The following is a 42,035-nucleotide window of genomic DNA, read 5'->3' as shown; positions in this document are numbered from 1 at the left end:
CACGGCCAGTTCAACATCGCACCGCCGAACAGCGCGGCCCTGAAGGCGGGTATCTCCTCGGTCTCGCAGCGGGACGGTCACCTGGACGTCTTCTGGGTCGGTCCCGATGGGACGGTCCGGTCTCACTGGTGGGACAGCGGTGCGAAGGGTGCCTGGTCGACTCACGGCCAGTTCAACATCGCACCGCCGAACAGCGCGGCCCTGAAGGCGGGTATCTCCTCGGTCTCGCAGCGGGACGGTCACCTGGACGTCTTCTGGACGGGCCCCGACGGGACGGTCCGGTCCCACTGGTGGGACAGCGGTGCCAACGGTGCCTGGTCGACTCACGGCCAGTTCAACATCGCACCGCCGAACAGTGCCGCCGTGCCCGGCGGAAGCACCCCGCCCCAGCCGAACCCACCGAATCCGCCGAACCCGCCGAACCCGCCGGCACCTTCGGAGGAGCAGCGGTTCCTCGACCTGATCAACCGTGAGCGTCAGAAGTTCGGGTGCGCCCCGCTGAAGGCCGACCCGAAGCTCACGGAGACCGCGCGCGCCCACAGCAGGGACCTGGCCGGCCACCCGAACCTCACGGCCGCGGGCACCGAGAACCGCGGCCACGTGGGCAGCGACGGCTCGCTGGCCTGGGACACGAACGGCGGCGCGACCACCGGGCGCATCCACAGGGACCTGGGCGCAGCGGCTGCCCGGGCCCAGGGGGAGAACGTCCACTGGGGCAAGGGAGACACCTTCGACAAGGCGATGGACGACTGGATGAACCACGACGAGGCGTCCAAGTGGGGCCACAAGTACAACATCATGGGCTGCGACCCGGATGACCCGAAGAACCCGTACTCCAACGGCGACATCGCGCGCTTCGACCCCCCGCCCACCGTCCACTACAAGCTGGTGGGAGTCGGCATAGCCCAAGCCGCTGACGGCACCGTCTACATCACGCAGGACTTCGCGGGCTGACTCGCCCACTCGGGCATGTCCCCCTGGTCCCGGCGTCGAGAAGGGCGTCGGGACCGGTGGCCGCCCGGGCGCGGGCCGGATCCTAGGCGGTGACCCCGCCGAGGAACGCGGTCCAGCTGGCGGGGCTGACCGCCAGCTCCGGGCTCGCGGCGAGCTTCGAATCCCGGACGTGGACGGTGTCGGCGCAAGCGGCGACCTCGACACAGCTGTCGCCCTGGCTGCCGCTGTGGGTCGACTTGTGCCAGGAGAGGGCGACCTCGACGCAGTTGTCCCCCTGGCTGCTGCTGTAGCTGCTCTTGAACCACTGGAGCTGGGAGCTGTTCACAGGGATCCTCGCAATCGCATCAACAGGCCCGCGCTGTCGGCAGGATTGAGGGCCTGGATGCGAAGCTTCGCATACTGCTGGTGGAAGTCGCTTACGGCTTTCGGGTCGGAGATGACCTGCCCCGCCTTCTGGCCCTCGCTATAGCCCCACCACTGGTGCTCCTCGGATTCGAGGAGGCAGAAGGGGCCGTCGGTACCCGCGTGCTCCGGGCTGACCGTCGGCATGAGCTGGATGTCCACGTTGGGCAGCTGCGCGCAGTACAGAAGATGGTCGATCAGCTCGCGTGTCACCTCCGAGCCGCCCGTCTGCCGCTCGACGACCGTCTGCTCGATGATGAAGCTGAAGGTGGTGTACGGGGTCCGCGTCAGCACCTTCTGCCGGTCCAGGCGCAGAGTGATCCGGTCTTCCGCCTCCTGCGCCGTGGGCCTGGGCGGGACGTTCTCGATCTGTGCCCGCGCGTAGGCCTCGGTTTGCAACAGGCCCGGTATCGACCTGCACTCGTACGTATTGAGCGCGACCGCCGTCTCCTCCAGTTCGGCCCAGCGCCTGAACCACGAGGCCAGCCCACGCCTCCGTGCCAGTTGCTTTGCCGCGATCTGGATGACCCCGAAGGCGTCCAGCACCTCATCCGCCTTGTTCACGAATTTCGCGGACGGGTGTCGGCGACCCTGGTCCACGGACGCCACGTACTGCACCGAATAGCCGACCAGCGGCGCGAACTGCTCCTGGGTCAGGTCGGCCCGCTTGCGGAACGCTTTGAGCATCTCGCCGAAGTTCCGTAGATCGGCATCCGGTTCCACCTGGTTGTCACCGTCGCCGCCCTCGCCAGCTGTCATCACGGTCACCTCCCGACTCATCATGCTCACGGTCGGTGACTGCCCCTGTCCAGAGCGTGGACTGCTACAGCTGAAGAGTAGTAGTGACCGTGCTGGGAACTCCCCCGCTCACACGGGACGTTCCTCCCCATGACCGCACCCTCCGGCCACCCCCGGGCCGTCGTACGCATGTTCACTCAGCGTTTCAGCTGCACCCCCCGGGGCGCCCGCCTCGCACGGCAGCTCGCCCTCGTCTCGCTGCACGACTGGGGGGTCCCCGAGGGCACGGCGCTCTCCGCCGACGCCGGGCTGCTCGTCGCGGAGCTCGCCTCCAACGCCGTCACCCACGGCCGCGTCATCGGGCGGGACTTCGAGCTGCGCATGACCCTCCTGGAGGGCGTCCTGCGCCTGGAGGTGTCCGACCCCCGGCGGGAGCGGCGTCCCGCCGTGCGGCCGCAGGCGGGTCAGGCGGAGTCGGGGTACGGGCTGCGCATCGTGGACGCCCTCGCGAGCGACTGGGGGGTGACGGACCGGATCATCGGCAAGACCGTCTGGGCGGAGCTGGCCCGCCGCCCGGCCCCGTAGGGCCCGTTGTCACCGGCGGCGGCTACTTTGCGGCTCGGCAGTGAGCCGAGGTGCACGGACGAGGAGCGGCGATGGTGGTAGAGGTGGCATACGCGCGGGCGTGGGACCGGGAGGCCCGCGCGCCCTGGTGGCCGGTGTCCGCCGGGGAGGCCCGGGAGCGGGATGCCGCCGGGCTCCCGTACGTGGTGGTGTACCGGGAGCCGGGCCGGGCGGCTCCGCTGGAGGTCCGGCTCGTCTCCTGGCGGGACCACTACGTCGGGCTGTGGGTGTACGACGCCCAGGGCCGCCGCACCCACGACCTGGACCTGCGGCTGCTGGACGACCCGGCGCGGCTGCTGCGCCGGTACTCCGTCGCCTGGGAGTACACCGGGCCGGAGATGGCCGAGTTCGACCGGGAGTGCCCGCGCGTCACCGTGGACCTCCTCCCCGACGGGCGGGGGCGGCGGACCGTGGAGTCGCGGGGCGATGCCGGGGGGTCGTACTGCACCTCGCCGGGGCTCCGGGAGGACGAGCGCTGGATGGACCGGCCCGCCTTCGGGGAGTGGCCGCTGCTCTCGGCCGGGGCCCACGGGATCACGGAGCCGCCGGTGTTCGAGGTGGTCGAGCCGACGGGCGAGGGCGGCCACGGTGACGTGCCCGCCACCTGCTGGCGGCCGCCGCGGCCGGCACTGCCGGGGCCGATCGGTGAGCTGTTCCGGCCCGGGGTGCGGGTGACCGACGGATACCACCCCGAGCAGACCGTGGTGGAGCCGCGCCGCGTCGGCACCCTGCGCGTACCCAGCGGGCTGCTGGCCGTGTCCGGCCCGGACGTCCGCGACGAGGGTCCCGCGATCACCGTCCCCGTGCCGCCCGGGGAGTACGTACTCGAGGAGGCGCGGGTCCGCTACGCCTACCACTGCGAGTGGCGGAACCAGGAGGTGACGACCACGGACCCCACGGCCGTGCGGGTGCGCGTCGGCGAGAGCCCCGCCGCGTCCTGGGAGATGGCCCTCGGGGCGGACGACGACCTCCGGCTCTTCATCGAGGGGCAGATAGCCGGCTTCGACACCGACGGCGCCACGGGGTGCTTCGCCGACGCCGGTGCCTTCGGGGCGCTCGTCGCGCTGTACGAGCGGGGGCTGATCAAGGGGGAGCCGGACGTCGACGGGTACGAGGACCTCGACGACGGCTCCATGTTCATGCAGCGCACGTGGGACACGGCCACCGGCGGCGAGCTCATGGCCTTCGCGACGTGCGGGGACGGTTCCTACCCGGTCTGGGTGGGCCGCTGCGCGGACGGCCGGGTGGTCGCGGTCGTGGTGCTGGTGGAGGGGATGCCGGAGCTGCTCCCGTAGCCGTAGCCGTAGCCGTAGCCGCGGGTGCCGACGCGTGACCGGTCCGCCTCCCGGTGGGGGAGGCGGACCGGCCCGTGCGTACCGCGGGCTACGACTTCGGCAGGGCGGGGAGGGAGGGGAGCTTGCCCGGCTCGCTCTTCTGGAAGGTGTCCTGGCCCGCGCCTTCCCAGGTGACCTTCAGAGTGGTGGCGTCGACCGAGTCGACCTTGCCCTTCGAGCGGGTCGCGCCGGCCGGGCACTTCAGGTCCAGGGTGGCGCCGTTGGTGGTGCCCTCGCAGGTCAGGCCGGTGGCGGCCTCGACCACGAACGCCTTCTGGCCCTTGACGGTGAGCACCACGCCCTTGCCCGGGGTCGCCATGGCGATCCAGCCGCCGTCCAGGGTGCCCGCGCCCGCGGCCGAGCCGCCGCCCGCCGAGGGCGTGGCCGCCGGGGCGGCCGGGGTCGGGGCGGAGGCGGCGGAGCCCGGCTTCTTGTCGTCGGCGGGCTTGCTGTCGCTGCCGCAGGCGGTCAGGGTGAGCAGGGCCGCGACTCCGGCTGCGGCGGCGACGGAGATACGCAGGTTGCTGTGCACGGGTGGTCCCCCAGGGGCGAGTCGAACGAAAAGACGGGCCAAGTTACCAGCCGTCCGGGCAGGCGGCGGTACCTACGGACACGCCGGGGCGGGGTGGTCCGGTTCCGCGCGGCTCCGGTCAGAGGTACTGGGCGAACCCGTCCAGGGCGCGCAGGACTTCCGCCTCCCGTGCCGAGGGGAGCTGGAGGACGACCTCCTCGACGCCCAGGTCGGCGTAGTGCCCGAGCTTGCCCGGCGTCGGCCGGACGGCGTACGGGACCACCTGGAGGGTCTTGGGGTCGCGCCCGGCGTCCTCCCAGGCCCGTCGTAGCGCCGGCAGTGACTCGGTCAGCCCGCGTCCGCCGATGGGGAGCCAGCCGTCGGCGTGGCCGGCGATCGCGGCGAAGAGCTTCGGGCCGGCCGCTCCGCCGATCAGGGTGCGCGGTCCGTACAGCGGTTGTCCGGGTGCGAGTTCGCGCGGCGCCTGGACCGGTTTGGGGTACGCGGAGCTGGCGCGGACGGAGGCGTACGGGCCCTCGTACGCGGTCGGCTCCGGCGACCACAGGGCGCGCATCAGCGCCATGTGGTCCCGGACGCGTTCGCGCCGGGTGCGCCAGTCGACGCCGTGGTCGGCGGCCTCCTCGACGTTCCAGCCGTATCCGATGCCGAGGGTGAGCCGGCCGCCGCTGAGGTGGTCCACGGTCGCGACCTGCTTGGCGAGGCCGATGGGGTCGTGCTGGGCGACGAGGGTGATGCCGGTGCCGAGGTGGAGGCGTTCGGTGACGGCGGCGGCCTGGCCGAGGGCGACGAAGGGGTCGAGGGTGCGGCCGTAGTGGTCGGGGAGTTCACCGCCCATCGGGGCGTCGGTGTCCCGGCTGACGGGGATGTGGGTGTGCTCGGGGAGGTAGAGGCCGGAGAAGCCGCGCTGCTCCAGGGCGCGGGCGAGGCGGGTGGGGGAGACGGTGCGGTCGGTGAGGAAGATGGTCGTGGCGATCCGCATGGGTGTGGGCACCTCCGAGACGTCGGGTGGCCACGTTACGGGCTTCCCCGCGCGGAGGGCAGGGCGCGGGGCGGGCCCGCGCGCCGCGTGTGATGAGGTGGGCGCCATGGACTCGATGGAGACGATCACGGTTCCGGAGGCGTTGCACGGCTACCCCGGGGTGGCCTTCGGCGGGTACGTGGCCGGGCTGCTGGCGGAGCGCGTCGCCGGGCGGCCGGCGGCGGTACGGGTGGACTTCCGGCGGCCCGTGCCGACCGGGACGGCGGTCCGGCTGGACCCGCACGCCGAGGACGGCGGGGCCGCCCTGTTCGACGCGGGCGGGGTGCTGCTCGCGGCGGCGTCGGCGGCGGCCGCGCCGGACGGGGAGGTGCCCGAGCCGCCGTCCTGGGCGGAGGCCTCGAAGGCCGCGGACGCCTACCGGGCGGATCCGCCGGACGGGCAGGTCGACTGCTTCGGCTGCGGGCTGGACCGGACCCCGGCGACGGGACTGCGGCTGCACTGCGGGCGGGTGCCGGGTCGGGACCTCGTGGCCACGGCCTGGACACCGGACGCCGGACTCCTCGACGACGACGGGCTGTTGCCGCCCGAGCTGGCCCGGGCCGCGCTGGACTGCCCCGGCAACGCGGCGGGCCGGCTGCTGGGCGCGGGCGGGGGCCCGGCCGGGGCGGTGACGGCGTCCCTGACCGGGCGGCTGCTGCGCCCGGTGCCGGCGGCCGGGGGGCTGGTCTCGTACGCGTGGCTGCTGGGCGGGGAGGGCCGCAAGTACACGGTGGGCACGGCGCTGGCCACCGCCGGGGGCGAACTGTGCGCCGTGGGGCGGGCGCTGTGGGTGCACCCGAGGCGGCCGCACGCCTGACCGGCGGCCGCCCCGGGGAGCCGGCCCGGGCGCCGGGGCCCGGGAGTCAGCCGCGGGGGTAGCGGGCCAGCCAGCCCGGGGAGGAGCCCGCGGGGCCGTGCAGGGCGGCGCCCTGGGTCATCTCCAGGGCGAAGTCGTCGGCCAGCTCCAGGAGCGTCGCCCGGCCCTCCAGTTCGGCCAGCCAGGCCGCCGGGAGGGCCGTCTCGCCGTGCAGGGCGCCGAGCAGGGCCCCGCACAGGGCGCCGGCGGCGGCGGAGTCCCCGCCGTGGTTGACGGCCAGGCGCAGGCCGTGCGGGACGTCCTCGGCGACCAGGGCGCAGTAGACGGCGGCGGCGAGGGCGTCCTCGGCGGCGCGGCCGTCGCCGCCGGCCGGGAACAGGGACTCGACGGAGTCGGGGCCGGGCGCGCCCCGGGTGACGGCGGCGAGGGCGCGCAGGAGGGCTTCGGTGACGGGTTCGTGGCCGGGGCGGGCGGCGAGCAGGCCGAGGGCGCGCCGGACGGCGGCGTCCAGGGGCTCGCCCCGGGTGAGGCCGTGGACGGTCACGGCGAAGGCTCCCGCCGACAGGTACGCGGCGGGGTGGCCGTGGCTCTGGACGGCGCACTCGACGGTGAGCTGGAGCACGAGGGCGGGCTCCCAGCCGACCAGCAGCCCGAAGGGGGCCGAGCGGACGGCGGCGGCGGCGTCCCGGGCGTCCGGGTTCTTCGGCTGGTCCAGGGTGGCGAGGGTGTCGTCGGCGAAGCCGGTCAGGCAGGCGCGCCCGGGGGCGCGCCGGGCGTAGAGCCACTCCTCGTTGGCGAGCCAGCCGTTGTCCTCGCGCCGCTCGTCGGGGCCCCAGTCGTGCTGGGTCGCGGCCCAGCGGCGGTAGGCGCGGTGGACGTCGGTCGGCGGGTGCCAGCCGCCGGAGTCGCGGCGCACGTGGGCCCGTATCAGGCCGTCGACGGTGAACATGGCCAGCTGCGTGGCGGCGGTGACGGCGCCGCGGCGGCCCGGGGCCGGTGCGGCCGGTGCGGACAGTCCGGCCGGGCCGTGGGCCCGGCGGATGGCGTCGAGGGTGAGGCCGGCGACGGGTGCGCCGAGGGCGTCCGCGACGGCGGAGCCGAGGAGGGTCCCGCGCACCCGGCTGCGGAAGTCCTGCTGTTCGGCGCGGCCCCACAGGGCGGTGGCGGCGGCCCCGGCGGGGGCCGTCCCCGGCAGGGCCGTGCCCGTGGTCGTGCCCGTCGTGTTCCCCGCCGGGTCCGCCGCCGTGCCGTTCACCGCGTCGTCGACCGTGCTCATCGTCGTGTCCATGCCGTCCCCCCAGGCTCAGGACGCGCACTGTAGTGGACAGCTTCGGTCACGTTCGGAAGCACTCGGTCGCGTCGCCCGTAACTGACCGGAGAACGGCCGGAACGCGAACGGATCCGGCCACGCGACTGCCCGGCCGCACCCCCCGCCGTCCGTCCCGCCGTCCGTCCCGCCACCCCGGCCCCGCCGTCCGCTCAGTCCAGCACCGGCAGCAGCTCCGGCAGGTGGCCGTCCGAGGCGCGGGCCGCGTCCTGGCGCTCCGCCGGGACCTCCCCGTACAGGGTCGTACGGGCCTTCGCGGGGCGGCCCGCCGCCTCCGCGACCGCGACCAGGTCCCGTACCGACTTGTACGACCCGTAGCTGGATCCCGCCATCCGGGAGATGGTCTCCTCCATCAGGGTCCCCCCCAGGTCGTTGGCGCCGGAGCGGAGCATCTCGGCCGCGCCCTCCGTGCCCAGCTTCACCCAGCTCGTCTGGATGTTGGGGATGTGCGGGTGCAGCAGCAGCCGCGCCATCGCCGTGACCGCCCGGTTGTCGCGGACCGTCGGCCCCGGCCGGGCGATGCCCGCCAGGTAGACGGGGGCGTTGGTGTGGATGAAGGGGAGCGTCACGAACTCGGTGAACCCGCCGGTCCGCTGCTGGATGCGGGACAGGGTGCGGAAGTGGCCGAGCCAGTGCCGGGGCTGGTCCACGTGTCCGTACATCATGGTGGAGGAGGAGCGGATGCCCAGCTCGTGCGCGGTCGTGACGACGTCGATCCAGTCCGCCGTCGGCAGCTTGCCCTTGGTGAGCACCCAGCGGACCTCGTCGTCCAGGATCTCCGCCGCCGTGCCCGGGATGGAGTCCAGTCCGGCCTCCTTGGCGGCCGTCAGCCAGTCCCGGACGGACATCCCCGTGCGGGTGGCGCCGTTGACGACCTCCATCGGGGAGAAGGCGTGCACGTGCATCCCCGGGACCCGCTGCTTCACGGCCCGCGCGATGTCGAAGTACGCCGTCCCCGGCAGGTCCGGGTGGATCCCGCCCTGCATGCACACCTCGACCGCGCCGACGTCCCAGGCCTGGGCCGCCCGGTCGGCGACCTGCTCCAGGGACAGGGTGTAGGCGTCGGCGTCCGTACGCCGCTGCGCGAAGGCGCAGAAGCGGCAGCCGGTGTAGCAGACGTTGGTGAAGTTGATGTTCCGCGTGACGACGTACGTGACGTCCTCGCCCACCACCGACCGGCGCAGGTCGTCCGCGATCCGGCACAGCGCGTCCAGCGCCGGGCCGTCCGCGTGCAGCAGGGCCAGGGCCTGGTCGTCGGTGAGCCGCTCCGGGTCGTCGGCGGCGCGCGCGAGGGCGGCCCGTACGTCGGTGTCGATGCGCTCGGGCACCATGCCGGGCGCGGCGGCCTCGCGCAGGGCCTCCCAGTCGCCGTAGACCTCGTCGAAGTCCGCGCGGCGGTCGCCGGTGCGGCCCTCGGTGTCGACGGCGGTGTGCAGGTCGGTGCGCCCGTAGGCGGTGAAGGAGTCGTCGGGCTCCTGCCACGGGCGCCCCTCGACGACCGCGTCGGGATCGGCGAGCCCGGTCTCCGGGTCCGCGAGGGCCCGTACGTGCGGCAGCAGGCGGGGGTCCAGCCAGGGCTCGCCGCGGCGCACGAACTCGGGGTAGGCGCAGAGCCGTTCGCGGAGCTCGAAGCCGGCCTCCGCCGACCGCCGGGCCAGCAGGTCGATCTGGGGCCACGGCCGCTCGGGGTTGACGTGGTCCGGGGTGAGCGGGGAGACCCCGCCCCAGTCGTCGATGCCGGCCCCGATCAGCCGCGCGTACTCCCCGTCGACCAGGTTGGGCGGGGCCTGGAGGCAGGCCGAGGGGCCCATGATGTGCCGGGCGACGGCGATCGTGGCGACGAGGTCGTCCAGTTCGGCGTCCGGCATGCCGCGCATGGCCGTGTCCGGCTTGGCGCGGAAGTTCTGGATGATCAGCTCCTGGATGCCGTGGTAGGCCCGGGAGATCCGGCGCAGCGCGAAGAGCGAGTCGGCGCGCTCCTCGTACGTCTCCCCGATGCCGATCAGCAGCCCGGAGGTGAAGGGGACCGAGGAACGTCCGGCGTCCTCCAGGACCCGCAGCCGGACCGCCGGCTCCTTGTCGGGGGAACCGTGGTGCGGGCCGCCGGGCTCGGACCACAGCCGGGTGGCGGTGGTCTCCAGCATCATCCCCATGGAGGGGGCGACGGGCTTGAGGCGCTGGAAGTCCGACCACGACATCACGCCGGGGTTGAGGTGGGGCAGCAGCCCGGTCTCCTCCAGGACGCGGATGGAGACGGCCCGCACGTAGGAGATCGTGTCGTCGTAGCCGTGGGCCTCCAGCCACTCGCGCGCCTCGGGCCAGCGGTCCTCGGGCTTGTCGCCGAGGGTGATGAGCGCTTCCTTGCAGCCGAGCGCGGCGCCGCGGCGGGCGATGTCGAGGACCTCGTCCGGGGACATGAACATCCCGTGGCCCGCGCGGCGCAGCTTGCCGGGGACGGTGGCGAAGGTGCAGTAGTGGCACTTGTCGCGGCACAGGCGGGTGAGGGGGATGAACACGCTCTTCGAGTACGTGATCACGCCCGGCCGGCCGGCGGCCGCCAGGCCCGCGTCGCGGACCCGGGCGGCGGAGGCCGCCAGGTCCTCCAGGGCCGGGCCGCGCGCCTGGAGGAGCACGGCCGCCTCGGTCGCGTCGAGCGCGACGCCGTCGCGGGCCCGCCGCAGCGCACGGCGCATCGCGTTGTCGGTCGGGGCGTCACTCGGAGTGGTCATGGGCCGAGCATACGATCCGCCCGGACACCGGTGGAGGGCGTCATCGCATCAGCTCACCGGCGTTGACCAGCAGGGACTGGCCGGTTATCGCCCGCGCCCGGTCGGAGGCGAGGAAGACGGCGGCGTCGGCGACGTCGCCGTCGGTGGCGAGGTCGGGCAGGGCCGTCCGGCCGGTCAGGCGCCGGTGCACCTCGGCCTCGGGGACGCCCTCGGCGCGGGCGGTGAAGGTGACGAAGGCCTGGACGGGCGGACCCCACATCCAGCCGGGCAGGACGGTGTTGACGCGGATCCGGTGCGGGCCGAGCTCCCGTGCCAGTGAGTACATGGCGGAGGTCAGCGCGCCCTTCGAGGCGGCGTAGGCGGCCTGGCGGACCTCGGTGGGCGCGGCGACGGCGGACTGGGTGCCGATCAGGACCACGGAGCCGCCGCCCGCCTTGAGGGCGGGCAGGCAGGCCCGGGTCATGCGCAGGGTGCCCAGCAGGTTCACGTCGATGACCTGCTGCCAGGTCCCGAAGTCGGCGTCCTCCAGGCCGCCGAAGTACGAGTCCCAGGCCGCGACGTGCACGACGGCGTCGATCCCGCCGAAGCGTTCGAGGGCGAGCGCGGCGAGGGCCTCGCACCGCCGCTCGTCGCGGATGTCGGTGGACAGGTGGGCGGTGCGGGCGCCGCCGGGGTCGATCTCGGCGGCGGACTTGGCCAGATGGGCCTCGGTGCGCGCCCCGAGGACGGCGTTGCCGCCGTCGCGGACCACGGCGGCGGCCACCTGGTGGCCGAGCCCGGCCCCCACCCCGGAGACGACGACGGTCTTCCCTCGCAGCAGCATCACGCGCTCCCCGGCGGTCGCACCCATGGATCTGACGGACCGTCAGAGTAGGGGTGCGGGCTCCCGGTGTGAAGGGGCGCGGGGCCGGGGCGCCCGGCGGGGCTCAGCGGCGGCCCGTGACGTCCAGGAAGATGTTCACGGCGACCCAGGTGGCCCAGAGCAGCGGGATGACCGCCACGTAGGCGAGCGGCCGCGCGTGCACCGGCGGACCCTCCTCCAGCGGCTGCCGGCCCGGCGCGGGGGTCGGCTGCGGGAGCTTGGCGTACTTCATCGAGGCGAACAGGTTCCACAGCAGGGTGAAGGGCGTGAAGATCACCAGTGAGAAGGGGCTCCACCAGCCCTGGCACAGGGTCTTGGTGGTCATGGTCCGGATCAGCGAGCGGGCGCACCGGCGGCAGAAGGGCCCGTTGAGGGTGTGGAAGCGCATCAGGATCAGCACGCCGACGTGGGCGCGCACCGCGAAGTTCGCCGTCTCCGGAGCCCCGCAGTTGCGGCAGCCGGGCGCCTGGGCGTGCGGGTGGGGGGCCGCGTACTGCGGGTGGCCGGGGGCGGGGTGGCCCTGACCGGGGGCGGGGTGGGCCCCCGCGCCGGGCTGGCCGTAAGGGTTCTGCCCGTACGGGTTCGCGCCCGCCGGCGGCTGCCCGTACGGGTCCGGGGCCGCCGGCGGCTGCCCGTACGGGTTCGCGCCCGTCGGCGGCCGGCCGTACGGGTTCTGCCCGGCCGGGGCGCCGGGGTGCGGCTGCGGCGGAACGGGGGCGCCGGAGTAGGGGTTCGGCGGCGGAGTGCTCATGGAAGGGCCTTCGGTATCGGCGACGGCGGGGAGCGGCGACGGGCGGGACCCCCGGGCGGCCCCGGACCCGGTGTCGGTTCCGGGGCCGATTCCGTTTCCGCTTCCGGGTGTTCTCACGGAAGGGCGCGCGGAAGAGGGGTGCCGAACACCAGTGCGCTCGATCGGCCCCGAACGTATCAGGCCCCGGCGACAACCCCCGTTCCGCTCGCGGCGCGGGCGCGCCTCCGGCCGGCCGGAGGCCCCCGGGGACGGCTGGCCGCCCCCTGCCGCGTGCCCTCACATCCGGGACAAAGGGCGGGGATCCGTAACGGCACGGGCCTTCGGGGTGTTACGGACAAGGGCACCGGCCCCGTCCGGGCCGGGCCGGAGGGCCGCCGGAGCGGGGCTGGACGTCCTGGGCCACAGGCGGGTGAAGTCGAGACGAATGGTGCGTCATATCTCCGGGGGCGCTGGTGAGTCGTATCGGAATACCTGATAGACAGAAGAATCGCGGCCCGACCGGCCGCCCGCCTTTGACGGCCGCCTTGGGGGGATCGCCGCACCGTGAAGCCGCTTCACCGCCATGTAGTCAACACCTCGCGCAAGGTCTTGTGCACCGCCGCGCTCGCGGCCAGCCTGACGACCGCCGCCGTCGTGACCAACACCCCGGTCGCCGGCGCCGGAGAGGCCGAGCCCACGCCCGACAGCCCGCAGGCCGCCGACCGCGGTGACGCCCGCCTCGACCTGCCCGGGCAGCTCGCGGACCCGGTGGTGCCGCCCGCCGCCGGCACGGGCGGCACCACCGCCGAGGGCGCCTCCGGCATACCCGCGACCGCCCTCGACGCCTACAAGCGCGCCGAGGTGGCCGTGGCCGCCGCCCTCCCCACGTGCAAACTCTCCTGGGCGCTGGTCGCCGGCATAGGCCGGGTCGAGTCGGTGCACGCGTCCGGCTACGGCCTCAAGACCGACGGCACCACCGAGAAGCCGATCCGCGGCCCGCGCCTGGACGGCAACGGCTACGCGAGGATCCTGGACACCGACAAGGGCGAGTTCGACGCCGACACCGAGTTCGACCGCGCCTTCGGCCCGCTCCAGTTCATCCCCTCCACCTGGGCCACCTGGAAGGCCGACGGCAACGGCGACGGCAAGCGCGACGCGAACAACATCTACGACGCGGCGCTCGGCGCGGGGCTCTACCTCTGCTCCGGCGGCAAGGACCTCTCGCTCCCGGCCGACCTCGACAAGGCCGTCCTCAGCTACAACCAGTCGCGCGAGTACGTGAACTCCGTGCTCGGCTACATGCGCCAGTACCAGCAGGACGGCACCGCCGGCATCCCGAACCCGCCCGTCGGCAACTACCCGGCGCCGCCCACGCCGAGCATCCCCACCCCGCACGTCCCCGCGCCGCGGCCGCCCGCCACGAAGCCGGCCGACCCGGGCCACCAGACCCCGAAGCCGAAGCCCACCCCGACGCCGGAGCCGGCGAAGCCGACGCCCACGCCGACGCCGGAGCCGTCCAAGCCGACCCCGGCGCCCACCCTGGCCAAGCTGGAGCGGGTCGGCGACGCGAAGCTGGAGGCCGAGGCCGGCAGCGTCTTCGCGGACGGCGCCCGCTTCAGGGCGGTGCTCAGCGACGGCAAGCCCGCCGTCGGCCAGGCCGTCGTCGTCGCCGTCGAGCAGGACACCACCGGCGGCACCGGCTTCGTCTTCGGCGACGAGGCGAGCGTGGTCGTGCGTACGGACGCCGAGGGCGTCGCCGCCGCCCCGCGGCTCAAGGCCGGCCCGAAGGCGGGCACCTTCACCCTGCGGGCCACCGCCTACGACGCCAAGAGCCAGTTCACCGTGGCCCTGGAGGGCAGGACCACCGCCAAGCCGGCCGAGGAGCCCGTCGGGCTCACCCGCACCGACGCCGCCACCCCGGTGCGCGTCCAGGCGGGCACCGCGGTCAAGGGCCTGGAGTTCCGGGCCGCCCGCGGCGAGAAGCCGGTGGCCGGCGCGCGGATCACCGCCGCGCTCGTCGACAAGGCCGGCGGCGTCTGGGCCCCCGTGGACCCGCAGACCGCCAAGGGCCCCTACTTCAAGGGCGCCGCGGCCGGGGAGAAGCTGTTCACGGCGGCGCTGCCCGCGACCGGGACCGACGGCACGGCCGTCCTGCCCGACCTGCTCACCCAGGGCGTTCCCGCGGGCACCTACCACCTGCGGCTGCTCACGGCCGACAAGGCCGAGCTGATCGTCACCATCGAGATCACCGCCGCCCCCGCGGCCTGACCCGGCTCCGCGCACGACACGGCCGGCCGCCTCGAGGCGGCCGGCCGTGTCGTGTCCTGCGGCGCGTCGGGAGGGCGCGCTACACCGGCGTGGCCTGGAGGGGCTGGAAGCCGACCCCGCAGGTGCCCGCCAGGTTCGTCGGGCTGAAGGGGGTCGAGCTGGTGGTGCAGCGGGCCTCGTAGATCACGCCGGTCCTGCTGAGCAGGCTGAGGGTGAGCCGGCCGTTGCTGGCCTCCTCGACGGAGACGGCGACGTCGACGACGCACTTCGGCGCGTGCGGGACGGCCCTCAGGTCGATCCACACGCCCTGGTTGCGGCTGTCGTTGAGGAAGGCGTGCCCGTCCCGGTCGGTCGCCAGGCGGAACACCGTTCCCTGGGCGAAGGCGAAGTCCGGGGCGGCGGAGGCGACGTGGCGCGCCACCGGACCGCACTTCTTCTTGGCGTGGGGGTCCGGCTCCGGCGCGGGACCGCCGGCGGCAGCCGCGGAGGGGGCCATCAGGGCCCCGAGGAGCAGTGCTCCCGTAGCGGCGGAGATGCCTCGTGCGGCCCAAGCGTTCTTCCTCATGTGCTGTGCGTCCTTTCCGTGGCGGCTGGGTACCAGGGCCCAGCCTCCCCGGCGCCGGAATGACGAACACATGAAGTGACGGATGCTCACCCTGCGGAACCAGCGACGCCCCCCGAACGGCGTCGGGCCGCCGGCGCCCGTCCGCCCGCCGCGCACGGAAAAAGGCAGGAGCCCTGCCTCCTCCGCTCGCACGGAGGAGGCAGGGCTCCTTGGGTACTGCTACTTCGACCGCGATCCGGTCGGCCTGGCGACTAGGCCGGGGTGACGTTCTCCGCCTGCGGACCCTTCGGGCCCTGCGTGACGTCGAAGTTGACCTGCTGGTTCTCCTCGAGGGAGCGGAAGCCAGAGGCGTTGATCGCGGAGTAGTGGACGAAGACATCCGGGCCGCCGCCGTCCTGGGCGATGAAGCCGAAGCCCTTTTCAGCGTTGAACCACTTCACGGTTCCGGTAGCCATGAGCCCTCCTATGGGCCAAAGGGTCGCCCTGCTCCAGAACCTGCTAAGAAGTCTGAAAACTACAAAAGCCTGCGGGTTACATGCTCCGCAGGCCTCGTACTGCAAGGGAAACCAAACTGCAACTTGCGTCGAGCCTAGCACGCACCCTCGGGCCGAGACCAGAGGGAAAGATCACGTCACCCGGACGTTTGAGACCCGCCCGATCGCTGACGGAGAACCGCCGCTAGTCTCGCGATGTGGACGTCTATCGCAGCCGGCCCCGCGTCGGCCACATCCAGTTCCTGAACTGCCTGCCCCTCTACTGGGGGCTGGCCCGCACCGGCACGCTGCTGGACCTGGAGCTGACCAAGGACACCCCGGAGAAGCTGAGCGAGCGGCTCGTCCAGGGCGACCTGGACATCGCCCCCATCACGCTGGTCGAGTTCCTCCGCAACGCCGACCGGCTCGTCGCCTTCCCCGACCTGGCGGTCGGCTGCGACGGCCCGGTCATGTCCTGCGTGATCGTCTCGCAGGTCCCGCTGGAGCAGCTGGACGGCGCCCGGGTCGCCCTCGGCTCGACCTCCCGCACGTCCGTGCGCCTGGCCCAGCTGCTGCTCGCCGAGCAGTACGGAGTCCGGCCCGACTACTACACCTGCCCCCCTGACCTGGGGGTGATGATGCAGGAGGCCGACGCGGCGGTGCTGATCGGCGACGCCGCGCTGCGCGCCTCGCTGCACGACGCGCCCCGGCTCGGGCTGACCGTGCACGACCTGGGTCACATGTGGAAGGAGTGGACGGGGCTGCCCTTCGTCTTCGCCGTCTGGGCCGCCCGGAAGGACTACCTGGAGCGCGAGCCCGCCGTCGTGCGGGAGGTCCACCAGGCGTTCCTCGCCTCCCGGGACGTGTCCCTGGAGGAGGTCGTCAAGGTCGCCGAGCAGGCCGCCCGCTGGGAGGCCTTCGACGCCGAGCTGCTCCAGCGCTACTTCACCACCCTCGACTTCCGCTTCGGCCCCGACCAGCTGGCCGGCGTGCGCGAATTCGCCCGCCGGACCGGAGGCGACACCGGGTACGACGAGGACGTCGCCGTGGAGCTGCTGAAGGCCGCCGCTCCCGATCACTGATCGCGATATCGCCGCAGGCCTTCCGCTTCTCCCAGGGGAACGTTCCGTTTGCCGGGAATTCGTTCCCCTTTCGTATTCACGTCGCTCGAAGGCGAATGCGAACGGGAGCGGGGAAGCGGCAGGTATTCGGCGGGAACGCGCCCCCGCCACCCCCTAAGGTTCTGTCTGTTCGCACCACACGGATCTCGGGGGACGGGGGACGCGATGCAACCGCTGGAAGCCGGCGAGCCGCGCACCATCGGCGCTTACCGGCTGCTCGGCCGGCTCGGCGCGGGCGGCATGGGGCGGGTCTACCTGGGGCGCAGCGCCGGCGGCCGGACCGTCGCCGTCAAGATCGTGCACCCGCACTTCGCCTCCGACCGGGAGTTCCGCGCCCGTTTCCGCCGCGAGGTGGAGGCGGCGCGGCGGGTGGGGCGGGGAGTGGACCGCGCCCGTGCTGGACGCCGACCCGGAGGCGGCCGTGCCGTGGGTCGCGACCGGGTACGTGGCGGGGCCCTCCCTCGACCGCGCCGTCGCCGGGCACGGGCCGCTGCCCGAGGCCTCGGTGCGCGCGGTCGGCGCGGGGCTGGCCCGCGCGCTGGTGGCGGTGCACGGACTGGGCCTGGTCCACCGCGACGTGAAGCCCTCCAACGTGATGCTGACCCTCGACGGGCCGCGGCTGATCGACTTCGGCATCGCCCGGGCCACGGACGGGACCGCCTCGCTGACCTCCACGGGGGTCTCCGTCGGCTCGCCCGGCTACATGTCCCCGGAACAGATCCTCGGCAAGGACGTCACCGGCGCGTCGGACGTGTTCTCCCTCGGAGCGGTCCTGGCCTTCGCGGTGACGGGCCGGCCGCCCTTCAGCGGGGACAACTCCGCGACCCTCCTCTACAAGGTGGTCCACGAGGAGCCGGAGCTCGACGGGATCCCCGCCGGCCGGCTGCGCGAGCTGATCGGCGCGTGCCTGGCCAAGACGGCCTCCGAACGGCCGGCGCCCGCCGCCCTCGCGGGCGCCCTGGGCGGGGCGCTGGGCGCGCCGGGGTGGCTTCCGGCGCCGCTGGTGGAGGAGGCGAGCCGGGCGGCGGTGGCCCTGCTGGACCTGGACGCAGACACCTCCGGTTCCGCCACCCCGGCGGGGGCCGGGTACGCGGCCCCGCCGGCCACCGAGACCGGCTCCGGTGCCGGATCCGGGTGCGCCGGCGGCTCCGGGTCCGGGCCGGTGCCGTTCACGGGCGGGTCCTCCGGCGGGCCCGCCGGAGTCGGATTCGGGACGCCCGGCCCGTCGTACGGGACCCCGGGCGGGTACGCCGGCGGCGGGGTGTACGGCGCCCCGACCGAGACGGCCGGCGGCGGAGTGCCGCAGCAGCGCGGCGCGGCCGGCGCCGGCGGCCGCGGGGTCACCCTCAGCGCGGCCGGCCGCCGCTTCAGCTGCACCCTGGTGCTCGGCGCGGCCGTCGTGCTCGCGGCCGTGTCCGGCGGGCTGTACGGGCTGGGCCTGCTGCCCGGGGGCCGGGAGGAAGGCCGGGACGCGGCCCACGGCGATCCCCCCGGGACGCCGACCCCGAACCCGGCGGGCTCCGCACCGGGCTCCGCCCAGCCGTCGGGGTCCGCTTCGGCGGCCCCGCCCAAGGGGACCCGCAACGACGTCCCCAAGGAGCTCGTCGGCACCTGGAAGGGCACGGTCGTCACCTCCCGCATGGGCGTCCCCAGCGCGTTCGAGATCACCATCAGGGCCGGGAAGGTCGGCGAGGTCGTCGCCCGGGACAAGTCGGTCATCGACCTGCTCGGCACCGACTGCAGCGGAGACTGGAAGCTCGCCTCCGCCACCGACCGCTCCCTCGTCCTCGACACCGCCGGCGGCCCCAACCCGGCTCCGGGCATCTGCTCCAACGGCTCCTCCGACGAGCGCTTCACCCTCAACGCGAACGGAACCCTGCACTACAAGTCGGGGGACGTGCCCGCCGGGAACCCCGAGGGAGACCTCACCCGCAGCCCGTGACCCCCGCCCTGGAAGCGGCGCACGGGCCCTGGCGTAGGCTGGATCGGTCCGGACCCTGACACACCGCCGAAAGGTGATCCACCGGTGACCGACCCGGCCGCACTCCAGTCCGTCCTCGACCGCGCCGCCGCAGGGGGCCGGATCACCAAGGAAGAGGCCCTCGACCTCTACCGGCACGCCCCGCTGCACGCGCTCGGCCAGGCCGCCGACGCGGTGCGCCGCCGCCGCTACGCCGGTACGGAGCACATCGCGACGTACATCATCGAGCGCAACATCAACTACACGAACGTGTGCGTCACGGCGTGCAAGTTCTGCGCCTTCTACGCGGCCCCCAAGGACGCGAAGAAGGGCTGGTCCCGCGACCTCGACGACATCCTGCGCCGCTGCGCGGAGACCGTGGAGCTGGGCGGCACCCAGATCATGTTCCAGGGCGGGCACCACCCGGACTACGGCGTCGAGTACTACGAGCACCACTTCTCGGCGATCAAGAAGGACTTCCCGCAGCTGGTCATCCACTCCCTCGGCGCGTCCGAGGTCGAGCACATGGCCCGCATCTCGGGCGTCTCCGCCGAGGAGGCCATCAAGCGCATCCACGCCGCCGGTCTCGACTCCTTCGCCGGCGCCGGCGCCGAACTCCTTCCCGAGCGCCCGCGCAAGGCGATCGCCCCGCTGAAGGAGTCCGGCGAGCGCTGGCTGGAGATCATGGAGATCGCCCACCGGCTGGGCGTGGAGTCCACCTCCACCATGCTGATGGGCACCGGCGAGACCAACGCCGAGCGCATCGAGCACATCGCGATGATCCGGGACACCCAGGACCGCACCGGCGGCTTCCGCGCCTTCATCCCGTACACGTACCAGCCCGAGAACAACCACCTCAAGGGCCGGACCCAGGCGACCGTCTTCGAGTACCTGCGCATGATCGCCATCGCGCGGCTCTTCCTCGACAACATCGCCCACATCCAGGGTTCCTGGCTCACGGTCGGCAAGGAGGCGGGCCAGCTCGCCCTGCACTACGGCGCCGACGACCTCGGCTCGATCATGCTGGAGGAGAACGTGGTCTCCTCGGCCGGTGCCAGGCACCGCTCCAACCGCCAGGAGATCATCGACCTGATCCGCAAGGCGGGCCGCGTCCCCGCGCAGCGCGCCACCACCTACGAGCACATCGTGGTCCACGACGACCCGGCGGACGACCCCGTCGACGACCGCGTGGTCTCGCACATCTCCTCGACCGCCATCGAGGGCGGCACCGCGCACCCCGAGCTGAAGCTCATCTCCACGAACTGACGCCTGATGCTGACGCTGCACACCGCCGGCCTCCTCGTCACCGGACCGGGCGCCGTCCCGCTGGAGGCCGGCGCGGTCCTGGTCGAGGGGGACCGGATCGTCCGGGTGGGCCCGTACGGGGAACTCGGCGCGGCGGCGCCGCACGCCCGGGTCCGCCGCTGGCCCGGCGTGCTGACCCCGGGGCTGCTCGCACGCGGCGCCGACGAGCTGCTGGAGCGCACGTACTACCCGGACGACCCGTACGAGGTCACCGAGCTCGGCGCCGGCCCGATCACCGGGGCCGCGGCCCTCGACGCGCTGAAGATCACCGAGTCCCGCTGGGGCAACAGCGCCCGCCGGGGCACGCAGAAGCTGCTCGCACGCGGGGTGGTGGCGGTGGCGGGGCGTTTCACGCACGCCTCCGTCCGCACGGCGGTGACCCGCTCGGGCCTGACCGTGGTGCCGCCCGCCCCGTACGAGGGCACGCCCGCGCTGGACCCGCTCGCCGGACGGGAGTCGGCCGGGGAGGCCTTCCACGGGGTGCTGGAGGCGGGCGCCGCGGCCCGGTTCGCGGTCTTCGCCGTCGCGGACGAGGCCGAGCTGCTGGAGCGCGGCGCGACCACGTGCGTGGCCACGGTCATCTCCGGCCGGCTGCTGCACCGGCGGCGCTGAGCCCCGTACGGCCCGGGCGAGCCCTCCTGCCGGCGCTTGAGGTTCACCACGACCGTGTGCCCGACCCGGCAGTTGGTCTCCCCGATCAGCTCGGGAGTGACCACCCCGCACAGCCGGTCGGTGGTGGCGGGCGAGGCGATCCGCACGGTGAAGCCCACCGGTTCCCCGAGGCCGGCCAGCCGGAAACCGTGGGCGGGGTCGGCCGTCCAGCCGCGCCGGTCCCCGAGTATCCCCTCGACGGTCCGGGCGGCGGCGTCCGGACCGGTCCCGCTGCCGTTCTCCGCCTCCACCCGCCAGCGCAGCGGACGCCCCTCGCCCCGGGCCGGGGCAGCGCTCCGCCGGGGCGGGCGGCCTGAGAGGATGACGGTGTACCCGTCCACGCAGACACACCGAGCACCGAGGGGCCAACGCCAGTGACAAGGGCTTCCCTGGACAAGCAGCCGCACGAAGTCGCCTCCATGTTCGACGGGGTGGCCGCGAACTACGACCTCACCAACGACGTCCTGTCCCTCGGCCAGGCGCGCCTGTGGCGCAAGGAGGCCGCCCGGGCGGTCGCCGCCCGCCCCGGCCAGACGGTGCTCGACCTGGCCGCGGGCACCGCTACCTCGTCCCTCCCGTACGCCGCGACCGGCGCGTACGTCGTCCCCTGCGACTTCTCCCTCGGCATGCTCCGCGAGGGCAAGAAGCGCAACCCGTGGCTGCCGCTGACCGCGGGCGACGCGACGCGGCTCCCCTTCAAGGACGACGTCTTCGACACCGTGACGATCTCCTTCGGGCTGCGCAACGTCCAGGACACGGACGGCGCGCTGCGCGAGATGTACCGGGTGACCAAGCCCGGCGGCCAGGTCGTGATCAGCGAGTTCTCGCAGCCCACCTGGGCCCCCTTCCGGACCGTCTACACCGAGTACCTGATGCGGGCCCTGCCGCCCGTCGCCCGCGCGGTGTCCTCCAACCCGGACGCGTACGTCTACCTCGCCGAGTCCATCCGCGAGTGGCCCGACCAGCCGGCGCTGGCGGCCCTGCTCCAGAAGGCCGGCTGGTCGAAGGTGGCCTGGCGGAACCTGAGCGGCGGCATCGTGGCGCTGCACCGCGGGGTCAAGGCGTAACCCTCCATGGACTACCAAGGGCTGCTGGAGCGGATCGCGGCCGACGTCGCCCCCCTGGTGGGCAGCGGCACGCCCGCCGAGTACATACCGGCGCTGGCCAAGGTCGACCCGCGGCAGTTCGGCATGGCCCTCGCCGACCTCGACGGCAACGTCTTCGGGGTCGGCGACTGGCGCACCCCCTTCTCCGCCCAGTCCGTCACGAAGGTCTTCGCCCTGGCCCTCGCCCTCGCGGAGGGCGGGGACAGCCTGTGGGAGCGCGTGGGCCGGGAGCCGTCGGGCAACCCCTTCAACTCCCTGGTGCAGCTGGAGTACGAGAACGGCATCCCGCGCAACCCGTTCATCAACGCGGGCGCGCTCGTCGTCACCGACCGGCTCCAGACCCTGACGGGTGACGCGAGCAGCGAACTCCTGGACTTCCTGCGGCAGGAGAGCGGCAACCCGGACCTCGGCTTCGACGCCGACGTGGCGGCGTCCGAACAGGAGCACGGCGACCGCAACGCGGCGGTGGCCCACTTCATGTCCTCCTACGGCAACATCGACAATCCGGTGCCGGCGCTGCTGGAGCACTACTTCTGGCAGTGCTCCATCGAGATGAGCTGCGCCGACCTGGCCCTGGCGGGCCGCTTCCTGGCCAGCCACGGACTGCGCGCGGACGGCTCGCGCCTGCTGACGCGCAGCGAGGCGAAGCAGGTCAACGCGGTGATGCTGACCTGCGGTACGTACGACGCGGCGGGCGAGTTCGCGTACCGCGTGGGCCTGCCGGGCAAGAGCGGCGTGGGCGGCGGCATCATCGCCGTGGTGCCGGGCCGCTGCACCCTCGCGGTCTGGAGCCCGGGCCTGGACGCCCGGGGCAACTCGGTGGCCGGCGTGGCGGCCCTGGACCGCTTCACCACCCTGACGGGCCTGAGCGTCTTCTGAGCCCCTTCCGCGGCCGGGGCGCGGCCGCGGGCGGGCCGGGGCCGGTCCCGCGCAGCGGTGACGCCCTCGGCCCGGCCGGCGGCGCGCCGCTGCATAGACTGCGTCATGTTCCTGTGCCGCCGGGCACTTTCCACCGAGCCTCCAGGAGACCCCGCAGTGACCGAGCCCCTCACCGAACACTCCGCGGACGTGATCGTCGTCGGGGCCGGGCCCGCCGGTTCCACGACCGCCTACTACCTCGCCAAGGCCGGGCTGGACGTCCTGCTCCTGGAGAAGACGGCGTTCCCGCGCGAGAAGGTCTGCGGTGACGGTCTGACGCCCCGGGCCACGAAGCAGCTGGTCGCCATGGGCATCGACATCTCCGAAGAGGCGGGCTGGCTCCGCAACAAGGGCCTGCGCATCATCGGCGGCGGGCAGCGGCTCCAGCTGGACTGGCCGGAACTCGCCTCCTTCCCGGACTACGGACTCGTCCGCAAGCGCGACGACTTCGACGAGACCCTGGCCCGCCAGGCGCAGAAGGCGGGCGCCCGGCTGTACGAGCGCTGCAACGTCGGCGAGCCGGTGCGCGACCCCCGCACCGGGCACATCACGGGCGTGCAGGCCAAGCTCGGCGAGGAGAAGACCCCGGTCACCTTCCACGCCCCGCTCGTGGTCGCCGCGGACGGCAACTCCTCGCGGCTGTCCCTGGCGATGGGCCTGCACCGGCGCGAGGACCGCCCGATGGGCGTCGCCGTGCGCACGTACTTCACCTCGCCCCGGCACGACGACGACTACCTGGAGTCCTGGCTGGAGCTGTGGGACCGGCGCGGACCGCAGGACCGGCTGCTGCCGGGCTACGGCTGGATCTTCGGCATGGGCGACGGCACCTCCAACGTCGGCCTCGGCATCCTCAACTCCTCCTCCGCGTTCAAGGAGCTGGACTGGCGCGAGGTCCTGAAGGCCTGGTGCGCGTCCATGCCGGAGGACTGGGGCTACACCCCGGAGAACATGACGCAGCCGATCCGCGGCGCGGCGCTGCCGATGGCCTTCAACCGCCAGCCGCACTACACCAAGGGCCTGCTGCTCGTCGGTGACGCGGGCGGGCTCGTCAACCCGTTCAACGGCGAGGGCATCGCCTACGCGATGGAGTCCGGGCAGATCGCGGCCGAGGTGATCGTGCAGGCGCACGCCCGGGCCACTCCGGCGCAGCGCGAGCTGGCCCTGCACAGCTACCCGAAGGTGCTGAAGGAGACCTACGGCGGCTACTACTCGCTGGGGCGCGCCTTCGTGAAGCTGATCGGCAACCCGAAGGTCATGAAGATCGCCACGCAGCGCGGCCTGACGCACCCGGTGCTGATGCGCTTCACGCTGAAGATGCTGGCGAACCTGACCGACCCGGCGGGCGGCGACGCGATGGACCGCATCATCAACGGCCTCTCGAAGGTGGCCCCGAAGGCCTAAGGCCGTCTCTTTCGGATCTTGCCGGTTAAGCCCGCGTCGCCCGGGGACGCCTTGAGGGCCGTTCCCCGGGCCGGGGGCGGCCCTCAGGCGTCCCCGGGGCCGCGCGGGGCCGTGCCGGGTCCGTCGGGCGCGTGGCGGGCGTCCTCGCCGTCGTGGACGGTGCGGTCGTCGCGGCCGCGGTCCTCGCGGGACGGTCCGCTCACGGGGCCAGCACCTCCTGGGCCCGCGCTGTCCGGTTCGCTCCGTTCCGTTCCCCGCCGCGCGGACGGCCGCGCGGACGGGCCGTCTTCCCGGCATGCCGAAGGCCCGGTACTCCGCCCCCGAGCGGGGGAGTACCGGACCTCGCGGACGGTCGTGCGGTCAGAGGACGCGGACGGCGCCCGTCGGCATGTCGTAGCTCATGTTGCGCTCGACGATGCCGGTGCTGGGGTTCTGCGCACCGATGAACTTGCCGTTGCCCGAGTAGATGGCGACGTGGTACGCGCTGCCCTTGGGACCCCAGTACAGGATGTCGCCGGGCTGCAGGTTGCTCAGCGAGACCGAGCGGCCGGCCATGGACTGGTCCTGGGAGACGCGGTCCAGCTTGATGCCGGCCTGGCGGTAGGCGGCCTGGACGAGCCCGGAGCAGTCGTACGCGGTGGGGCCGGTGGAGCCCAGCACGTACGCCTTGCCGATCTGGGCGCGGGCGAAGCTGACGATGGCTGCCGCCGAGCCGGTGGCCGGCTTCGAGGCGGTGGAGCCGGTGACGGCGGAGGAACCGCCGTTGTCGGCGGCGGAGGCGGTGGTCAGGGAGGTGCGGTCGGTGCCGCGGCCCGCGCGCTCGGCCTCGGCCTTGCGGTCGGCCTCCTGCTTCGCCTTGAGCTCGGCGGCCTTGGTGGCCTCTTCCTTCGCCTGCTTCGCCTCGGCGGCGGCTCCCGTGCGGGCGCTCTCCTCCAGGGCGTTCAGCTCGCCGGTCACGGCGGCCTCTACGGCGGCGACGCGGGTGTTCTCGGCGGCCGTGTTGACGGCGTTGGAGACTTCGGTGCCGAGGTCCAGGTCGAGGACCGGCATCTCGAGCGTCGTCTCGGCCACGGGCTCGGACGGCGACGCGCTCGCGGTCCCGGCCATGGCCAGGGTGCTGAGGACGCCACCGGCAACTCCGGCGCGGACCGCGAGCTTCGAGGCGCTGCGGCGGGGCTTCCGGTGGCTGGGTATGTGAGCGGTGTGGGACATGGGACAACCGCTATCAGGGGTGCCGGGTTCCCTTCAAGAAACGTGGTCTGCGCCACAGTTGCCCGACGAGCCCCCTAACCGGGCGCGTCGCGCCTGTTATTGACGCCGTAACGGACGTAACGGACACGCTTTCACAAGCCTGTGATCATGGGGTTTCAGTAATAAGTCCGAATTGATCCACGGCCTACCATCGACCCGCACAGTTGGCCAAGCCCCCTTTCGGCGGCCCCGCTTCCACGTGACACAGGTCACAGTCGCCCGGCGCCGCGGGGGCGTCGTGGCCGCTTCGTGATCCGGCCGTGAACGCGCCGTGCGGTTCGTGAACGGATGCACAGGATCTCCCCCCACTTCCCTCCGGGGGCGACTTCCGGCCACCGTGTCCACTCCCGTACGCGGGGCGTCCCCCGGCTGAGGGACCCGCGCTCCCTTATCACTTGAACGGCTGGTCCGCCAATTTGCCTGCACTGCCCATCATTTGATAGGGCGACAGGCCTTCCACCTGCGCCTACGGGCCCGGATGTCACCTTTGGTGATCATGTGGATGCCTTGCGTATGAAGATCACCACTCATCGGGGTTCATGATCGTTCGCCAGGTGGTGGAGATCACAAACCCGGTGTTGGCACCCGTGTCGCAGATCACAGACCGGCGGGCATAAGATGCGCACCAGTCCGGCTTGTGAACTGCCTCACATGCGATCGGCCCCCGCTTCCGGGGACTGCCTTCGAGGGGGCGGGGCACTCGGCGCCGGCGCAGCGGCCCAACGGTCAAGGACGACTGGAAGGAGCGAGGAGCGTGAATGCGTACGCACCCATCCTCGTGCTCGGCGCCATCGGCGCAGGGTTTGCGATCTTCTCCGTGGTCATGGCCACGCTGATCGGCCCAAAACGGTACAACCGGGCGAAGCTCGAAGCCTACGAGTGCGGCATCGAGCCCACCCCGATGCCCGCCGGCGGCGGTCGCTTCCCCATCAAGTACTACCTGACGGCGATGCTCTTCATCGTCTTCGACATCGAGATCGTCTTCCTCTACCCCTGGGCCGTCACCTTCGACGCCCTGGGGATCTTCGGGCTCGTCGAGATGCTGCTCTTCGTGCTCACCGTCTTCGTCGCCTACGCCTACGTGTGGCGGCGCGGCGGCCTGGAATGGGACTGAGGGGCTGAATTCCCATGGGACTGGAAGAGAAGCTGCCGAGCGGCTTCCTGCTCACCACCGTCGAACAGGCCGCGGGCTGGGTGCGCAAGTCATCCGTCTTCCCGGCCACCTTCGGCCTCGCCTGCTGCGCCATCGAGATGATGACCACCGGCGCCGGCCGCTACGACCTGGCCCGCTTCGGCATGGAGGTCTTCCGCGGCTCCCCGCGCCAGGCCGACCTGATGATCGTGGCGGGACGCGTCAGCCAGAAGATGGCGCCGGTACTGCGCCAGGTCTACGACCAGATGCCCGCCCCGAAGTGGGTCATCTCCATGGGCGTGTGCGCCTCGTCGGGCGGAATGTTCAACAACTACGCGATCGTCCAGGGCGTCGACCACATCGTCCCGGTCGACATCTACCTGCCCGGCTGCCCGCCCCGCCCCGAGATGCTGATGGACGCGATCCTCAAGCTCCACCAGAAGATCCAGGGCTCGAAGCTCGGCGTGAACCGGGAAGAGGCGGCGCGCGAGGCGGAGGAGGCCGCCCTCAAGGCCCTCCCCACCATCGAGATGAAGGGGCTCCTTCGGTGAGCGACGACCCGGCCGTCGAGAACGGCAACAACGTCCCCGCTCCCCGGGCGGTCACCGGACCCGAGGTGATCGGCGTCCGCAAGGGCATGTTCGGCGCCAGGAACGGCGGCGACACCAGCGGCTACGGCGGCCTCGTGCGCACCGTGGCCCTGCCCGGGGCGAGCACCCGCCCGTACGGGTCGTACTTCGACGAGGTCGTCGACGAGCTGGAGGGCGCGCTGGAGGAGCAGGGCCTGCTCCCGGACAACGCCATCGAGAAGACCGTCGTGGACCGGGGGGAGCTGACCCTCCACATCGCCCGCGAGCACCTCGTACGCGTCGCCTCCACCCTGCGCGACGACCCGGCCCTGCGCTTCGAGCTCTGCACCGGCGTCTCTGGGGTGCACTTCCCCGGGGACAAGGGCCGCGAGCTGCACGCCGTCTACCACCTGCGCTCGCTCACCCACGGCCGGATCCTGCGGCTGGAGGTGTCCGTCCCGGACGGCGACCCGCACCTGCCCTCGCTCGTCGGCGTCTACCCGACCAACGACTGGCACGAGCGCGAGGCCTACGACTTCTTCGGCCTGGTCTTCGACGGCCACCCGGCCCTCACCCGGATCATGATGCCGGACGACTGGCAGGGCTTCCCCCAGCGCAAGGACTACCCGCTCGGCGGGATCCCCGTCGAGTACAAGGGCGCCCAGATCCCGGCTCCCGACCAGCGGAGGTCGTACAGCTGATGTCCCCCACGTCGAACCACGCAGAGAACCCCGCGGCCTCCCGCGACACGACCGAGGGCACCGTCTACACCGTCACCGGCGGGGACTGGGACGAGATCGTCCGGTCGGCGGCCAAGGCCGACGACGAGCGGATCGTCGTCAACATGGGCCCACAGCACCCCTCCACCCACGGAGTGCTCCGCCTGATCCTGGAGATCGACGGCGAGACCGTCACCGAGGCCCGCTGCGGCATCGGCTACCTGCACACCGGCATCGAGAAGAACCTCGAATTCCGGAACTGGACGCAGGGCACCACCTTCGTGACGCGCATGGACTACCTGACGCCGTTCTTCAACGAGACGGCGTACTGCCTCGGCGTCGAGAAGCTGCTCGGCATCACCGACCAGATCCCCGACCGCGCCACCGTCATCCGCGTCCTGCTGATGGAGCTGAACCGGCTCTCCTCGCACCTGGTGTGCATCGCCACCGGCGGCATGGAGCTCGGCGCGACCACGATCATGATCTACGGGTTCCGGGACCGCGAGCTGATCCTCGACGTCTTCGAGCTGATCACCGGCCTGCGCATGAACCACGCCTTCGTCCGACCCGGCGGCCTCGCCCAGGACCTGCCCCCCGGCGCGGTCGACCAGCTGCGCGAGTTCGTCAGGACGATGAAGAAGAACCTGCCGGAGTACGACAAGCTCGCCACCGGCAACCCGATCTTCAAGGCCCGCATGCAGGACGTCGGCTACCTCGACCTCACCGGCTGCATGGCCCTCGGTGCCACCGGCCCCATCCTGCGCTCGGCCGGCCTGCCGCACGACCTGCGCAAGGCGGAGCCGTACTGCGGCTACGAGGACTACGAGTTCGACGTCCCCACCACCGAGAGCTGCGACTCCTACGGACGCTTCCTGATCCGCCTGGAGGAGATGCGCCAGTCGCTGCGGATCGTCGAGCAGTGCCTGGACCGGCTGGAGCCGGGCCCGGTGATGGTCGCCGACAAGAAGATCGCCTGGCCGGCGCAGCTCGCCCTGGGCCCCGACGGCCTCGGCAACTCCCTCGACCACATCAAGAACATCATGGGCACCTCCATGGAGGCCCTCATCCACCACTTCAAGCTGGTGACCGAGGGCTTCCGGGTGCCGGCCGGGCAGGCGTACGCGGCCGTCGAGTCACCCAAGGGCGAGCTCGGCGTCCACGTCGTCTCCGACGGCGGCACCCGCCCCTACCGGGTCCACTTCCGCGACCCGTCCTTCACCAACCTGCAGGCCATGGCCGCGATGTGCGAGGGCGGCCAGGTCGCCGACGTCATCGTGGCCGTCGCCTCCATCGACCCCGTGATGGGAGGCGTCGACCGATGACCGCCGTGCCTTCTGGAGGGGGTACCCCCCAGACCGCCCCCCTCGGTCTGGGCATGCCCCAGCTGCCCGCCCCCGACTACCCGGCCGAGGTGCGCGGACGACTGGCGGCCGACGCCGCCGAGATCATCGCCCGCTATCCCGACAGCCGCTCCGCGCTGCTGCCGCTGCTGCACCTGACCCAGTCCGAGGAGGGCTACGTCTCGCGCACCGGCATCCGCTTCTGCGCCGAGACGCTGGGCCTGACCACGGCCGAGGTCACCGCCGTCGCCACCTTCTACACGATGTACCGGCGCAAGCCCTCCGGGGACTACCAGGTCGGCGTCTGCACGAACACCCTGTGCGCGGTGATGGGCGGCGACGCCATCTTCGACGAGCTCAAGCGGCACCTGGGGGTCGGCAACAACGAGACCACCCCCGACGGCAAGGTGACGCTGGAGCACATCGAGTGCAACGCGGCCTGCGACTACGCGCCCGTGGTGATGGTCAACTGGGAGTTCTTCGACAACCAGACCCCCGAGTCCGCGAAGGACCTGGTCGACGACCTGCTGGCCGGCCGGCCCGTCGAGCCGACCCGGGGCGCGCCGCTGTGCACGTACAAGGAGACCGCCCGGATCCTGGCGGGCTTCCCCGACGAGCGCCCGGGAGCGGTCGGGGCGAGCGGCGGCGCGGGCCCCGCCTCCCTGATCGGCCTGCGCATCGCGCGCGGCGAGTCCCCGCACACCCCGATCGTCCACCCGCGCGGCGAGGCCCGCGGGGAGACCGGGACCGGTACCGAGGGAGGGGAGTGATGAGCGTGTCCGCCAAGGAAAGCCACGGGGGCACCTCCCGGCCGGAGACCGGCGGGGGGACGAGTCCCGAGAAGCTGCTCTCACCGGTGCTGTCGGCCTTCTGGGACGAGCCCGAGTCCTGGACGCTGGAGACCTACCGGCGCCACGAGGGCTACCAGGGCCTGCGCAAGGCCCTCGCCATGACCCCGGACGAGGTGATCGCGTACGTCAAGGACTCCGGTCTGCGCGGACGCGGCGGCGCCGGCTTCCCCACCGGGATGAAGTGGCAGTTCATCCCGCAGGGCGACGGAAAGCCGCACTACCTCGTCGTGAACGCCGACGAGTCGGAGCCGGGAACATGCAAGGACATCCCCCTCCTCTTCGCCAATCCGCACTCCCTCATCGAGGGAATGATCATCGCCTGCTACGCGATCCGCTCGGAGCACGCCTTCATCTACCTGCGCGGCGAGACGGTCCCCGTACTGCGGCGCCTGCACGAGGCCGTGCGGGAGGCCTACGCCGCCGGATACCTCGGCAAGGACATCGACGGCACCGGCCGCAACCTCGACATCACCGTGCACGCGGGAGCGGGCGCGTACATCTGCGGCGAGGAGACGGCACTGCTCGACTCCCTCGAGGGCCGGCGCGGCCAGCCCCGGCTGCGTCCCCCCTTCCCCGCCGTCGAGGGGCTCTACGCGTGCCCCACCGTCGTCAACAACGTCGAGTCCATCGCCTCGGTTCCCGCGATCCTCAACAAGGGCAAGGACTGGTTCAAGGCGATGGGGACGGAGAAGTCCCCCGGCTTCACCCTCTACTCGCTGTCCGGGCACGTCGCCGGCCCCGGCCAGTACGAGGCGCCCCTCGGCATCACCCTGCGCCAGCTCCTCGACATGAGCGGCGGGATGCGCCCCGGGCACCGGCTGAAGTTCTGGACGCCGGGCGGCTCCTCCACGCCCATGTTCACCGACGAGCACCTCGACGTGCCCCTCGACTACGAGGGCGTCGGCGCCGCCGGCTCGATGCTCGGCACCAAGGCGCTCCAGTGCTTCGACGAGACCACCTGCGTGGTGCGCGCCGTCACCCGCTGGACCGAGTTCTACGCCCACGAGTCCTGCGGCAAGTGCACCCCCTGCCGCGAGGGCACGTACTGGCTCGTCCAGCTGCTGCGCGACATCGAGGCGGGCAAGGGCGTCATGGCCGACCTCGACAAGCTGAACGACATCGCCGACAACATCAACGGCAAGTCCTTCTGCGCGCTCGGCGACGGCGCGGCCAGCCCGATCTTCTCCTCGCTGAAGTACTTCCGCGAGGAGTACGAGCAGCACATCACCGGCAAGGGCTGCCCCTTCGACCCGGGGAAGTCGACCCTCTGGGCGGACGGTCCCCTCAAGAACACCGAGGTGAACGCATGACCGTCACCACGAACGCCCCGGCGGGCGGCGGCGAGGCGGGGAAGCGTCCGCAGGACGCGGACAACACGGTCTCCCTGACCATCGACGGCATCGAGCTGTCCGTCCCCAAGGGAACCCTGGTCATCCGGGCCGCCGAACAGCTCGGCATCGAGATCCCCCGGTTCTGCGACCACCCCCTCCTCCCTCCGGCCGGTGCCTGCCGCCAGTGCATCGTCGAGGTCGAGGGCCAGCGCAAGCCGATGGCCTCCTGCACCATCACCTGCACCGACGGCATGGTCGTCAGGACGCAGCTGACCTCCCCGGCCGCCGACAAGGCCCAGCGCGGGGTGATGGAGCTGCTGCTGATCAACCACCCGCTGGACTGCCCCGTCTGCGACAAGGGCGGCGAATGCCCGCTCCAGAACCAGGCGATGTCGCACGGCAACGCCGAGTCCCGGTTCGAGGGCCGCAAGCGGACGTACGAGAAGCCCGTCCCGATCTCCGCCCAGGTGCTGCTGGACCGCGAGCGGTGCGTGCTGTGCGCGCGCTGCACCCGCTTCTCCAACGAGATCGCGGGCGACCCGATGATCGAGCTGCTGGAGCGCGGCGCCCTCCAGCAGGTCGGCACCGGCGAGGGCGATCCCTTCGAGTCGTACTTCTCCGGCAACACCATCCAGATCTGCCCCGTCGGCGCCCTCACCTCCGCCGCGTACCGGTTCCGCTCCCGCCCCTTCGACCTCGTCTCCTCCCCGAGCGTGTGCGAGCACTGCGCGGGCGGCTGCGCGACCCGTACCGACCACCGGCGCGGCAAGGTGCTGCGCCGGCTCGCCGCCGAGGACCCCGAGGTCAACGAGGAGTGGATCTGCGACAAGGGCCGCTTCGCGTTCCGCTACGCGCAGCGCCCCGACCGGCTGACCACCCCGCTGGTGCGCGGCACGGACGGCGTGCTCGCCCCGGCGAGCTGGCCGGAGGCGCTGGAGGCCGCCGCGCGGGGGCTCACCGCCGCGCGCGGGCGGGCCGGCGTGCTGACCGGCGGCCGGCTCACCGTCGAGGACGCCTACGCCTACTCCAAGTTCGCCCGGGTGGTGCTCGACACCAACGACATCGACTTCCGGGCCCGGGTGCACAGCGCCGAGGAGAGCGACTTCCTGGCCGCCGAGGTGGCCGGCAGCGGCAAGGACCTTGACAGCACGGGCGTCACGTACGCCTCCCTGGAGGCGGCCCCCGCCGTGCTCCTCGTCGGCATCGAGGCCGAGGAGGAGGCCCCCGGGGTGTTCCTGCGCCTGCGCAAGGCGCACCGCAAGCACAAGCAGCGGACCTTCGCCCTCGCCCCCTTCGCCACCCCGGGCCTGCGGAAGGCGGGCGGCACCCTGCTGGCCGCCGCCCCCGGCACCGAGCCCGAGTGGCTCGCGGCCCTCGCCACCCGCACCGGCCTGGAAGCCGGCGGCGCCGAGGCCGCGGAGGCGCTGCGCCGGCCCGGCGCGGTCATCGTGGTCGGCGAACGCCTCGCCGGGGTGCCCGGCGCGCTGACCGCCGCCGTGCGCACGGCCACCGCCACCGGGGCCCGGCTGGTGTGGATCCCGCGCCGGGCCGGGGAACGGGCCGCCGTCGAGGCGGGCGCGCTGCCGTCCCTGCTGCCCGGCGGCCGCCCCGCCACCGACCCGCGGGCCCGCCAGGAGGTCGCCGCCGCCTGGGGGCTGGACGAACTCCCGCACCGCTACGGCCGCGACACCGGGCAGATCATCGAGGCCGCCGCCACCGGCGAGCTCCCGGCCCTGCTGGTCGCGGGCGTCGAGGTCACCGACCTGCCCGACCCGGACCGCGCCCGCACCGCGCTGAAGGAGGCCTTCGTGGTCTCCCTGGAGCTGCGGCCCGGTGAGGTCACCGACCACGCGGACGTGGTCCTGCCGGTCGCCGCCGTCGCGGAGAAGGCCGGCACGTTCATCAACTGGGAGGGCCGGGTCCGCCCCTTCGAGGCCGCCCTCAAGCCCGACCAGATGACCCGCCGCCTCGCCCCCGCCGACGCCCGGGTGCTGCACATGCTGGCCGACGCCGCCGACCGGCCCCTCGCGCTGCCCGACGTGCACGCCGTACGGCGGGAGCTGGAGCGGCTCGGCCCCTGGGAGGGGGAGCCCGCGCCCGAGCGGTCCACCGACCCCGAGCCGCTGCCCCGCCCGGGCACGGGCGAGGCCGTCCTCGCCGGCCACCGGCTGCTGCTGGACCTCGGCCGGCTCCAGGAGGGCGACGAGGCCCTGGCCGGGACCCGGCACGAGGCCTGCGCCCGGCTCTCGGCCGACACCGCCGCCGAGACCGGCGTCAAGGACGGTGACGTCCTCGCCGTCACCGGCCCGGCGGGCGCGGTGGAACTCCCGCTGCGGATCACCGAGATGCCCTACCGGGTGGTGTGGCTCCCGCTGAACTCCACCGGCTCCGGTGTCCTCGCCGACACCGGCGCCCGCCCCGGAACCCTCGTACGGATCGGCCCGGCCGGGGCCGGACCTGCGGCCGAAGCGGAGGTACGACCGTGACCCACCTCGCCCCCTTCGCGGCGCAGTCGCCGCACGTCCTGGCCGCCGAGGACCTGACCCTGTTCGGCAGGGACGTCTGGTGGCTGGTCCTCCTCAAGGCGGTGTTCTGCTTCGCCTTCCTGATGGTGACGGTGCTCTTCTCCATCGTGTGGGAGCGCAAGGTCGTCGCCTGGATGCAGCTGCGCATCGGCCCCAACCGGCACGGCCCCTGGGGCATGCTCCAGTCGCTCGCCGACGGCGTGAAGCTGATGCTCAAGGAAGACGTCATCGTCAAGCGGGCCGACAAGGTCGTCTACGTCCTCGCGCCGGTCATCGCGGCGATCCCGGCGTTCATGGCCATCGCGGTGATCCCCTTCGGCCCCTCGGGCAACGAGGTGTCGATCTTCGGCCAGCGCACCACGATGCAGCTGACCGACCTGCCGATCGCGATGCTCTACGTCCTCGCGGTCGCCTCGGTCGGCATCTACGGCATCGTCCTCGCCGGCTGGTCCTCCGGCTCCACCTACCCGCTGCTCGGCGGCCTGCGCTCCTGCGCGCAGATGATCTCGTACGAGATCGCGATGGGCGCCGCCTTCGCCTCGGTGTTCCTCTACTCCGGGTCGATGTCGACCTCGGCGATCGTGGAGGCGCAGGCGGACCGCTGGTACATCGTGCTGCTGCCGGTGTCCTTCATCATCTACGTCGTCACGATGGTCGGCGAGACGAACCGCGCCCCCTTCGACATGCCGGAGTCCGAGGGCGACCTGGTCGGCGGCTTCAACACCGAGTACTCCTCCATCAAGTTCGCGCTGTTCATGCTGGCCGAGTACGTCAACATGGTCACCGTCTCGGCGGTCTCGGTCACCCTGTTCCTGGGCGGCTGGCGGGCCCCGGCGCCGATCTCCACGTACTGGGAGGGCGCCAACCACGGCTGGTGGCCGATGCTGTGGTTCGTCCTCAAGGTCCAGCTGCTGCTGTTCTTCTTCATCTGGCTGCGCGGCACGCTCCCCCGCGTGCGCTACGACCAGCTGATGAAGCTCGGCTGGAAGGTCCTGATCCCGGTCTCCGTGGCCTGGCTGATGCTGGTCGCCACCGTCCGGGCGCTGCGCAACGAGCGCTACGACTTCAGCGAGATCGTCCTGTACGTCGGGGGCGCGGTCCTCGCGGTCCTGCTGGTCTCCTCCGTCGCGGACCACTTCCGGGACCGGCGGGAGAAGGCCGCCGCCGCCGAGGCCGGGAAGGCCGCCGCGGCCGGGCCCTTCGATCCGATGGCGGGCGGGTTCCCCGTACCGCCCAAGCCGGGCCAGCACCTGGCACCCGTACCGCGCCGACGTCCCCGCGGCGAGCGGGAGCTGATCGCCAGTGGCGGGGCGAATACTGACAGTGACCGAGAGGAGGGTGCTGACCATGTCTGACGCGGACCGGAGCGAGAAGTGGCAGAACCCGGTGGCCGGCTTCGGCGTGACCTTCAAGGCCATGTTCAAGAAGCGGCTCACCGAGCAGTACCCGGAGCAGCAGAAGACCACCGCCCCGCGCTTCCACGGACGGCACCAGCTCAACCGCCACCCCGACGGCCTGGAGAAGTGCATCGGGTGCGAACTGTGCGCCTGGGCCTGTCCCGCCGACGCGATCTACGTGGAGGGCGCGGACAACACCGAGGAGGAGCGCTACTCCCCGGGCGAGCGGTACGGGCGGGTCTACCAGATCAACTACGCCCGCTGCATCCTGTGCGGCCTGTGCGTCGAGGCGTGCCCGACGCGCGCGCTGACGATGACGAACGAGTTCGAACTGGCCGACTCCAGCCGGGAGTCGCTGATCTACACCAAGGAGCAGCTGCTCGCCGGGCTGACCGAGGGCATGGTCGAGGCCCCGCACTCCGTCTTCCCCGGCACCGACGAGCAGGACTACTACCGCGGACTGGTGACGGGCGCCGCCCCGGGCACCGTCCGGCAGGTGGCGGTGTCCAAGGGCGAGACGGCCGACGCCGGAGCCGCGGCCGACGCCGGGGCCGAGGCCGGCAAGACCGAGGAGGTCGGGGCATGAGCGCCCTCGCCGCGGCCGCCGGCGCGACCTCCACCGGGGAAGCCGTGCAGTTCTGGGTCCTCGGAACCGTCGCCGTCATCGGCGCGCTGTGCACGATCCTGATGAGGAAGGCCGTGCACAGCGCCCTGTGCCTGGCCGGGACGATGATCATCCTGGCCGTCTTCTACCTCGCCAACGGGGCCTACTTCCTGGGCGTGGTCCAGGTCGTCGTCTACACCGGCGCCATCATGATGCTCTTCCTCTTCGTCGTCATGCTCGTCGGCGTCACGGCGGCGGACTCGCTGAAGGAGACCCTCAAGGGGCAGCGCTGGCTGGCCGCCCTGTGCGGGCTCGGCTTCGGCGTCCTGCTGATCGCCGGCCTCGGCAACGCGGGCCTCACCCACTTCAACGGGCTCGGCCGGGTCAACTCCGCCGGGCACGTCGAGGGCCTCGCCGAACTGATCTTCACCCGCTACATCTTCGCCTTCGAGATCACCGGCGCCCTGCTGATCACGGCGGCCGTCGGCGCGATGGTGCTCACCCACCGCGAGCGCACCGAGCGGGCCGCCACCCAACGCGAGCTCGCCGAGAAGCGCGTGCGCGAGGGCGTGCAGCTCCCGCCGCTGCCGGCCCCCGGCGTCTACGCCCGCCACAACGCGGTGGACGTCCCCGGCCTGCTGCCGGACGGCACCCCCTCCGAGCTGACCGTCAACAAGACGCTCCGCGCCCGCGGCCAGATCCGCGACGTGTCCGGCCAGGCCCTGGACGACCTCAAGGCGCTGGAGCAGAGCTCCGCCGAGCGCCTCGGCCGAGAGGAGGCCTCGAAGTGAACCCGGTCAACTACCTGTACCTGGCCGCCCTGCTGTTCACCATCGGCGCGGCCGGCGTACTCATCCGGAAGAACGCCATCGTGCTGTTCATGTGCGTCGAGCTGATGCTCAACGCCTGCAACCTCGCCTTCGTGGCCTTTTCCCGGATGCACGGCAACCTCGACGGCCAGATCATCGCGTTCTTCACGATGGTCGTCGCCGCCGCGGAGGTCGTGGTGGGCCTCGCGATCATCGTGTCGCTGTTCCGTACCCGCCACTCGGCCTCGGTCGACGACGCCAGCCTGATGAAGCTGTAAGGGGCGTTCACAGTGGAGAATCTGATTGCGCTGCTGGTGGCGGCGCCCCTGCTCGGAGCGGTGGTGCTGCTGTGCGGCGGCCGGCGCCTCGACAAGGCCGGCCACTGGATCGGCACCCTGCTCGCGGCCGTCTCCTTCGGGACCGGCGCCGTCCTGTTCGCCGGCATGCTGGGGCGCGGCGCCGAGGACCGGGCCCTGCACCAGTCGCTGTTCAGCTGGGTGCCGGTGGAGGGATTCCAGGCGGACATCGCCTTCCAGCTGGACCAGCTGTCGATGACCTTCGTCCTGCTGATCTCCGGGGTGGGCACGCTCATCCACGTGTACTCGATCGGGTACATGGAGCACGACGAGCGCCGCCGCCGCTTCTTCGGCTACCTCAACCTGTTCGTCGCGGCGATGCTGCTGCTCGTCCTCGCCGACAACTACCTGCTGCTGTACTTCGGCTGGGAGGGCGTCGGCCTCGCCTCGTACCTCCTGATCGGCTTCTGGCAGCACAAGCCCAGCGCGGCCACCGCCGCGAAGAAGGCCTTCCTGGTCAACCGGGTCGGCGACATCGGCCTGTCGATCGCCATCATGCTGATGTTCACCACGTTCGGGACCTTCGCCTTCGGGCCGGTGTTCGCGTCCGCCGGTGACGCCTCCGAGGGCACGCTGACGGCGATCGGCCTGATGCTGCTGCTCGCCGCCTGCGGCAAGTCGGCGCAGGTGCCGCTGCAGTCCTGGCTCGGCGACGCGATGGAGGGCCCGACCCCGGTCTCGGCCCTGATCCACGCCGCCACCATGGTCACCGCCGGCGTCTACCTGATCGTCCGCTCGGCCGCGGTCTTCAACGGGGCGCCGGACGCACAGCTCGCCGTCACCGTCGTCGGCGCGGTCACGCTCCTCTTCGGTGCGATCGTCGGTTGCGCGAAGGACGACATCAAGAAGGCCCTCGCCGGCTCGACGATGTCGCAGATCGGCTACATGATCCTCGCCGCCGGCCTCGGCCCGGTCGGCTACGTCTTCGCGATCATGCACCTGGTGACGCACGGCTTCTTCAAGGCCGGCCTCTTCCTCGGCGCGGGTTCCGTCATGCACGGCATGAACGACGAGGTCGACATGCGCAAGTACGGCGGCCTGCGGACGTACATGCCGGTCACCTTCGTCACCTTCGGCCTCGGCTACCTCGCCATCATCGGCTTCCCGGGCCTGTCCGGCTTCTTCTCCAAGGACAGGATCATCGAGGCGGCCTTCGCGAAGGGCGGCACCGAGGGCTGGATCCTGGGCGGAGTGGCCCTGCTGGGCGCCGCCGTCACCGCCTTCTACATGACCCGCGTCATGCTCCTCACCTTCTTCGGCGAGAAGCGCTGGCAGCCCGCCCCCGACGCGGACCGGACGCCGAGCGCCGAGCCGGCCGCCGAGCACCACGCGGGCGAGCTGCCCCACCCGCACGAGTCCCCGAAGTCCATGACCGTCCCCATGATCGTGCTGGCCTTCGGCTCGGTCTTCGCGGGCGGCTTCTTCGGGATCGGCGACCGCTTCCTGAACTGGCTGGAGCCGGTCACCGGGCACGAGCACGGGCACCCGCCCGTCAGCGCCCTGACGGTCACCCTCGCCACCATGGTGGTCCTCGCCGTCGGAGTCGCCATCGCCTGGGCCATGTACGGCCGCAGGCCCGTTCCCGTGGTCGCGCCCCGGGGCAGCTGGCTCACCCGGGCGGCCCGCCGCGACCTCCTCCAGGACGACTTCAACCACGTCGTCCTGGTCCGCGGCGGAGAACACCTGACCCGCTCCCTCGTGTACCTCGACCACAGCGTGGTCGACGGAGTGGTCAACGGCACGGCCGCCTCGGTCGGCGGTCTCTCGGGCCGGCTGCGCAAGCTCCAGAACGGCTACGCCCGCAGCTACGCGGTCTCGATGTTCGGGGGCACGGCGATCCTGATCGCCGCGACCCTGCTGATGAGGGCGGTGTGAAATGAGTTTCCCGCTTCTGACGGTGACGGCCGCGGTCCCCGCGGCCGGCGCGATCCTGACGGCGGCCGTCCCGGCCGCCCGCAGGACCGTCGCCAAGTGGCTCGCGCTGCTCTTCTCGCTGGCCACGCTGGCCCTGGCCGGCATGGTCGCGGTCCGCTTCGAGCCCGGTGGCGACCGCTACCAGCTCACCGAGTCCCACGCCTGGATCCCCGACTTCGGCGTCCGCTACGACCTGGGCGTCGACGGCATCGGCGTGGCGCTCATCGCGCTCACCGCCGTACTGATGCCGTTCATCATTCTGGCCGGGTGGCACGACGCCGACCCGTTGGAGACCAAGAGCCGGCGCTGGCGGCCTACCCAGGGCTTCTTCGCGCTGATCCTGCTGGTCGAGGCGATGGTGATCATCTCCTTCGAGGCCACCGACGTCTTCGTCTTCTACATCTTCTTCGAAGCCATGCTGATCCCGATGTACTTCCTCATCGGCGGCTTCGGGGACCGCGCCACCTCCTCCCGGTCAGCCGCTGCCGCGGCGGGCGGGGCCGACGAGAACGCGGCCGCGCAGCGCTCGTACGCGGCGGTCAAGTTCCTCCTCTACAACCTGGCCGGCGGCCTGATCATGCTGGCCGCCGTCATCGGGCTGTACGTGGTCGCCGGCAGCTTCTCCCTCCCGGAGATCGCCGCCGCCCGTGCCGCGGGCACCCTCGAGATGGCGGCCAGCACCGAACGGCTGCTCTTCCTCGGCTTCTTCCTGGCCTTCGCCGTGAAGGCGCCGCTGTGGCCGCTGCACACCTGGCTGCCCAACGCGATGGGCGAGGCCACCGCCCCGGTCGCCGTCCTCATCACCGCGATCGTCGACAAGGTCGGCACCTTCGCGATGCTCCGCTTCTGCCTCGGGCTCTTCCCCGAGGCCAGCAAGTGGGCCACTCCGGTGATCCTCGTCCTGGCCCTCGTCAGCATCGTCTACGGGGCGCTGCTCGCGGTGGGCCAGCGGGACATCAAGCGGCTGATCGCCTACGCCTCGATCTCCCACTTCGGTTTCATCATCCTGGGCATCTTCGCGATGACCTCCCAGGGCCAGTCGGGCGCCACGCTCTACATGGTCAACCACGGGATCTCCACGGCGGCGCTGATGCTGGTCGCCGGCTTCCTGATCTCCCGGCGCGGCTCGCGGCTCATCGCCGACTACGGCGGCGTGCAGAAGGTGGCCCCGGTCCTCGCCGGGACCTTCCTGGTCGGCGGCCTCGCCACCCTGTCCCTGCCGGGCCTCGCACCCTTCGTCAGCGAGTTCCTCGTCCTCGTCGGCACCTTCGCCCGCTACCCCGTCGTCGGCGTCATCGCCACCGTCGGGATCGTGCTGGCCGCGCTGTACACGCTGGTGCTCTACCAGCGCACCATGACCGGCCCCGTGAAGGAGGAGGTCCGCACCATGCCGGACCTGCGCGCACGGGAACTGCTCGTCATCGCCCCCCTGATCGCGCTGCTGATCGGACTGGGCGTCTACCCGAAGGTGCTGACGGACATCGTCAACCCGGCGGTGGAGCACACCATGTCGGACGTGAAGCAGACGGACCCGAAGCCCGAGCTGTCCATCCAGAACGTGGAGGCGGCCAAGTGATCGCTGCCCAGAGCCTGCTGACGCTGGCGGCCGACGGACCGGCCGACCGGATCCCGGCCCCGCACATCGAGTACGCACAGCTCGCGCCCACGCTGATCGTGGTGGGCGCGGCCGTCCTCGGAGTCCTCGTCGAGGCCTTCGTACCGCGCAAGTCCCGCTACTACGTCCAGGTGTTCCTCGCCGTCGCCGCGCTGGCCTCGGCCTTCGCGGCGGTCGTCGGCCTCGCGGCCGGCGGGTACGGCGGCACCAAGGCGCAGATCGCGGCCATGGGCGCCATCGCCGTCGACGGCCCGGCGCTCTTCCTCCAGGGCACCATCCTGCTGGCCTCGGTGGTGGCCGTGTTCACCTTCGCCGAGCGCCGCCTCGACCCGAAGGCGCACGGCAAGCGGGTGGACTCCTTCGCCGCGCAGGCCGCGTCCGTCCCGGGCAGCGACAGCGAGAAGGCCGCCGTCAGGGCCGGCTTCACCACCACCGAGGTCTTCCCGCTCGCCCTGTTCGCGGTCTCCGGCATGCTGATCTTCCCCGCCGCGAACGACCTGCTGACGCTGTTCATCGCGCTGGAGGTCTTCTCCCTCCCGCTGTACCTGCTCTGCGCCGTCGCCCGCCGCCAGCGGCTGATGTCGCAGGAGGCGGCGGTCAAGTACTTCCTCCTCGGCGCCTTCTCCTCGGCCTTCCTCCTCTTCGGCATCGCGCTGCTCTACGGGTACGCGGGCTCGGTCTCCTACGCGGTGATCGCCGACGTGGTGGACGGCACCGTCGCCCGGATCGACCCGGCACTGGCCTCCACCATGGGCAACGACGCGCTGCTGCTCATCGGCGGCGCGCTGATCCTGATGGGCCTGCTGTTCAAGGTCGGCGCGGTCCCCTTCCACATGTGGACCCCGGACGTCTACCAGGGCGCCCCGACCCCGGTCACCGGTTTCATGGCGGCGGCGACCAAGGTGGCCGCGTTCGGCGCGCTGCTGCGGCTGCTGTACGTGGTCCTGCCCGGCCTGCGGTGGGACTGGCGGCCGGTGATGTGGGGCGTCGCCATCGTCACGATGCTCGCGGGCGCGGTGATCGCCGTGACCCAGACCGATGTGAAGCGGCTGCTGGCGTACTCCTCGATCGCGCACGCCGGGTTCATCCTGGCCGGTGTGATCGCCACGTCGGAGGAGGGCGTCAAGTCCGTCCTGTTCTACCTGGCCGCCTACTCCTTCGTGACCATCGGTGCCTTCGCGGTGGTGACGCTGGTCCGCGACGCGGGCGGCGAGGCGACGCACCTGTCGAAGTGGGCGGGCCTGGGGCGGCGTTCGCCGCTGACGGCGGCCGTCTTCGCGGTGTTCCTGCTGGCCTTCGCCGGTATCCCGCTGACCTCCGGTTTCGCCGGGAAGTTCGCGGTGTTCAAGGCGGCGGCGGAGGGCGGCGCCGGGGCGCTGGTCGTCGTCGGTGTGGTCTCGTCGGCGATCGCCGCGTTCTTCTACGTCCGGGTCATCGTGCTCATGTTCTTCAGCGAGCCGAAGGCCGACGGCCCGACGGTGGCCGTCCCCTCGCCGCTGACGATGACCACCATCGCGGTGGGCGTCGCGGTCACCCTGGTCCTGGGCCTGGCCCCGCAGTACTTCCTGGACCTCGCGGGACAGGCGAGCACCTTCGTACGCTGACCCGCTCGCGCGGACGGCAGGGCCCGGCCCCCTCGGGGGCCGGGCCCTGCGCCGTTCCGGTGCCGGGGGCCGTGCGGCGGGGCCGTGCCTAGGTCCTGTCCGGCGGATCTTGTGACTGTCTGCTTGTCCGGTCGTTAGGTCGGGCATGGGGCGGGGTGATCTGACGAATGCGGAGTGGGTGCG

At 72.4% G+C, this 42,035-nt stretch carries 36 protein-coding genes and 2 pseudogenes; 26 read left to right on the top strand and 12 right to left on the bottom strand.

The annotated features are described in order from the left end of the window. Window positions 1-954: CAP domain-containing protein (locus ACZ514_RS18130; RefSeq protein ID WP_469125128.1), on the top strand; the 954-nt coding region annotated here is incomplete at its 5' end. An 82-nt stretch (window positions 955-1,036) separates the two neighbouring features. Here the strand turns inward: ACZ514_RS18130 and ACZ514_RS18125 are convergent. Together ACZ514_RS18125 and ACZ514_RS18120 are read right to left on the bottom strand one after the other, a co-directional pair. Further along, window positions 1,037-1,279, bottom strand: coding sequence for a DUF397 domain-containing protein (locus ACZ514_RS18125; protein ID WP_469125127.1), 243 nt, complete (start codon window positions 1,277-1,279; stop codon window positions 1,037-1,039). Continuing rightward, window positions 1,276-2,139, bottom strand: a complete 864-nt coding sequence (locus ACZ514_RS18120; protein WP_469125219.1) for a helix-turn-helix domain-containing protein — start codon at window positions 2,137-2,139, stop codon at window positions 1,276-1,278. The genes ACZ514_RS18125 and ACZ514_RS18120 overlap by 4 nt, the downstream gene beginning before the upstream one ends. A 105-nt stretch (window positions 2,140-2,244) precedes the next feature. On the opposite strand from ACZ514_RS18120, the gene ACZ514_RS18115 reads away from it, so the two are divergent. Together ACZ514_RS18115 and ACZ514_RS18110 are read left to right on the top strand one after the other, a co-directional pair. Continuing rightward, a complete protein-coding gene (locus ACZ514_RS18115) occupies window positions 2,245-2,679 on the top strand; it encodes an ATP-binding protein (RefSeq protein WP_468172549.1) in 435 nt (144 codons plus the stop codon). A 71-nt stretch (window positions 2,680-2,750) separates the two neighbouring features. After that, entirely contained in the window at window positions 2,751-4,013 is a 1,263-nt protein-coding gene (locus ACZ514_RS18110) for a DUF4241 domain-containing protein (RefSeq protein WP_468172552.1), read from the top strand. 88 nt (window positions 4,014-4,101) lie between these two features. Here ACZ514_RS18110 and ACZ514_RS18105 read toward each other — a convergent pair whose 3' ends face one another. Both ACZ514_RS18105 and ACZ514_RS18100 read right to left on the bottom strand, forming a co-directional pair. Then, window positions 4,102-4,584, bottom strand: a complete 483-nt coding sequence (locus tag ACZ514_RS18105; protein ID WP_468172555.1) for a hypothetical protein — start codon at window positions 4,582-4,584, stop codon at window positions 4,102-4,104. A 118-nt stretch (window positions 4,585-4,702) separates the two neighbouring features. Next, window positions 4,703-5,563: an LLM class F420-dependent oxidoreductase gene (locus ACZ514_RS18100; protein ID WP_469125126.1), complete on the bottom strand. Its 861-nt coding sequence runs from the start codon at window positions 5,561-5,563 to the stop codon at window positions 4,703-4,705. A gap of 106 nt (window positions 5,564-5,669) precedes the next feature. On the opposite strand from ACZ514_RS18100, the gene ACZ514_RS18095 reads away from it, so the two are divergent. Continuing rightward, a complete protein-coding gene (locus tag ACZ514_RS18095; protein WP_469125125.1) occupies window positions 5,670-6,419 on the top strand; it encodes a hypothetical protein in 750 nt (249 codons plus the stop codon). 46 nt (window positions 6,420-6,465) lie between these two features. Here ACZ514_RS18095 and ACZ514_RS18090 read toward each other — a convergent pair whose 3' ends face one another. The 4 genes from ACZ514_RS18090 to ACZ514_RS18075 form a co-directional block, all read right to left on the bottom strand. Next, window positions 6,466-7,614: an ADP-ribosylglycohydrolase family protein gene (locus ACZ514_RS18090; protein WP_469125218.1), complete on the bottom strand. Its 1,149-nt coding sequence runs from the start codon at window positions 7,612-7,614 to the stop codon at window positions 6,466-6,468. Window positions 7,615-7,898: 284 nt separating this feature from the next. Then, window positions 7,899-10,475, bottom strand: coding sequence for a bifunctional FO biosynthesis protein CofGH (locus ACZ514_RS18085; protein WP_468172565.1), 2,577 nt, complete (start codon window positions 10,473-10,475; stop codon window positions 7,899-7,901). A gap of 40 nt (window positions 10,476-10,515) precedes the next feature. Beyond that, a complete protein-coding gene (locus ACZ514_RS18080) occupies window positions 10,516-11,298 on the bottom strand; it encodes an SDR family oxidoreductase (protein ID WP_468172568.1) in 783 nt (260 codons plus the stop codon). Between the two features lie 103 nt (window positions 11,299-11,401). Beyond that, on the bottom strand, window positions 11,402-12,088 hold the full coding sequence (locus tag ACZ514_RS18075; RefSeq protein ID WP_469125124.1) for an LppU/SCO3897 family protein: 687 nt from the start codon (window positions 12,086-12,088) through the stop codon (window positions 11,402-11,404). 543 nt (window positions 12,089-12,631) lie between these two features. Between ACZ514_RS18075 and ACZ514_RS18070 the strand changes: the two genes are divergently transcribed. After that, complete coding sequence (locus ACZ514_RS18070) at window positions 12,632-14,335, top strand: lytic transglycosylase domain-containing protein (RefSeq protein WP_469125123.1); 1,704 nt, start codon at window positions 12,632-12,634, stop codon at window positions 14,333-14,335. 79 nt (window positions 14,336-14,414) lie between these two features. Here ACZ514_RS18070 and ACZ514_RS18065 read toward each other — a convergent pair whose 3' ends face one another. After that, window positions 14,415-14,900, bottom strand: coding sequence for a hypothetical protein (locus ACZ514_RS18065; RefSeq protein WP_468172577.1), 486 nt, complete (start codon window positions 14,898-14,900; stop codon window positions 14,415-14,417). A 251-nt stretch (window positions 14,901-15,151) separates the two neighbouring features. Beyond that, on the bottom strand, window positions 15,152-15,355 hold the full coding sequence (locus ACZ514_RS18060) for a cold-shock protein (protein ID WP_007265804.1): 204 nt from the start codon (window positions 15,353-15,355) through the stop codon (window positions 15,152-15,154). Window positions 15,356-15,591: 236 nt separating this feature from the next. Here ACZ514_RS18060 and ACZ514_RS18055 point away from each other — a divergent pair, with 236 nt between their 5' ends. The 4 genes and pseudogenes from ACZ514_RS18055 to ACZ514_RS18040 all read left to right on the top strand — a co-directional run bounded on the left by ACZ514_RS18055 (window position 15,592) and on the right by ACZ514_RS18040 (window position 20,371). Further along, the gene (locus ACZ514_RS18055; protein WP_468172580.1) at window positions 15,592-16,455 is read left to right on the top strand and encodes a menaquinone biosynthetic enzyme MqnA/MqnD family protein; all 864 of its coding nucleotides are present in this window, start codon (window positions 15,592-15,594) and stop codon (window positions 16,453-16,455) included. Between the two features lie 204 nt (window positions 16,456-16,659). Next, a pseudogene (locus ACZ514_RS18050) lies at window positions 16,660-18,436 on the top strand (serine/threonine-protein kinase). Window positions 18,437-18,520: 84 nt separating this feature from the next. After that, window positions 18,521-19,720 (top strand): cyclic dehypoxanthinyl futalosine synthase, encoded by a 1,200-nt coding sequence (gene mqnC, locus ACZ514_RS18045; protein ID WP_468172586.1) that lies wholly within the window; start codon window positions 18,521-18,523, stop codon window positions 19,718-19,720. Window positions 19,721-19,726: 6 nt separating this feature from the next. Further along, the gene (locus ACZ514_RS18040) at window positions 19,727-20,371 is read left to right on the top strand and encodes an imidazolonepropionase-like domain-containing protein (RefSeq protein WP_468172589.1); all 645 of its coding nucleotides are present in this window, start codon (window positions 19,727-19,729) and stop codon (window positions 20,369-20,371) included. An 80-nt stretch (window positions 20,372-20,451) separates the two neighbouring features. Here the strand turns inward: ACZ514_RS18040 and ACZ514_RS18035 are convergent. Then, window positions 20,452-20,661, bottom strand: a pseudogene (locus tag ACZ514_RS18035) (DUF3152 domain-containing protein); the annotation flags it as partial. Window positions 20,662-20,784: 123 nt separating this feature from the next. On the opposite strand from ACZ514_RS18035, the gene ACZ514_RS18030 reads away from it, so the two are divergent. The 3 genes from ACZ514_RS18030 (at window position 20,785) to ACZ514_RS18020 (ending at window position 23,835) form a co-directional block, all read left to right on the top strand. Then, entirely contained in the window at window positions 20,785-21,477 is a 693-nt protein-coding gene (locus ACZ514_RS18030; RefSeq protein WP_468172592.1) for a demethylmenaquinone methyltransferase, read from the top strand. 6 nt (window positions 21,478-21,483) lie between these two features. Continuing rightward, window positions 21,484-22,395 carry a glutaminase gene (locus ACZ514_RS18025; RefSeq protein ID WP_468699874.1) on the top strand — a complete coding sequence of 304 codons (912 nt, stop codon included), beginning with the start codon at window positions 21,484-21,486 and terminating at the stop codon, window positions 22,393-22,395. 156 nt (window positions 22,396-22,551) lie between these two features. Continuing rightward, window positions 22,552-23,835: a geranylgeranyl reductase family protein gene (locus ACZ514_RS18020; RefSeq protein ID WP_468172598.1), complete on the top strand. Its 1,284-nt coding sequence runs from the start codon at window positions 22,552-22,554 to the stop codon at window positions 23,833-23,835. Window positions 23,836-24,195: 360 nt separating this feature from the next. Here ACZ514_RS18020 and ACZ514_RS18015 read toward each other — a convergent pair whose 3' ends face one another. After that, entirely contained in the window at window positions 24,196-25,047 is an 852-nt protein-coding gene (locus ACZ514_RS18015) for a C40 family peptidase (protein WP_468172601.1), read from the bottom strand. Between the two features lie 793 nt (window positions 25,048-25,840). On the opposite strand from ACZ514_RS18015, the gene ACZ514_RS18010 reads away from it, so the two are divergent. The 14 genes from ACZ514_RS18010 to nuoN are packed head-to-tail and all read left to right on the top strand — an operon-like array spanning window position 25,841 to window position 41,852. Beyond that, window positions 25,841-26,200: an NADH-quinone oxidoreductase subunit A gene (locus ACZ514_RS18010; protein ID WP_249767272.1), complete on the top strand. Its 360-nt coding sequence runs from the start codon at window positions 25,841-25,843 to the stop codon at window positions 26,198-26,200. Window positions 26,201-26,214: 14 nt separating this feature from the next. Then, window positions 26,215-26,769 (top strand): NuoB/complex I 20 kDa subunit family protein, encoded by a 555-nt coding sequence (locus ACZ514_RS18005; protein WP_007265818.1) that lies wholly within the window; start codon window positions 26,215-26,217, stop codon window positions 26,767-26,769. After that, window positions 26,766-27,488, top strand: a complete 723-nt coding sequence (locus ACZ514_RS18000) for an NADH-quinone oxidoreductase subunit C (RefSeq protein WP_468172604.1) — start codon at window positions 26,766-26,768, stop codon at window positions 27,486-27,488. The genes ACZ514_RS18005 and ACZ514_RS18000 overlap by 4 nt, the downstream gene beginning before the upstream one ends. Then, window positions 27,488-28,828 carry an NADH-quinone oxidoreductase subunit D gene (locus ACZ514_RS17995; RefSeq protein ID WP_468172607.1) on the top strand — a complete coding sequence of 447 codons (1,341 nt, stop codon included), beginning with the start codon at window positions 27,488-27,490 and terminating at the stop codon, window positions 28,826-28,828. The genes ACZ514_RS18000 and ACZ514_RS17995 overlap by 1 nt, the downstream gene beginning before the upstream one ends. 53 nt (window positions 28,829-28,881) lie before the next feature. Then, the gene (gene nuoE / locus ACZ514_RS17990) at window positions 28,882-29,616 is read left to right on the top strand and encodes an NADH-quinone oxidoreductase subunit NuoE (RefSeq protein WP_468172610.1); all 735 of its coding nucleotides are present in this window, start codon (window positions 28,882-28,884) and stop codon (window positions 29,614-29,616) included. Next, a complete protein-coding gene (nuoF, locus tag ACZ514_RS17985) occupies window positions 29,616-31,007 on the top strand; it encodes an NADH-quinone oxidoreductase subunit NuoF (RefSeq protein WP_468172613.1) in 1,392 nt (463 codons plus the stop codon). The genes nuoE and nuoF overlap by 1 nt, the downstream gene beginning before the upstream one ends. Next, window positions 31,004-33,514 (top strand): NADH-quinone oxidoreductase subunit G, encoded by a 2,511-nt coding sequence (locus ACZ514_RS17980; RefSeq protein WP_468172616.1) that lies wholly within the window; start codon window positions 31,004-31,006, stop codon window positions 33,512-33,514. Before nuoF ends, ACZ514_RS17980 begins: the two co-directional genes overlap by 4 nt. Next, on the top strand, window positions 33,511-34,908 hold the full coding sequence (gene nuoH, locus ACZ514_RS17975) for an NADH-quinone oxidoreductase subunit NuoH (protein WP_468172619.1): 1,398 nt from the start codon (window positions 33,511-33,513) through the stop codon (window positions 34,906-34,908). Before ACZ514_RS17980 ends, nuoH begins: the two co-directional genes overlap by 4 nt. Next, entirely contained in the window at window positions 34,901-35,536 is a 636-nt protein-coding gene (nuoI, locus tag ACZ514_RS17970) for an NADH-quinone oxidoreductase subunit NuoI (protein WP_469125122.1), read from the top strand. Before nuoH ends, nuoI begins: the two co-directional genes overlap by 8 nt. Then, the gene (locus tag ACZ514_RS17965; protein WP_468172625.1) at window positions 35,533-36,345 is read left to right on the top strand and encodes an NADH-quinone oxidoreductase subunit J; all 813 of its coding nucleotides are present in this window, start codon (window positions 35,533-35,535) and stop codon (window positions 36,343-36,345) included. The genes nuoI and ACZ514_RS17965 overlap by 4 nt, the downstream gene beginning before the upstream one ends. Further along, a complete protein-coding gene (nuoK, locus tag ACZ514_RS17960) occupies window positions 36,342-36,641 on the top strand; it encodes an NADH-quinone oxidoreductase subunit NuoK (RefSeq protein ID WP_030864698.1) in 300 nt (99 codons plus the stop codon). Before ACZ514_RS17965 ends, nuoK begins: the two co-directional genes overlap by 4 nt. A gap of 12 nt (window positions 36,642-36,653) precedes the next feature. Then, the gene (nuoL, locus tag ACZ514_RS17955; RefSeq protein ID WP_469125121.1) at window positions 36,654-38,594 is read left to right on the top strand and encodes an NADH-quinone oxidoreductase subunit L; all 1,941 of its coding nucleotides are present in this window, start codon (window positions 36,654-36,656) and stop codon (window positions 38,592-38,594) included. 1 nt (window position 38,595) lies between these two features. Continuing rightward, entirely contained in the window at window positions 38,596-40,209 is a 1,614-nt protein-coding gene (locus ACZ514_RS17950) for an NADH-quinone oxidoreductase subunit M (protein ID WP_469125120.1), read from the top strand. Further along, a complete protein-coding gene (gene nuoN, locus ACZ514_RS17945) occupies window positions 40,206-41,852 on the top strand; it encodes an NADH-quinone oxidoreductase subunit NuoN (RefSeq protein WP_468172637.1) in 1,647 nt (548 codons plus the stop codon). The genes ACZ514_RS17950 and nuoN overlap by 4 nt, the downstream gene beginning before the upstream one ends. Window positions 41,853-42,035: the final 183 nt, after the last annotated feature.

The organism is Streptomyces sp. NPDC034086, assembly GCF_055575515.1.
This window is presented reverse-complemented; position numbering and strand designations above follow the sequence as displayed.

Excerpts from the sequence above, each read along its gene's own strand:
- ACZ514_RS18060 (WP_007265804.1), bottom strand. The coding sequence starts at position 15,355 with ATGGCTACCGGAACCGTGAAGTGGTTCAACGCTGAAAAGGGCTTCGGC.
- ACZ514_RS18040 (WP_468172589.1), top strand. The coding sequence starts at position 19,727 with ATGCTGACGCTGCACACCGCCGGCCTCCTCGTCACCGGACCGGGCGCC.
- ACZ514_RS18080 (WP_468172568.1), bottom strand. The coding sequence starts at position 11,298 with ATGCTGCTGCGAGGGAAGACCGTCGTCGTCTCCGGGGTGGGGGCCGGG.
- ACZ514_RS18085 (WP_468172565.1), bottom strand. The coding sequence starts at position 10,475 with ATGACCACTCCGAGTGACGCCCCGACCGACAACGCGATGCGCCGTGCG.
- ACZ514_RS18025 (WP_468699874.1), top strand. The coding sequence starts at position 21,484 with ATGGACTACCAAGGGCTGCTGGAGCGGATCGCGGCCGACGTCGCCCCC.
- ACZ514_RS17965 (WP_468172625.1), top strand. The coding sequence starts at position 35,533 with ATGAGCGCCCTCGCCGCGGCCGCCGGCGCGACCTCCACCGGGGAAGCC.
- ACZ514_RS18015 (WP_468172601.1), bottom strand. The coding sequence starts at position 25,047 with ATGTCCCACACCGCTCACATACCCAGCCACCGGAAGCCCCGCCGCAGC.
- ACZ514_RS18115 (WP_468172549.1), top strand. The coding sequence starts at position 2,245 with ATGACCGCACCCTCCGGCCACCCCCGGGCCGTCGTACGCATGTTCACT.
- ACZ514_RS18120 (WP_469125219.1), bottom strand. The coding sequence starts at position 2,139 with ATGATGAGTCGGGAGGTGACCGTGATGACAGCTGGCGAGGGCGGCGAC.
- nuoE (WP_468172610.1), top strand. The coding sequence starts at position 28,882 with ATGCCCCAGCTGCCCGCCCCCGACTACCCGGCCGAGGTGCGCGGACGA.
- ACZ514_RS18100 (WP_469125126.1), bottom strand. The coding sequence starts at position 5,563 with ATGCGGATCGCCACGACCATCTTCCTCACCGACCGCACCGTCTCCCCC.
- ACZ514_RS18065 (WP_468172577.1), bottom strand. The coding sequence starts at position 14,900 with ATGAGGAAGAACGCTTGGGCCGCACGAGGCATCTCCGCCGCTACGGGA.
- ACZ514_RS18095 (WP_469125125.1), top strand. The coding sequence starts at position 5,670 with ATGGACTCGATGGAGACGATCACGGTTCCGGAGGCGTTGCACGGCTAC.
- ACZ514_RS17995 (WP_468172607.1), top strand. The coding sequence starts at position 27,488 with ATGTCCCCCACGTCGAACCACGCAGAGAACCCCGCGGCCTCCCGCGAC.
- ACZ514_RS18005 (WP_007265818.1), top strand. The coding sequence starts at position 26,215 with ATGGGACTGGAAGAGAAGCTGCCGAGCGGCTTCCTGCTCACCACCGTC.
- ACZ514_RS18110 (WP_468172552.1), top strand. The coding sequence starts at position 2,751 with ATGGTGGTAGAGGTGGCATACGCGCGGGCGTGGGACCGGGAGGCCCGC.
- nuoI (WP_469125122.1), top strand. The coding sequence starts at position 34,901 with ATGTCTGACGCGGACCGGAGCGAGAAGTGGCAGAACCCGGTGGCCGGC.
- ACZ514_RS17980 (WP_468172616.1), top strand. The coding sequence starts at position 31,004 with ATGACCGTCACCACGAACGCCCCGGCGGGCGGCGGCGAGGCGGGGAAG.
- nuoF (WP_468172613.1), top strand. The coding sequence starts at position 29,616 with ATGAGCGTGTCCGCCAAGGAAAGCCACGGGGGCACCTCCCGGCCGGAG.
- ACZ514_RS17950 (WP_469125120.1), top strand. The coding sequence starts at position 38,596 with ATGAGTTTCCCGCTTCTGACGGTGACGGCCGCGGTCCCCGCGGCCGGC.
- ACZ514_RS18075 (WP_469125124.1), bottom strand. The coding sequence starts at position 12,088 with ATGAGCACTCCGCCGCCGAACCCCTACTCCGGCGCCCCCGTTCCGCCG.